We start from the raw sequence: 45,292 nt of genomic DNA, 5'->3' as shown, positions 1-45,292 counted from the left end.
CGTCCGCACGGTAGTCTGCAAGCCAAACCACCCATCAGCCGCCTCGGCCTTCCGATGGACGACCTCCTGAGATTCCACAGCTAGTTCACCTGCCGGTCCTTCCCCACCCAGTACGGATCGCGCAAATTTCGTCGCAAAATCTTGCCCGACGGATTGCGCGGCAGCGCCGGGATGAAGTCGACCGATTTGGGCGTCTTGAATCCCGCGATCCGCTCGCGGGTGAAGTTGATGATGTCGGTCGCCGTCGCGCTCTTGCCAGGCTTCATCACCACCACCGCCTTCACCGCCTCGCCCCATTTGTCGTCAGGAATGCCGATCACGGCGGCTTCCGCCACATCGGGGTGATCGCACAGCGCACTTTCGACTTCGGCCGGATAGATGTTCTCGCCGCCGGAGATGATCATGTCCTTGATGCGGTCGTGGATGTAGAGATAGCCGTCACTGTCCATGTAGCCGGCATCGCCGGTGCGCAGCCAGCCGTCGCTATCGATGGTGCGCGCGGTGGCCTCGGGCAGATTCCAGTAGCCGGCCATGTTGGAGCCGGAACGGGTGGCGATCTCGCCGACCTCGCCCGGCGGCAGCGGCTTGCCGTCCGGATCGAGGATCGCAAGCTCGATGCCGGGCAGCGCCTTGCCGGCGGAGCGCATGCGGTCGAGCCCCTCGATGTGATCCTCCGGCGGCAGCGCGACGATGGTGCCGGTGGTCTCGGTCATGCCGTACATCTGCACGAAGCCGCATTTGAAGACCTCGATGCATTCCTTCAGCAGCGCCGCCGGGATCGGTGAGGCGCCATAAAGCATGTACTTCAAACGGGAAAAGTCGACCTGCCGCGCGCGGGGCTGCCGCACCACGAACTGCATCGCCGCCGGCACCATGAACAGCTTGGTGATGCCGGACTGCTCGAAGAAGTCGAGCACCTTGGTCGGGTCGAACTCGCGGGCGATCACGCCGCGGGCGCCGTGATAGAGCCCCATCACGCCCCAGCCGGAGCCGCCGATGTGGAAGATCGGCATCGCGACCAGCGAGACGTCGTCGGTGGTCCACCGGTTCCATTCCGGCTTCTCGGCCTCATTGCCGCTCTGCACGAGGTTGAGGAAGTTGGCGTGCGACAGCATCGCGCCCTTCGGCTTGCCCGTGGTGCCCGAGGTGTAGAGCTGGATCGCGATGTCCTTGGGCTCGATCGCAACGCGCGGGTCGTCGCCGCTCTGCGCGTTGCGCCAGGCGAGATAGTCGGGCCATTCCGGCGCGCCGCCCTCGGTCGTGATGACGGTGCGGACGCTCGGCAGCTTGTCCCTGATGTTGCGCGCTTGCGTGATGAATTCGGGGCCGACGAACAGGGCGGGCGCCTTGCAGTCGTCTACGATGAAGGCGACCTCGGGGCCTGCGAGGCGCCAGTTCACCGGCGCCATCACCACGCCTGCCTTCATCGCCCCCATCAACAATTCGAAATAGAAGTCGCTGTTCTTGCCGAGATAGGCGATCCGCTCGCCTTTCTTGATGCCCATCGCGATCAGCGCGTTGGCGACGCGGTTGGTGTTCGTGTCGAATTCGGCGAAGCTGGTTTGCCGGCCCTCGAACTCATAGGCCAGCGCATCGCCGCGACCTTTAGCGCGGTCGCGCACCATGTCGGCAAGGTTGCTCAGTTTCGGCGCGTCGGACATGTTTCCCCCGGGACGTCTTGTTTTGGTTGCGCGGAGTGTGGCGGCATCGCGCGGGAAAAACAATACGGGGGAGGTGGCCGCGACGTTTCAACATCGTCGTCCCGGCCTAGTGCGCAATTGCGCACGGGGCCGGGACCCATTGCCACAAATGTTGGTGTGGCGCGACGCTGGGGCCACAGCGGACGCGAACGTCGCAATGCGGTGGCTATGGGTCCCGGCCTGCACCGGGACGACGGCAGAGGAGTTGGCGCGCGAGCTTCAACCTCGCGCCGCGCGATCCTTCTCGTTCTGGGCCTTGATCGAGTCGCGTGCCTTGGTCCAGTCGTCGTCGCTCCAGTCGCGGAGCTGGTAGAAATTGCCGCCCATCGCCAGCGCCTGCGCGCCGTCCATGGCGATGGTCTCGCCGTTGATCCAATCGCAGCCGCCGGAGATCAGGAACACCGCGAGGTTCTGCAGCTCCTCCATGGTGCCGACCCGGCCCATCGGGTTCATCGCCTTGGTCTGCGCGCCGGCCTCGTCGCCGGGCTTGATGCGCTTGCTCATGCCCTCGGTCGGGATTTCGCCCGGCGCGATGGTGTTGAGGCGGATGCCATGGCGGCCCCATTCGATCGCGAGCGACATCGTCATGGCATGGATTGCCGACTTGCTCATCGCCGACGGCACCACATAGGGCGAGCCGTTGCGCACCCAGGTCACGGTGATCGACACCACGTTTCCGCGATTTCCGCCGGCGATCCAGCGCCGGCCCACCGCATGCGTCACATAGAAGGTGCCGTGCATCACGATATTGGCCACTGCATCGAACCCTCGCGCGGAGAGTTCTTCCGAGCGCGAGATGAAATTGCCGGCGGCGTTGTTGATGAGATCGGTGAGGGGACCGCTGGTGGTCCAGATCGACTCGATCATCTCGTCGACCGCCATCGCATTGCGGATATCGACGCCGTGGCTAACCACGCGTCCGCCATGCTCGGCCATCAATTCGGTGGCGGTCTCGTCGCAGACGCTCTTGCGGCGGCCGCAGATATGCACCTCGGCTCCGAGCTGCAGGAACCGCGTGGCCATGGCCTTGCCAAGGCCGGTGCCACCACCGGTTACCAGTATGCGCCGCCCGGCAAGAAGCTGGTCAGAGAACATCGTTTCCTCCACGGGGGTTGTCAGTTAATTGGTCGATTGACTAAAAGCGGACAACGGCCTTTGTGTAAAGCGCCAACTCAAGGACAAAGCGGAGGGAATGATGGAAGATCGCGTTTCGATATCGATTTCAGACGGTATCGCCGATGTCCGCCTGGTGCGGACGGACAAGATGAACGCGCTCGATGCCGCGATGTTCGAGGCATTGGTCGCTGCAACCGACCGGCTTTCCAAGGAAAAGGGCGTTCGGGTCGTCGTACTGTCCGGCGAGGGACGGGCCTTTTGCGCCGGCCTCGACATGGGGCGGTTCGCCGCCATGAAGGATGGCGGTAACGGGGTGCCGGGCGGCGAGAGCCGCGATCTCACCATCCGCACCCATGGCAAGGCCAATTTCGCGCAGCAGGCGGTCTGGGGCTGGCGCCAGCTTCCGGTGCCGGTGATCGCCGCGGTCCACGGCGTCGCGTTCGGCGGCGGCTTCCAGCTCGCGCTCGGCGCCGACATGCGCTTCCTCTCGCAGGACGCGCGGATGTCGATCATGGAGATCAAATGGGGCCTCGTCCCCGACATGGCGGGAACGCCGATCCTCGCAAGCCTCGTGCGCGACGATATTCTGCGCGAGCTCACCTATACCGGCCGGATCTTCTCGGCGCAGGAAGCACAGAGCTACGGCCTCGCCACCCGCGTCTGTGACGATCCGCGCGCCGCCGCGCTCGAGGTCGCGCGCGAGATCGCCGGCAAGAGCCCGGATGCGATCCGTGCCGCGAAGCGGATGCTGAACAATCTGTCGGTCGATCCGGCGGCCGCGCTGCTCGCGGAGTCGGTCGAGCAGCAGAAGTTGCTCGGCAGTCCGAACCAGACCGAATCCGTGCGCGCCAATCTGGAGAAACGCGCGCCAAGGTTTGCGGATGTTAGGTAGCGACCGCCGCGTCATCCCGAGATGGTCCGAAGGACCAGTCCTAGCATCTCGAGATTCCGGGGTCGATGCTGCGCATCGCCCCGGAATGACGACTTAACCCGACGACAGATCGGACAGCGACAAATGGAAACGTCCCAACCCTTTCTCGGTATCGTCAGCGGCGGTCGCCGGCGCGAGCACGCTGCGGTCGCCGAGCGCACCGAGCGCATCGCGAGCGGCCTGAACAAGCTCGGCGTCAAGCCGGGCGACAGCGTCTGCATGCTGATGCGCAACGACATCGCCTTCATCGAGGCTGCCTACGCAGCGATGCGGCTCGGCGCCTATGGCGTTCCGGTCAACTGGCATTTCAAGCCGGAGGAGATCAACTACGTGCTGACGGATTCCGGCACGCGCGTCCTGATCGGCCATGCCGACATGCTGCATCCGTTGCGCGGCGCGATCCCGGATGACGTCACCGTGCTCAGCGTGCCGACGCCGCCGGAAATCCTCGCCAACTACAAGATCAATCCCGATCATCTCGCGACACCCGACTTCGCGATCGATTTCGAATCCTGGCTGGCGCAGTTCCCGCGCTATGATGGCCCTGTGGTGCCGCAGCCGCAGAACATGATCTACACCTCTGGCACAACGGGCCATCCGAAGGGGGTGCGCCGTTTCGCGCCGACGCCGGAACAGACCGCCAATGCGGAAGCGATGCGCGGGATGATCTACGGTCTGAAGCCGGGCGCGCGCGCGATCCTGCCGGGACCGCTCTACCATTCGGCGCCGAATTCCTTCGGGCTGCGTTCGGGCAGGCTCGGCGGCGCGCTGGTGCTGATGCCGCGCTTCGACGCGGAGGAATTTCTGCAGCTGATCGAGCGCGAGAAGATCGACACCATCTTCATGGTGCCGACGATGTTCATCCGCCTGATGAAGCTGCCCGAGGAGGTGCGCCGGAAGTACGACATGTCGTCGCTCCGCCACATCATCCATGCCGCCGCGCCGTGTCCGCCCGACGTCAAGCGCGCCATGATCGAATGGTGGGGACCGGTGATCTACGAATTCTACGGATCGACCGAGTCAGGTGCGGTGACGTTCGCCAATTCCGAGGACGCGCTGAAGAAGCCCGGTACGGTCGGAAAGATCTCGCCCGGCGCCGAGCTTCGCTTCATCGGCGACGACGGCAAGGAGGTGCCGCAGGGACAGATCGGCGAGATCTATTCGCGGATCGCCGGCAATCCCGATTTCACCTATCACAACAAGTCGGAGAAGCGCGCCGAGATCGACCGGCAGGGATTCATCACCTCGGGCGACGTCGGCTATATCGACGCGGATGGCTACGTCTTCATCTGCGACCGCAAGCGCGACATGGTGATCTCGGGCGGCGTCAACATCTATCCGGCCGAGATCGAGGCCGTGCTGCATGCGGTGCCCGGTGTGCACGACTGCGCGGTGTTCGGCATTCCCGACGCCGAGTTCGGCGAGGCGCTGATGGCGGTGGTCGAGCCGCAGCCGGGCGTGACGCTCGAGATCGCCTCGGTCCGCGCCCAGCTCAAGACCGCGCTCGCCGACTACAAGGTGCCCAAGCATATCGAGATCCAGACCAATTTGCCGCGGGAGGATTCCGGAAAAATCTTCAAGCGCCGGCTGCGCGATCCGTATTGGGATCGGGCGGGGCGGCGGATCTAGGGGCACCAAGCAACCGTTGTCCCAGCCTTCGCCGGGACGACATGGGTGTGTGTGCAGCGCTTCCAAGTTCATCTTGCGCTGCGGCAAAAAAAGCGCACACTCCGGAGGAACCCGGCAGCCTCTGGAGTAGCCCGCCATGTCACCCCAGACCATGCCTTCCGACACCGACAACGGTGCCAGGAGTGCCGCAGAGAAGGCGGCACAGGAGGAGGATGCACGGCTCCGGAACGACATCCGGCTGCTGGGGCGCGTGCTCGGCGACACCGTCCGCGACCAGGAGGGGGCCGGCGTGTTCGACCTGGTCGAGCGCATCCGCCAGACCTCGGTCCGGTTCCACCGCGACGAGGACAAGCTGGCGCGGCGGGAGCTGGAAGGCATCCTCGACGGCATGTCGATCGACGAGACGCTGCGGATCGTCCGCGCCTTCAGCTATTTCTCCCACCTCGCCAACATTGCCGAGGACCAGAACAATATCCGCCAGATGCGCAGCCGCGGCCCCGGCGGGGCGCCCCGCCCGAGCACGCTGGAGCAGACGCTGGTGCATGCCCGCCAGGCCGGCATCAGCCCGGCCGATCTGCGCAGCTTCTTCAAGAATGCGCTGGTCAGCCCGGTCCTGACCGCGCATCCGACCGAGGTCCGCCGCAAGAGCACGATGGACCGCGAGATGGAGATCGCGGACCTGCTCGACCGCCGCGAGCGGCTGCAGATGACGCCGGAGGAGAGCGAAGCCAGCGACGAGCAGCTGCGCCGCGCGGTCGTGACGTTGTGGCAGACCAACCTGCTGCGCCGGACCAAGCTGACCGTGCTCGACGAGGTCGCCAACGGCCTGTCGTTCTACGATTACACCTTCTTGCAGGAGGTCCCGCGCGTGCACTGCGCGCTGGAGGACCGGCTGAACAAGGAGGGCGGCGAGGCGGGCGAGCTCGCCTCGTTCCTCCGAATGGGCAGCTGGATCGGCGGCGACCGCGACGGCAATCCGTTCGTCACCGCGGAGGTGATGCGCGGCACGCTGCGGCTGCAGTCGAGCCGGGTGCTCAGCTTCTATCTCGAACAGTTGCATACGCTCGGCGCCGAGCTGTCGCTTGCGGCGCACCTCGCCGACGTCTCGGACGAATTGCGCATCCTGGCCGAGCGTTCGCCGGACACCTCGCCGCATCGCAGCGGCGAGCCGTATCGTCTGGCGGTATCCGGGATCTATGCGCGGCTCGCAGCGACTGCCATGCGGCTCGAGGTCGAAACCACGCGGCCGCCGGTGGGCAAGGCCGAGCCCTATGCGAGCGTCATGGAATTCCAGGCCGATCTCGACGTGCTCAATCGCTCGCTGATCGCGAACAATTCCGGGGTGATCGCGCGCGGCCGGCTGCGGCAGTTGCGGCGGGCGGTGGATTGCTTCGGATTCCATCTGGCGCGGCTCGACGTCCGCCAGAATTCGGCGGTGCATGAGCGTACTGTCGCCGAGCTGCTCGACACTGCAAATCCCGGCACGTCGTATCTGGCGCTCGGCGAGGATGCGCGCGTCAGCCTGCTGCTCGGCGAATTGCGCAACGCGCGGCCGCTGGCTTCGCCCTTCGTCAAATATTCCGAGGAGACCCAGAGCGAGCTCGCCGTGTTCCGCGCCGCGGCCGAGGCCCACGCCAGGTTCGGCCCCGAAGTGATCCCTCAATGCATCATCTCGATGTGCAAGGGCATGTCCGACATGCTCGAGGTCGCGGTGCTGCTGAAGGAGGTCGGGCTGGTCAATCCGTCCGGCCGCAGCGCCATCAACATCGTGCCGCTGTTCGAGACCATCGAGGATCTGCAGGCCTCCAGCGGCATCATGGACCGCATGCTGGTGCTGCACGACTATCGCAAGCTGGTCGACAGTCTCGGCAGCGTGCAGGAGGTGATGCTCGGCTATTCCGACAGCAACAAGGACGGCGGCTTCGTCACTTCCGGCTGGGAACTCTACAAGGCCGAGATCGGCCTCGTCGAGGTGTTTGAGCGCCACGGCGTGCGGCTGCGCCTGTTCCATGGCCGCGGCGGCTCGGTCGGCCGCGGCGGCGGCCCGAGCTATGACGCGATCATCGCGCAGCCCGGCGGCGCAGTGAACGGCCAGATCCGCATCACCGAGCAGGGCGAGATCATCTCCTCGAAATATTCCAATGCCGAGGTCGGCCGCAGCAACCTGGAAATCCTCGCCGCGGCCACGCTGGAAACCAGCCTGCTGCAGCCGCGGCAGAGCGCGCCGCGCCCCGAATATCTCAAGGCGATGGAGGAGATTTCCGCGCTTGCGTTCAAGGCCTATCGCGGTCTCGTCTACGAGACCGAAGGCTTCGCCGACTATTTCTGGGGTTCGACCGTCATCAACGAGATCGCGACCTTGAACATCGGCAGCCGTCCGGCCTCGCGTAAGAAGACCCGCGAGATCGAGGACCTGCGTGCGATTCCGTGGGTGTTCTCCTGGGCGCAATGCCGGCTGATGCTGCCGGGCTGGTACGGCTTCGGCAGCGCGGTCGAGACCTGGATTGCCGAGCACCCGGAGCAGGGCATGCCGTTCCTGCAGGAGCTCTACAAGGAATGGCCGTTCTTCCGCACGCTGCTCTCCAACATGGACATGGTGCTGGCGAAGAGCTCGATCGCGATCGCCTCGCGCTATGCCGAGCTGGTGCCTGATGTTGCGCTGCGCGAGAAGATCTTTGGCCAGATCCGCCGCGAGTGGCATCTTTCGATCGAGACGCTGCTCGACATCATGGGTCACGACCGGCTGCTGCAGGGCAACCCGCTGCTGGAACGCGGCATCCGCAACCGCTTCCCGTACATGGATCCGCTCAACCACGTGCAGGTGGAGCTGTTGAAGGAGCACCGCGGCGCGCAGAACCCCGACGAGCAGGTGCTGCGCGGGATTCAGATCACGATCAACGGGATCTCGGCGGGGTTGAGGAACAGCGGCTAGCCACGCTGTCGTCCCGGCCTAGTGCGCGATTGCGCACGGGGCCGGGATCCATAACCACGACTGGTCGTGCCGTGAACGGTTTGGGCCCCAGCTTTCTTCGACAATCCACCGCGGTCGTAGTCCCGGCCCCGTGCGCAATCGCGCACTAGGCCGGGACGACGGTTAGATCAACAGTTGTGTGCGCCTCTGGTCTCGACATAGACCGCGTAGAGCGACTGGCTTGCGGTCATGAACAGGCGGTTGCGCTTCTTGCCGCCGAAGGTGAGGTTGGCGCAAGTCTCCGGCAGCAGGATCTGGCCTATGCGCACACCGTCGGGCGCGAACACCTGCACGCCGTCATAGCCCGGGCCGACCCAGCCGGCGCCGACCCAGATGTTGCCGTCGATGTCGACACGCATGCCGTCGGGGAAGCCTGACTTGCCGTCGAGCGTCATGTCGATCAGCGTGCGCGGGTTGGAGAGCTTGTCACCGTTGAGGTCGTACTGCCAGACGATGTTCTTCGCGTTCGGATAGTGCGTGATGCCGGTGTCGCAGACATAGACCTTCTTGTAGTCGTGGCTGAAGGCGATGCCGTTCGGCTTGAACGGTTCGTCGGCAACCTTCGTGATCTGTCCGGTGGCAGCATCGATGCGGTAGACGGCCTCCTTCTGGTAGGGCTGGTTCGAGCCGGTGTTGGCGCGCTGGCCCTCATAGATCGAGATCGCGCCGTATCCGGGATCGGTGAACCAGATCGACTTGTCGTTGGGATGCACGACCATGTCGTTCGGCCCGTTGAGCTGCTTGCCATTGGCTTGCTCGGCCAATGAGGTGACGGTTCCGTCGTGCTCGTAACGCACCAGCCGCGTGCGCTCGGCCGTGATCTGTCGGCCCTCGAAATCGAAGGTCGAGCCGTTTGCCTCGTTCGACGGCTTGTGGAACTGCTCAGAGATGTGGCCGTCATCGTCGAGGTAGCGCAACTGCCGGTTGGCCGGGATGTCGCTCCACACCAGATACTGGCCCTGCGCGTTCCAGGCTGGACCTTCAGCCCAGAGGCAGCCGGTGTACAGCCGCTTGATCGCGGTGTTGCCGACCTTGGCCTTGAAGCGCTTGTCGTCGATCACGACGATGTCGGGGTCAGGATAACGCTGCGGCTCCGCATTGCGGCCGAAGTCGCGCGCTGCAGCATCGGATGCAGCCATCGCGGTTGCAGCAAGCGCGGTTGCGCCGCGCAAGATGGTTCGACGGTCGAACGCCTTCGCGCCGTCGCTCTCGTGTTGCTCTGTGTTGTTTGGATTTGTCACGAAAGTCCTCCCAGGTTTTTTGTTATCGGGAGGGCGATCATGCGCCGGCAATTCGGGCACAATGCGGGCGCGTTATGAAGAAACAACCAAAGAGTGTGTCGCCCCGGCGGTTTCGCCGAGGCGACTTTTTCATAAAACTGTCAGATCGGATCCCAAATTGAGATCGGATCAGTTCAGATCGGATCCCAGGTGAAGACGTCGGCCGAGCGGTCGAGCTTGGCGAACGATCCCTTCAGCGCCGGCATGCCGTGTTCCGCAATGGTCTCGGGCGTCCAGCCTTCGCCGCGATGCACCGAGCGCACCGGACGATGCTGGCCGAACAGGAAGATCTCGTTCATGCGCACGCCGAAGATCTGTCCGGTGACGTCCTTGGCGGCGTCCGAGAGCAGATAGGCGCAGACCGGCGCGATCTTTTCCGGGCCCATCTGCTTGATCTTCTCGACGCGGGCCTTCTCGGCGTCGGTCTCGGTCGGGATGGTGCCGATCATCCGGGTCCAGGCGAACGGCGACACGCAGTTCGAGCGGACGTTGAAGCGGCCCATGTCGAGCGCGATCGATTTCGACAGGCCGACGATGCCGAGCTTGGCGGCGGCGTAGTTGGCCTGGCCGTAATTGCCGATCAGGCCGGAAGTCGAGGTGAAGTGCACGAACGAGCCTGATTCCTGCTCGCGGTAGATGCGCGCCGCAGCGTGGCTGACATAGAACGAGCCCATCAGATGCACCTTGATGACGGCCTCGAAGGCTTCCACGCTCATCTTGTGGAAGATCATGTCGCGCAGGATGCCGGCATTGTTGACGACGCCGTCGAGCCGGCCGAAATGATCGGTCGCGGTCTTCACGATCTTGCTGGCCGGGATCGCTTCCGCCACCGACTCGAAATTGGCAACGGCAGTGCCGCCGCGCTTCTTGATCTCCTCGACCACTTCCTCAGCGGGCGCAGCATTCGAGCCGCCACCGTCGGCGGCGCCGCCGGGATCGTTGACCACGACCTTGGCGCCTTCCGCGGCGCAGAGCAGCGCGATCTCGCGGCCGATGCCGCGGCCCGCGCCGGTGACGATGATGACCTTATCCTGCAGTGATTTTGCCATGTGGGTTCTCCTGGTTTGCTGTCCGTCATTCCGGGGCGATGCGCCAGCATCGAACCCGGAATCTCGAGGTTCCGGGTTCGCGCTTCGCGCGCCCCGGAACGACGGGCGTTACTTCTCGTTCGTAAAGATGATGGTGCCTGACGCGGCGAACATGCCACCGACGCCGTGGCAGACCGAGATCTTCGCATTCGGCACCTGCGCCGGCGCGATGCCGCGCATCTGTCGCACGCTCTCCTGCAGCGCGTACATGCCGTACATGCCGGAGTGCATGTAGCTCAGCCCGCCGCCATTGGTGTTGAGCGGCAGCTTGCCGCCGGGGCGGGTGTTGCCGTCGGCGATGAACTTGCCGGTTTCCTCATGTGGCATGAAGCCGAGGTCGCCGAGGCCGTAGAGCGGCAGATGCGCGAAGGCGTCGTAGATCATCAGATGATCGACGTCCTTGTGGGCGATGCCGGCCTCCTTGAACGCCAACGGGCCCGCCACCCTGAAGGCGCGCGATGAGTCAAAGGTCTTCATCTGGCTGACCATCGGCGTCTCCACGCTCTCGCCGGTGCCGAGAATGTAGACCGGCTTTTGCGGGAAATCCTTGGCGCGATCGGCCGAGGTGAGGATCAGCGCGCCGCCGCCGTCGGTGACGAGGCAGCATTGCAGCAGCCGGAACGGATAGGCGATCATCCGCGAGTTCAGGACGTCGGCGACCGTGATCGGATCCTTCATGGTCGCGCGCGGGTTCTTCGCCGCCCATTCGCGCTGCACGACGGCGACCATCGCGAGCTGCTCATGCGTGATGCCGTGCGTCTTCATGAAGCGCAGCACCGGAATCGGGAACATGCTCGGCGGCCCGTAGACGCCGAACGGCGACTCGAACTGGCCGTTGAGGCTGTCGGGTGCGGTGAAGCGCGGCTGCTTGCCGATCATCGACTTGCCGCTCTCGGCATGGGTGATCAGCACGGTCTTGCAGAGGCCGGCCTCGATCGCGGCAGCGGCGTGGCGGACATGCAGCATGAACGAGCAGCCGCCGACCGAGGTGCCGTCGACCCAGGTCGGGGTGATGCCGAGATAGTGCGCCATCTGCTGCGGGGTCTCGACCGCGGTGGCGAAGCCGTCGATGTCGGAGAGTTTCAAGCCGGCGTCCGCGATTGCATTCAGCGCCGCGTCCGCGTGCAGCTGGATCTGCGACATGTTCGGGATGACCCCGAGTTCGGTGGTTTCGGCCGCACCGACGACGGCAACCTGGTTCCTGCGCATCACATCACCCCTTTGCCGGGCGGAACAAGGGAAGGGTGATCTTGTCGTCGAGTGCCTCGAAGGCGACCTCGAGCGGCATGTCGAGCTCGAGCGCTTCCGGCGTCTGCGGACAATCGATGATGTTGCTCATCATCCGCGGACCCTCGTCGAGCTCGACGATGGCGATCGCATAAGGCGGCGTGAAGCCGGGCGCGGCGGGACGATGGTTGATGACGTAGCTGTAGAGCTTGCCCTTGCCGCTGGCCTTGAAGATCGAGACCTTGCGCGAGGCGCAGGAGGGGCAGAACGGGCGCGGCGGAAAGTAGACATTGGCGCAGGCGTCGCAGCGCTGCAGGCGCAGCTCGCCGGCCTTGGTGCCGTCCCAGAAATGCTGGGTCTCAGGTGTCGCCTTTGGTTTCGCGCGCGCGGGCTCGGCCATGTCTGATGTCTCCTCCCGAAATCGTTACGGTCTTGATGCGCCATCGAACCAAGGCCCGTCAACGGTCCATCCACGCCCCGCGCAGCGGCCTGTGTCCCGCGCATGCCGCATATTCCGCCCCTCGCACAATTGCTAAGGCCGCGATGCTTGTGTCGCTCCGGTCCGGCGCGTAGAAGGGCCGCGGTCCAAGATACGTCCAAGATACGTCGAAGCCAGGTCCACGAGACGTCCAAGATACCCGGGAGGAATAACATCATGCTGAGGATCATCGGCGCGGCACTCGCTGCCAGCCTCGCATTCGCCACGCAGGCAATCGCCGCCGACGCACCGTCGGAGATCAAGATCGGCACGCTCTACGCGTCCTCGGGGCGCTACGCCTCGATCTCGATGCCGGTCTACAGCTCGCTCAAATTGTGGGTCGAGCAGAAGAACGCCGAGGGGGGCGTGTTCGTGAAGGCGTTCGACAAGAAGATCCCGATCAAGCTCGTGTCCTATGACGACCAGAGCAACACCGCGACCGCCTCGACGCTCTATAACCAGCTCGTCACCCAGGATAAGGTCGACCTGCTGGTCGCCGATTCCGGATCGGTGCTGACGGCGCCGGCGGTTGCGATCGCGCGCGACCACAAGATGTTCCTGTTCGACCAGACCGGCACCGGCGCGAGCTTCTTCTCCAAGGACAATCCCTACATCGCGCTGATGGCCGACCCGGTGTCGACGGTCTGGCCGAAGCCGGTGGCTGACTTCATCAGCCATGACGGTCCGGGCCTCGGCATCAAGAAGATCGCAATCCTCTACGCGACCAACGAGTTCACCGGCACCCAGGCCAACGCGTTCCGCAAGTTCGTCAAGGAGTCCGGCGCGCCGATCGAGATCGTCTACGACCAGGGCGTCCCGACCGAGACCACCAACTACAACGTCATCATCAACAACATCAGCAACACCAATCCCGACGCGGTGATCCATTTCGGCTACGCGCCGAACGACATCGCCTTCCTGCGCAACGTCCAGGACGTCGGCACCAAGTTCAAGATGCTGTTCGCGATCTATGCCGGCCTCGAGACCGAGCTGCTCGAGAAGAACGTCGGCGCCAAGGGCCTCGAGCATGTCTGGACCTACGTGCCGCCGTCCGAGCTGGATTATCCCGTCAATTTCGGGATGACCATGAAGGATTTCCGCACCGCCTGGCTGAAGAAGTACAACGACGGCAAGATGGAGTTCGGCTTCAACGCGGTGGCCGGCTACACCACCGCGCTGGTGATCGAGAAGACGCTGTCGGTTGCGACCAGTCTCGACCAGATGGAGCTGCGCCGCGCGGTGTTCTCGCTCAGCGGCCAGCTCAAGACGCTGGACGGCACCTTCGCGCTGGATGAGACCGGCGGCCAGATCGGCGAGTTGACGCCGCTCGGCCAGCTCACGGTCGACGAGCACGATCACATCAAGTTCGTCTCGATCTATCCGCACGAGACCGCGACCGGCAAGCCGATCTATCCGGCGCCGTGATGCAGGTGAGTACCCTAGACGTAGTCTTCGGCGGCGAGCGATAGCATGACTTATGCGCTCGTTGCCGGCGTGCTGTTCGGGCTGTATTTCAGCCTGGTCGGCATCGGCCTCAATCTCGTGTTCGGCGTCATGCGCATCGTCAATCTTGCGCATGGTGACATCCTCATGCTCGGCGCCTTCATCGCGCTCGGCGTGGTCGGCATTGCCGGCATCGACCCGCTGTTCGCGGTGCCGCTGGCCTTCATGGTCTTTGTGCTCGCGGGCGTGCTGCTGTATTGGGTGCTGGTGCCGCGGCTGCAGGGCTCGGCCAACCCGGAAATGCTGTCGATCATCCTGTTCTTCGGCCTGTCGCAGGTGATCGAAGCCGTCACCACGATCTTCGCCGGCACCAGCGAGCGCTCGATCCAGAGCCGGCTACTCGGCACCGTGTTCACGACCATCAAGGTCAAATGGTTCGGCGGCAAGGCCGGCGGGGCAGGGCCGATCCAGATCTTCGGCCAGGGCTTTCCCGCGCCTTGGGTGATCGCGGCGATCACCAGCCTGATCGCGATTGGGTTTGTTTATCTCTATCTCTACCACACGCGGCTCGGCACCCTGACCCGCGCGGTGATGTCACGCCGCGACGAGGCGTTGGCGACCGGCATCGACGTCGACCGCGTCTCGGCGGCGGCGTTCGGCATCGGGCTTGGCATCGCGGCGGTGGCCGGCGTGTTCGCACCCTTCATGTTCGGCTCGGTGACGCCGGCCTTCGGTGCCGATGCGACCGTGACCTCGTTTGCGATCGTCGTGCTCGGCTCGCTCGGCAATCCCTTGGGCACCGCACTCGGCGGCGTCGTCTACGGCCTCTGCTACATGCTGGTGCAGACCTATCTCAGTTCCTGGGCCGACCTCTTGCCCTATGTGTTGTTGATCGTGATCCTGTTGCTGCGCCCGAGCGGTCTGCTCGGAAGGCGGGTGCGCGTTGCATAACGCCTCGAAACACCTGCTGTTCATCCTGGCGCCGCTGGTGGTGGTGTTCGCACTGCTGCCCGGCGTCTATCAAAACCATCTGCTGCTGTTCAACTTCGTGATCTTCCTGATCCTCGCGCAAGGCGTGAACATCATCTATGGCTTCACCGGCTATCTGCCGTTCGGCTATGTCGGCTTCTTCGGGGCCGGCGCCTACGGCTTTGCCATCATGGTGATGCATCTGCAGACGCCGGCGCCATTGGCCGTGCTGGTCGGCGGCGTCGTCGCGGTGGCGCTGGGTCTGTTGCTGACCCCGCTGCTGCGGCTGTCGGGTGCGTATTTTGCGATCGCCAATCTCGCGGCCTCGCTCGCCGTGCTGCACTTCGTCGCCAACCCGGCGCTGGAGGGCATCACCAAGGGCCCCTACGGCGTATCGCTCACCGGCACGTTCAATCCGACCCATGCCTATTATGCGGCCGTGGTCGTGATGGCGCTGACGGTCGGCGCGGTGATCTATCTCAAGAACTCGCCGTTCGGCCTGGCGCTGCAGGCCGTGCGCGAGGATGCGGTGTCGGCCTCGATGGCCGGCGTCAACATCATCAAGATGCGGGTGATCGCCTGGCTCGCCTCGGCGCTGGTCGCAGGCCTCGCCGGCGGCATCTACGCCTGGTACGTCTCGGTGTTCTATCCGGACAACGTGTTCTCCGGCGAGTTCTCGATCTTCGCGATCGTGTTCGCGCTGTTCGGCGGGGTTGCCACCATCACGGGACCGATCGTCGGCGTGCTCATCTTGTATGGCATCTACAATCTGATCGGCTTCACCACGCCGCAATATTTCCAGCTGATCTATGGCCTGCTGATCATGGGGCTGGTGCTGTTCCTGCCCGCAGGGCTGGTGTCGCTGGCAACGCGCAGGGGGTGGCATGTCCCCTGAGCAAAACTCTATCCTCAAGGTCTCCAAGCTGGTCAAGCGCTTCGGCGGCTTCCATGCGCTCGACGGCCTCAGCTTTCACGTCGTGCCCGGCGAGATTCTCGGCCTCGTCGGCCCGAATGGCTCCGGCAAAACCACGGCGATCAATGTGATCTCCGGTCTCTATGCGCCCGACGGCGGCGAGGTCGTGTTCGACGGCGCTTCCTCCGGCGGCGTCGCCTCGCACAAGCTCGTTCACCGCGGCATCAACCGCACCTTCCAGGTGCCAAAACCGTTCCTGTCGCTCACCGTGCGCGAGAACATCCAGGTGGCGCTGGCCTATGGCGGCGCGACCGGGACGCCGCCGTCGATCGCCGAGCTGCTTGAGGAATACCGGCTCAAGGAGGTCGCCGATCGTCCTGCGGCCGATCTCAACAGCGCGCAGCAGAAGATGCTCGATCTGACCCGTGCGCTCGCCACGCGCCCGCGCCTGTTGCTGCTCGACGAGCTCGCGGCCGGCCTCAACCCAGCGGAGCTCGACTGGATCGCCGGCCGCATCAAGGCGCTCGCCGCGACCGGCATGGCGATCATCGTGGTCGAGCATCTGATGGGCTTTATCGAGCAGATCACCGATCGCGTCATCGTGCTCAATGCGGGCAAGGAGATCTTCGAGGGCACGCTTGCGACCGCGGTGCGCGAGCCGCAGGTGATCGAGGTGTTTTTGGGAGGCGAGCATGCCCACTGATGCAGCATCGCTTCTGGACGCCAAGGGCGTCGATGCCGGCTACGGCACCATGCAGGTGCTGTGGGGCGTCGATCTCGACGTCCGCCCCGGCGAGACCGTGTTGTTGCTCGGTGCCAATGGCGCGGGCAAGACCACGTTCCTGAAATCGCTGGTCGGCCTGATCGAGGCCCGCAACGGCCACATCAGGCTCGGCGGCGAAGACATCACGAGAATGCGATCTTCGGATCGCATGAAGCGCGGCATGACCTACATGTCGGAGCTTGCGGTGTTTCCCGATCTGTCGATCGAGGAGAACATCCGGGTCGGCGCGCAGGCGCTGGGCCATGCCAATCCGGGCGCGCGGGTCGACGAACTGTACGGCCTGTTTCCGGTGCTGCGCGACAAGCGCCGCGACCCGGCCTCCAGCCTGTCCGGCGGCCAGCGCAAGATGCTTGGCATCGCCAAGGCACTGTCGGCCGAGCCGAAGCTGCTGGTCATGGACGAGCCCTCGGCCGGGCTGTCGCCGCTGTTCGTCAAGGAGGTGCTTCGCGCTTTGTCGAGCCTGCAGGGCCGTGGATTGGCGCTCTTGATCGCCGAGCAAAATATCGGTTTCCTCGAGATTGCCACCCGCGTATTCGTGCTGGAGGGCGGGCGGATCCGCTTCTCCGGCACGGTTGCCGAGATGAGCGGCAACGAAGAGCTGCACCGGGCCTATTTTGGGTTGAAGTGACGCCGGCGGAAGCGCTTTCGAGCGAAGTGGACACCGGTTCGCGTGAAGAAAACGCGTCAAAAAAAGAGAAGCGCTACCACCGATCTGGAAATCGGCGCCGGTTCGCGCGACAATCAGCTGCAAGACCTTTTGAGTTGCCAGCCAGCAAGCCGTGAAGTGCAAGCCTTAAAGTGAAAGCCATGCCCAAAAATCCGACACTCGCCTCCCTTGCCGCCGACCTCGCCAGCGGGGCAACCTCCGCCCGCAAGCTCGTCGAGCAATGCATCGCCAGGATCGCCGATCCGTCCGGCGAGGGCCAGCGCACCTTCATCCATGTCGACCGCGAGGCGGCGCTGGAAGCAGCCGACGCCATGGACCGGCTGCGCAAGGCCAACGCGGCGCCGTCGCCCTTTGCCGGCATTCCGGTCTCGATCAAGGATCTGTTCGACATCAAGGGGCAGGTGACGCGCGCCGGCTCGCGCGCGCTGGATGATTCCGCGCCGGCGGATGCCGATGCGCCTGCCGTGGCGCGGCTCAAGCGCGCCGGCTTTATCGTGATCGGCCGCACCAACATGACCGAGTTCGCCTATTCGGGCATTGGCATCAATCCACATTACGGTACGCCGAAGAGCGCCTGGAACCGGAGCGTCGGCCATGTGCCGGGCGGCTCGTCCTCGGGCGCCGCGGTCTCGATCGCCGACGGCATGGCGTTCGGCGCGCTCGGCACCGACACCGGCGGCTCCTGCCGGATCCCGGCCGCCTTCAACGGCATCGTCGGCTACAAGCCGACCCAGCGCCGGATTCCGCTCGACGGCGGCGTGCCGCTGTCGTTCACCCTCGACAGCTACGGCCCGCTGGCCAATTCAGTGGCCTGCTGCGCCGCGCTCGATGCGGTGCTGGCCGACGAGCCGGTGACGCCGGTCACCCCGCGCCCGGTCAAGGGCATGCGGCTCGCGGTGCCGACCACGGTCGTGCTCGACGACCTCGATGATGCCGTCGCAAAGACCTTCGAGCGCGCGCTGGCTTCGTTGTCGCGCGCCGGCGCGCTGATCGAGCGCATCGAGGTGCCCGAACTGCTCGATGTCGGCGTGATGAACACCAAGGGCGGGTTTTCCGCGGCCGAGAGCTATGCCTGGCACCGCTTCCTGCTGGCCAGCAAGGGCGACATCTACGATCCCCGCGTCGCGGTGCGGATCCAGCGCGGCGAGGGGTTTCTGGCGGCCGACTATATCGACATCATCAACGCGCGCCGCTCGTTCATCGCCCGGACCGAGGCGCGCATCGCACCTTATGACGCGATGGTGCTGCCGACCACGGCGAACCTGCCGCCGACCATTGCCAGTCTCGCCGATGACAAGGCATTCGCCACCGAGAACCTGCGCGCGCTGCGCAATCCCTCGCTGATCAACGTGCTCGATGGCTGCGCGATCTCGCTGCCCGCGCATCGCGAGGGCGAAGCGCCGGTCGGCCTGATGCTTGCTGCCGCGGGCGGCTCGGATCGCCGCATCTTTGAGCTTGCGGCCGGAATGGAGACCGTCATCCGTGTTTGATCTCACCTTCAATGTCGACGACAAGGGCGTCGCGACGCCACTCACGCTTGAAATCAAACAGGCCGTGATCGCCGGCTGGACCGGCCGCGATCCGGTGGCGCGCGACAAGCACATCGCCGAGCTCGAGGCGCTCGGCATCGCACGGCCCGCGACGACGCCGATCTATTACCGCTGCTCGGCGCGCCGGCTCACCTTCGCCGACACCATCGAGGTCTGCGGCGAGGACTCCAGCGGCGAGGTCGAGTTCGTGCTGATCGGCTGGCAGGGACGCATCTTCGTCGGCTGCGGCTCCGACCATACCGACCGCAAGGTCGAGAGCTACAGCGTCACGGTGTCGAAGCAGATGTGCGACAAGCCGATGGCATCTGAGCTCTGGGAATTCGAAGACGTCATCGATCACTGGGACCAGCTGATCCTGCGCTCCTGGGCCACGATGGGGGGCCAGCGCGTGCTCTACCAGGAAGGCACGCTCGATCACATGCTGCCGGTCAAGGACCTGATCGGGCGCGGCTTCGACAAGGGCGCGTTGCCAGACGGCTGCGCCATGTTCGGCGGCACCTTCGCGGCCAAGGGCGGCATCCGCCCGGCCAGCCGCTTCGAGTTCGAGCTGGAAGACCCGGTGCTGAAGCGGAAGATCAGCCACGGATATGACGTGGTCACGCTGCCGGTCAGGGGCTGATTTCTCGCCGCGAGGTCTCGGAGCGGATGCAGCCGACACCCTCTCCGCGCGTCGTCCCGGCGAAAGCGGGAATTGGGGCGTCGTTCCCGGCACATCTAGATCGGAAATCGGGTGGCGACTCCCGCGATCATGCGCAAAACTCTGGCTCATGACAGCAACAGCCAAAGCCATCCCCCGCACCCCAACCACGAGCATTCCCGCCCGCGTTGACGCGCTCGACTGGGACCAGATCACGGCCGACCTCGACGGGCAGGGCTGCGCCGTCCTGGGCGGCCTGTTGAAGCCCGAGGAATGCGATGCCATCGCCGCGCTCTATCCCGACGACGGCCACTTCCGCAGCCGGGTCGTGATGGGCCGCCACGGTTTTGGCCGCGGCGAGTACAAGTACTTCTCCTATCCGCTGCCGGACCTGATCGCGGAGCTGCGGCCGGCGCTCTATGCGCAGCTGACTGCGACAGCCAATCGCTGGAACCAGACGATGGGGATCGAGATCAGCTATCCGCCGTCGCATGCAGCGTTCCTGAAGCGCTGCCATGACGCCGGGCAGGCGCGGCCGACGCCGCTGCTGCTGCAATATGGCGAGGGCGACTACAATTGTCTGCACCAGGATCTCTATGGCGAGCACGTGTTCCCGATCCAGGTCGCGATCCTGCTGTCGCAGCCGGGGCGCGATTTCACCGGCGGCGAATTTGTGCTGACCGAGCAGCGGCCGCGGATGCAGTCGCGGCCGGAGGTGGTGCCGCTGACCAAGGGCGATGCGGTGGCGTTTGCCGTGCATCATCGTCCGGTGCAGGGGACGCGCGGGCCGTATCGTGTCAATCTGCGCCACGGCGTCAGCCGGATCAGGTCCGGCCATCGCCACACCGTTGGCGTGATCTTCCACGACGCAAAGTGAGTGCGCACAGGCGTGGCTGCTGATCTGTTCGAGACAATTGGCGATGCACGGCCGCCGCGCGAAGTGATTGCGGACGGCGCGGTGCTGTTGCGCGGCTTCGTTCGGCCGTTCGAGGCCCTAATCCCGGCCTTGCGCCTCATCGTCAAGCAGGCGCCGTTCCGGCATCTGATCACGCCGGGCGGCCACCGCATGTCGGTCGCGATGACCAATTGCGGCAGCGTCGGCTGGGTCTCCGATCCCAGCGGCTATCGCTATGATCCGATCGATCCTGACTCGGGACAGCCATGGCCTGAAATGCCGGAGGTGCTGTGCGGGCTCGCCGTCGAGGCTGCGGCTGCGGCCGGCTTCAACGGCTTCGCGCCGCAGGCCTGCCTGATCAACCGCTACGTGCCCGGCGCAAAACTGTCGCTGCACCAGGATAAGGACGAGCTCGACTACGGCGCGCCGATCGTCTCGATCTCGCTCGGGCTGCCGGCGGTCTTCTTGTTCGGCGGGCTGAAGCGCAGCGACACACCGCGCCGCTACAGACTCGAACATGGCGATGTTGCGGTGTGGGGCGGGCCGTCACGGCTATTTTATCACGGTGTCGCAGCGCTCGCTGATGGCGAGCACAGCGTGCTCGGCCGGCAGCGCATCAATTTGACCTTCCGCAAGGTGCGCTGAAGCGCGGGGTGGTCTAGACTTGGCGGATGACCACCAAGGCCGACCGCGCCGTCAACCGCACCGGCGTCTATCTCGCCGTGCTGCAGCTCGTCTTCACGCTGGGCTGGACCACCTACCTGATCTATCTGCCGAAGCTGTGCGCGGATGTCGGCATCGCGCCGTCGACCGTCATCCTGATCCTGATGATGGACCAAGGCATCTTCACGGTGACAGACACCGCGATGGGCATGGCCGCGGACAGGATTGCGAGCCTGGTCGGCCGGCTCGGCGTGTTCGTCGGCTTTCTCGCCGCGATCTCATGCGCTGCCTTCGTCGCGCTGCCCTATGTGGCCGGCACCGGGCCGGGCGCGAAATTCTGGCTCATCGTGCTGATCGTGATCTGGTCGGTCACATCGTCGGCCTTGCGCGCGCCGCCACTGACGCTGCTGGGCAAGTATCGCGCGCAACCCTCGGTCCCATTCCTCGCCGCGCTGGCGATGCTGGGCTACGGCATCGCGGGTGCGGTCTCGCCCTATCTCGGCGTCGTGCTGCGCGATCACGATGCACGGCTGCCGTTCGTGCTGTCCGGCGCCGTGCTGCTGCTGACTGCGCTCGCGTTCTCAGGGATCGAGCGCCGCGTCGCCGAGGAGGCGCAGCCGGAGCGGCTCGCACCACCGGCCAAGCGGCTCGGGGCGATACCGATGTTCCTGATCGGATCGATGGTGCTGCTGTCGCTCGGCTATCAGCTGCACTTCAACATCAACAGCGCCCCGTTCTATTTGCGGTTTGCCAAATCAGATGAGCTGCAATGGCTGATGCCGGTGTTCTGGATCGGCTTCAACATCGCGATGTTTCCGGCGAGCATTGTCGTCAAGCATCGCGGCGGCTTGATCGTGATGGGCGCGGCGGGATTGCTCGGCGCATTCGCCATCGTCGCCGCGGAGATTGCGGGCAGTCTCAACATACTGATCGTGGCGCAGTTTATGGCGGGAGCAGCCTGGGGCTGCATGCTGATGAGCGCGGTGTCCGCGGCGCTTGCGATCGGGGAGACCGGCGCGGAGGGCAAGGTCACGGGCCTGGTGTTCTCGGCGCTGGCGCTCGCGACCTTTGCGCGGATGGCGGCGGTCGCCGGCGGCCTGCAGAAGATACCGGACTATGCGCCGCTGGTGCACTGGGCACCGGTCGCCTGCTGGTCGGTCGCCGGCGCCGGCCTGCTCGTGATCGCCGCGTCGCGGCTGCAAGTGAGGCGGATTTAGTATCGTCATTCCGGGGCGATGCGAAGCATCGAACCCGGAATCGCGAGATTCCCCGATGCGCAATTGCGCATCTGAGGTTCGCTTCGCCCCGGAATGACAACTAACTATTTCGCGCCGGGTGGATGAACGCCCAGGGCGAGACTTCCGAATCGGTCGGCACTTCGACCGAGATCACGTAGGGCCCGCCGTCGGCCAGCGCCTTCTCCAGCACGGGGCGGAAATGATCCGGCGAGGTGACGCGCGCAGCACCGACACCGAAGGACTCCGCAAGCTTGACGAAATCGGGGTTGACCAGGTCGGAGGCAACGACACGGCCGTCGAAGCGCTCGCGCTGGTCGCGGCGGACATTGCCATAGGCGTTGTTGTTGAACACCAAGGTCACCACGCCGATCTTGAACTGCACGGCGGTGGCGAGCTCCTGCACGCCGAACATGAAGCCGCCGTCGCCGGTGATCGCCACCACCGGCTTGTTCGGATTGGCGACCTTGGCGCCGAGCGCGGTCGGGAAGCCCGAGCCGAGGGTGCCCTGATAGCCCGAGGTGACGAAGGTGCGCGGTTCGTAGATCGGAAAACCGTACCAGGAGGCGAAGCCGACCTGCGACAGCTCATCGGTGACGATGGCGTTGGCCGGCAGCACCTCGCGCAGGATTTTCAGGTAAGCCATCTGCGGCTGGATCCGCTGGATCTCCTGCTCGGTAGCCGCGGTCGCCTCGCGGATCGCGGCGCGGCGGCCCGAGGTCTTGCTGTAGCCGGCCTTGCGCACGGCCGCGATGAGGTCGGCGGTGCCGGCCTTCGCGTCCGCGATCACGCCGGCATCGGCGGTCCAGCGGCGTAGTTCGACCGGATCGATGTCGATCCGCACACATTTCAGGCCGGCCGGCTGATAAGGCCAGCGCGACATGGTCGGCAGCTCCATGCGGGTGCCGATGCCGATCATCAGGTCGGTCCTCGGCCATAGCTTGTAGGCGGCGGCCATAGTGAGCCCGAGCTCGTGCGCGTTGGAGACGATGCCGCGGCCGCTGCGGAATGCGACCACCGGTGCGTCGATCATCTCGGCCAGCTCAAGGATCTCCTCGCGGGCCTCGATAGCGCCGCTGCCGACGAAGATCATCGGCGCCTTGCTGCCGGCGATCAGATCGGCGGCCGCCTTGATGCGGTCCGGATCGGGCTGCGGCGCCGGCAACGGATCGAACGGACTGACGGGGGCCACCTGGGTGCGCTGGGTGAAGACATCCCACGGCATCTCGAGCGATGCGGGACCGCGCCGGCCCGACAGCATCTCCTGGAATGCACGCGACACCAGCGCGGGCGCGTTGTCGGGATATTCGATCCGGTCAGCCCATTTCACGAAGGTGCGCAGCGTTGCGAGTTGATCCGGCATCTCGTGCAGATGGCCGCGGCCCTTGCCGAGGAATTGCGTCGGCACCTGGCCGGTCAGGCACAGCACCGGCTCGTTGCAGCCGAATGCGGTGAGCAGCGCCGCCGAGGCGTTGAGCACGCCGGGACCGGGCACCACGCTGAACACGCCGGGCTTGCCGGAGGAGCGGGCATAGCCGAACGCCATGTAGCCGCAGGCCTGCTCATGCCGGGCGCCGACCACCTTGAGCTGCGCCTGGTGGAAGGCATCGAACAGGCCATAGATCTGCGCGCCGGGCAGGCCGAACACGGTGTCGACGCCGTGAGCGACGAGGCCGTTGACGATCGCTTCGCCGCCGGATGTTGAGGTCATGGCACTGTCCACTCGCTTGTGAGGTTAGGTGGCTTCGTCGACGACACCGTTGCGCAGGATGCCGACGCCTTCGGCCTCGACCTCGACGACATCGCCGGGCTTCAGATAGCGCGGCGGATCGAACCGCGCACCTGCGCCGGTCGGCGTTCCCGTGACGATGATGTCGCCGGGAACCAGCGTCGTGAAGGTCGAGATGTAGTTGATGAGGTAGCGGAAGCCGAAGATCAAGCGCGAGGTGCGGTCGTCCTGCCTGACTTCGCCGTTGACTCGCGTGGTCAGCCGGATATCGGCGATCTGCGCCTCATTGGTGTAGGGCACGATCCACGGGCCGAGACTGCCGGTGGAATCGAAGTTCTTGCCCTGGGTGACGTTGAACTTGGCGTGGCGCACCCAGTCGCGGATGGTGCCTTCATTGCAAAGCGTGATCGCGGCGATGTGATCGAGCGCTGCGCTCTCGGGGATATGCCGGCCGGCCTTGCCGATCACCAGCACCAGCTCGCCCTCATAGTCGAGCTGCCGCGAGACGCGCGGCCGCACCACCGGCGTGTTGTGACCGACGAAGGAACGCGGCACGCGGAGGAACATGCTGGGATATTTCGGCGCGTCCGAGCCGTCCTTGTACTCGGCATTGCGGTCGGGATAGTTGACGCCGATGCAGATGATCTTGTCCGGCGCCGGGATCGGCGGCTGCCAGGCAACTGCTTCCAGCGCGAAATCGGGCGCGCGCTTAGCGGCATCCTCCACGAGCCTTGTCAGCGCGCCGGCGGCAATCGCCTCGCGCAGCGTCGGATAGTCCTTGGCGAAGCGCGACGAGAGGTCGACGATGCCGGTGTCGGTGACCGCGCCATATTGCGTGGCGCCGTTGATGGAATAGGTGGCGAGGCGAGGGGCTGACATCAGCAATCCATTCATTGGTGTCGTCCCGGCGAAGGCCGGGACCCTTACGCCGCGGCCATCGGAATGGGTACGCGGCTAGAGATTCTTTCGGCAACCCTATTCGGTGGTTATGGGTCCCGGCTCCGTGCGCAATCGCGCACTCGGCCGCGACGACGTGGATGGTGTTCGTTGTATTAGCGCCTAATCTGCGACCAGCACGTCGGCGACGAAGCGGGGCTCGCGCACCGCCTGGCCGGCGAAGGTCGAACCTTCCTCGAACCAGGAGCGCGGCGCCGGCGCGCCCCACAATGTCTGGCGGCGCGGATCGCGCAGTGACCAGCGCAGCGGCTCGTGGTCGTGATCGCCGGTGAAATAGTCGCTGGTGTAGAGCTCGATGCGATGGCCGTCGGGATCGCGGATATAGAGGAAGAAGGCGTTGGAGATGCCGTGCCGACCCGGGCCGCGCTCGATATTGGCGAGGAAGCCGGAGGAGGCCATCACGTCGCAGAGATGCACGATGTTCATCGCGGTCGGCACCCAATAGGCGATGTGGTGCAGACGCGGGCCACGGCCGTTGGTGATGGCGAAGTCATGGACGTTGCCCTTGCGGTGCATCCAGGCTGCGGCGATGCGACCATTGTCGCCGTCCTCCTCGGCATATTCGGTGAGGCGGAAACCGAGCCGGGCGTAGAAGTCGACGGTGTCCTGCACTTCGGCGGCGAACACGTTGAAATGGTCGAGCCGCTGCGGATGGCAACCCTTGTAGAGGTCGTAACGCCGCAACAGATGCGGGCGCTTCTCCATCGTGGCGTAGAGCTCAATCTGGAAGCCGAATGGATCGGTGAATTGCAGCGTGCGGCCCTGGAACGGTTGGTCGACGAAGGCGTAGGCAATGCCGTTCTCGGAGAAGAACGACGCTGCCTTGTCGAGGTCGCCGTCATTGCCGACCTTGAAGCCGAGCCGGTTGCAGGCGGCCTTCGCCGCCTTGCGAAGCACCACCGAGTGATGCTGGTGCTCTTCGCTGGCACGCAGATACACCGATTTGTCGTCGCGGTCCTCAATGTGGAGGCCGACGGTCTTCTCGTAGAACGCGGCGCTTTTCTCCAAATCCGTGACGTCGAGCACGGCGTGGCTGCAGCGAATGATGTTGAACGGCGGATCGAAGATGTGTGTTGGTGCGGGCATCGGTGTTTCCTCAATTTGGCGCGTCATTCCGGGGCGGTCCGTCAGGACCGAACCTCAGGTGCACAATTGTGCACCGGGGAATCTCGAGGTTCCACAATGCGCGCTTGCGCATTGGGGTTCGCTTCGCGCCCCGGAACGACGTGCAATCAAATTCCCAGTTTCTGAATCTTGTGCGTCCCGCGCGCGAGCGAGACGTGCTTGGTCTCCATGTAGAAGTCGAACGAGTAGTCGCCGCCGTCGCGGCCGATGCCGGAGGCTTTCATGCCGCCGAACGGGGTCGGCAGATGGCGGACGTTTTCCGAGTTGAGCCAGATCATGCCGGCTTCCAGCGCGTCGGCGACGCGCAGCGCGCGGCCTACGTCGCCGGTCCAGACATAGCCGGCAAGGCCGTACTGCACGCCGTTGGCGATCTCGATGGCGTCAGCCTCGTCGCGGAACGGGATCACGGTCAGGAACGGGCCGAACACCTCCTGCTGGGCCACGCGCATCTTGGCGTTGGCGCCGGTGACGAGGGTTGGCTGCACATAGTGCCCGCCGCCCGGACCGTCATGCGGCTTGCCGCCGACCGCGATCGTCGCGCCGTCCTGCCTGGCGACGTCGAAATAGCTGCAGACCTTGGCGAAGTGCCGTTCGTGGATTAGCGGCCCGATCTCGGTCGCCGGATCGAGGGGGTGACCGACCTTGAGTGCCTTCACGCGCGCGGTCAGCTTCTCGATGAATTTCTCGGCGATGCTCTCCTGGACCAGGAGCCGGCTCGACGAGGTGCAGCGCTCGCCGTTGAGCGAGTAGATCATGAACACGACGGCATCGAGTGCGCGGTCGAGATCGGCATCGTCGAAAACGATCACCGGGTTCTTGCCGCCGAGCTCGAAATGCACCCGCTTCAGGGTCGGTGCGCCCTGCGCCATGATTGCCGACCCCGTCGCGCTCTCGCCGACGAAGCCGATCGCCTTGATCGCGGGGTGCTCGGTCAGCGCCTTGCCGGCGTCCTCGCCAAAGCCGTGCACGGTGTTGAACACGCCGTCGGGCAGGCCGGCCTGTTTTGCCAGTTTGACCAGCAGATCGGCGGTCACCGGCGACCATTCGGCCGGCTTGTGCACCACCGTGCAGCCGGCAGCGAGCGCCGGCGCGATCTTCCAGGTCGACAGCATGAACGGCGTGTTCCACGGCGTGATCACGCCGACCGGGCCGATCGGCACGCGGGTCGAGATGTTCCAGTGCTCGTCCGAGGGCGTGCTGAGGCCGTCACGGGCCTCGCCGCATTTGTCGGCGAAGAAGCGGAAATTCTCGGCGGCGCGGATTGCGGCCTTGGCCATGAAACGGTGCGCCTGGCCGGTGTCGATGCATTCGAGCACGGCGATATCGTCGGCGCGCTCCTCGATCGCGTCAGCGACGCGATGCAGCAGCTCGCGCCGCTGCGCCGCAGGCATGTCGCGCCAGGCCTTGAAGGCCTTGGACGCGGCGGTTGCGGCACGGTCGATGTCTTCAGCGTTGCCGCGCGCGACGGTCGCCAGCACCGTGCCGTCGATCGGCGATCTGGTCTCGAAGGTCTGGCCGGAGGCCGCCGGCACGACCTTGCCGTCGATCACATGGCCGATGCCTTCGGCTTTCAACTTGGCGAGCAGCGGACTGGCGCGGTCGCGATTGGCCTGGAACACGTCGGCAGCAGATTTCGGGGCGGCTTTATCCATTGACCGGCTCCACCTTCAGTGCGTCGTGGATGTTGTTGCGTTTCCAGCTGGTTTCCTTGTCGTTGATCTGCATGTCGAACGACAGAGCGAACTTGGCTTTGGCGAAGACCGGATCGAGATGGGCCGACAGCGCCTTGAAGATGTGCTCGCCGGCCTTCTTGCGGGTGGCGAGATCGCGGCCTTCGCCGAGCCGCAGCACCATGTCGAGGAAGCAGTAATTCTTGCGGCCGTCTGCGATCGCGTAATGCTCGCACCTGATGGCGCGGACCCGGATGCCGCCGAGCGGGAAGATGCCGGTCTCGACCGCGGCCTTGCGGACCAGTTCGACGGTTGCGCCCATGTCGACGAGGCCGTCGAGATTGGCGGAATATTCAATCGTGAAATGCGGCATGCAGCGCTCCTGCTGAGTGCGTCAGGCGAAGTAGCAGCTCACGGAACCGTAGGGTCCGTAATCGGCCTGGATGGTGTCGCCCTTGCGGGTCTCGATCGGGCGGATGAAGGAGCCTGCCAGCACGATCTGTCCGGCCTCCAGCGCCAGCCCGTTCGGCGCGATCTTGTTGGCAAGCCATGCCACCGCGGTCGCCGGATGATTCAACACGCCGGCGGCCAGACCGGTTTCCTCGAGCTGGCCATTTCGGAAGCAGAGCGCGCCGATCCAGCGCAGATCGGCTTCCAGCGGGCGGATCGGCCGGCCGCCGAGCACGATGCCGGCATTGGCGGCATTGTCGGCGATGGTGTCGAAGATCTTGCGCGTCGCCTTGGTCTCGGGGTCGACGCGCTCGACCCGAGTATCCAGGATCTCCAGCGCCGGCACCACGAAGTCGGTGGCATTGAGCACATCGAACAGGGTGCAGTTAGGCCCTGCGAGGCGATGCTTCATCACGAAGGCGAGCTCGGCCTCGACGCGGGTTGCGATGAAGCGATCGGTCGGCACCAGGCCGCCATCGGCAAAGAACATGTCGTCGAGCAGGATGCCGGAATCTGGCTCGTCGATATTGAGCGCGCTCTGCATCGCCTTCGAGGTCAGGCCGATCTTGTGGCCCTTGACGACGCGCCCCTGCGCCACCTTCATCTCGACCCAGGCCTTCTGAATCGCGTAGGCGTCTTCGAGGGTAATGCGGGGGTATTCCAGCGAGAGCTGGCGGATTTGCTTGCGGGTCTTTTCCGCACTGTCGAGCCGTTCGGCTGCAGCGCGGATATCGTCCTTGGAGAGGGCCATGCGTGCTACACAAAAGTGGATGTCGGGAGATGATTAACATGTTAAGTGAATTCCCGCAAACTGAATCAGGGCATGTTGCAACGCAAAATTTCGTTGCTGTGGATTGAGCATGGCACGCAAGAAATCATTGGATGAGGTCAGGCCGGGGCAGGGCGACGATGCATCGTCGCGACGGGCCCCGATGCGGGAGTTCTCACGCTCGCTGCCGATGTCGCTGCTCCGTGCGCGTGAGGCGGTGATGCGGCAGTTCCGTCCGTCGCTACGCAATCACGGGCTGACCGAGCAGCAGTGGCGGATCCTGCGCGCGCTCACCGCGGTCGACGAGATCGAGGTCACCGAGCTCGCCCGCGTCGCGTTTCTGCTCGGCCCGAGCCTGTCGCGAATCCTGCGCGATCTCGAGGCGCGCGCGTTGATCGAGCGCAAGGCGGCGGAGAACGACGCCCGGCGCGCGGTGGTTTCGATCTCCGCCAAGGGGTTGAAGCTGATCGAGGCGGTGGCGCCGACGTCGGAGGCGATCTACGCCGAGATCACACGGCGGTATGGCGCGCGCAGGCTTGCCGAGTTGCACGAAATGCTGGGCGTGCTGGAGGCGAGCCTCGCCGGAATGGGCTCGGCCGATGGCGCCGAGGTCGAGGCCGAGGAGTAGCAGCGACGACGCGCGGCAATGCCGCTCAGGCCATGTAGGGCACGCGCGAGATCACGTTGATGGCGCGGAATTCGGCAATCCAGCCGGCGACCTTGGAGTGGGACCACTCGATATGGCGACGCAAGGTCGCGGCGGCCGCCTCGCCGTCGCGCGCGCGCAGGGCTTCGAAGATCACCAGATGCTCGTCCATGAAGGAATCGATCTGCGGCGCGGTCAGCGCGACCTGGATGTGCTTGCCGATCACGAAGGCGCAGTGGGTGCGCTTGAGCGCTTCGATCATCTCGCGATTGGTGCCGTAACCCAGGCAGCGGATATGGAGATCGCCCTCGATCTCGTCGAGTTCGCCGACGCCGACGCGGTCGCGGTACTCAATCCCCTCGCGCAGCCGCTCCGCCATCCGGTCAAGCAGTGCGGCAGGAATCCTCGCCGCAGCGGATTTGAGCAGCAGCGGCTCGAGGGTTGCGCGCACCTCGAAGATGTCGCGGAGGCGCTCCTCGTCGAGCGGCACGACATACCAGTGCGCCTTGGCGCCTTTCTCCAGGATTCCGATCGCCTGCGCCCGTAGCAGCAAATTGCGCGCAACCGTGCGCCCCACACGGAAGTGTCGTGCCAATGCGAGCTCGCTGACGCGGAAGCGCCCGAACAGCGACCGGTAGATGATCTCGCGTTCGAGCTTGTAATAGAGCGCATCCCAGGCGTCGCTGCGCACCGCCTCGACGGGGCCGTCGGTCAGCCCGAACATTTCCGGCGTGATCGGGACGCGCCGCGGGTCGACCTTGCGCTTGCCTGCGATGACGCCGCGGCCGTCGAACCGGCGCACCAGGCCGATGTGCTCGAGCTGTTCGAAGGCCTGCCGCACCGGCGAGCGGCTGGAGCCGAACAAGGTCGCGATCGCCGATTCGGAGAGAACCGTACCGGGTGGCACGTCGCCAGTCCGGATGTGCTTCGCCAATGCGCTCTTGATCAGCGCATAGGCCGGCTGTTTCCGTCTGGTCTGCGATTTCGCTCTTGGAATCGACATCGATGACTGCCCGCCGGTCACACTATCACGTGATCCCGTCATGGTCGCTGGTAGCAGGCATTTACGCACCGTTGCCAGCGAACTTTTGGCTATTGCGTGCAATGTGCAATCATGTTTAGCTGCGTCAAACGCCAGATTGATGGCCGCCGTTGCGCGTCTTGTGCGCTGCAGCGGCGCTCACATTTGTTCGCCGCGCCGTTCGATGGCTGCGGATAGGGCAACCGATCGACGCGTCAGCTCGTTTCAACGCAGCCGACATGCAAGTTCGGCGCACCAAAGGGAGGATTGAATGAAACTGACGAGGCGTGAGTTTTCCGCCGGCTTGGCGGCAGGTCTCGCTGCTCCCGCGCTGATGCGCAGCGCTTGGGCGCAGGGAGCGACCATCAAGATCGGCATGTGCGTGCCGGTGACTGGACCCGCGGCGGAGCAGGGCCTGTGGGCCCAGAACGGCGCCAAGCTGGCGCTGGCCGCGGTCAACAAGGCCGGCGGCGTGCTCGGCAAGCAGGTCGAACTCGTCATCGAGGATGACCAGACCACCAATCCGGGCATCGTGCTGGCGTTCTCCAAGCTTGCCGCGCAATCCGACATCGTTGCCTTCCTCGGCTCGATCCGCTCGACCCAGGTGCAGGCGATGGCGCCCGACGTGATCAAGGTCGGCAAGCCCGTGATGATCGGCGGCACCAATCCCGATCTCACGCATTCCGGAAATCCCTGGCTGTTCCGCTTCCGCCCGAATGACAATTACTCCGGCCGCGTGATCGCCGATTTCGGCGTCAACACGCTCGGCAAGAAGAAGTGGGCGATCGTGCATTCCACCGACGCCTTCGGCACCGCGGGCGGCAAGGCGCTCACTGAGGCGCTGACCAAGCTCGGTGCGCCGCCGGTGCTCGATCAGGGGTATGCCAACCAGAGCCAGGATTTCACCCCGGTCGTGCTGGCCGTGAAGCAGTCCGGCGCCGACGTGCTCGGCACCTACTTCACCTTCGAGAACGACCTCGGCATCTTTGCCCGGCAGTTGCGTCAGCTCGGCGTCAACATCCCCTGGGTCGGCTCGCCCTCGGTGGTGGCCGTCTCCTCGACCAAGCTCGCCGGTCCGGCGCTGTTCGGCACCTATGGGGTCGCCGACTTCGCCGAGGACTCGAGCGATACCGCGAAGGCGTTCGGCAAGTCCTATCGCGATGCCTACAAGACCGCGCCCGACAACCAGAGCGCCTGGCCGTATGATGCGATCACCATCCTGTCGGCGGCGATCAACAAGGCTGGCTCGACCGATCCGACCAAGATCCGCGACGCCATCCTGGCGACGCAGAAGTTCGCCGGCGCTGAAGGCGAGTATAATTTCGACAAGAACGGCGACGGTCTGCACGGCTACAACGTCGTGAAGAACGACAAGGGCAAGATCGTCTACGACAAGCACATCGACTTCAACGATTGATCGCGGCTCGGCCTCGCCGGCGAAACCGGCGAGGCCGATCTTCTGCGCACACTGTTCGGATCGAGCGCCGTCATGGATCTGGTCTTACAACTGCTGTTCACCGGCATCGGCATCGGCGCGGTCTACGCGCTGGTGGCGCTCGGCTTCGTGCTGATCTTCCGCGCCACCAACGTGGTGAACTTCGCGCAGGGCGAATTCTCGATGGTCGCCGCCTATCTGATGGTGGTGTTCTCGGTCGATCTCGGCTGGCCTTACTGGCTGTCGTTCCTGATCGCGCTCGCCGGCATGGCGCTGTTCGGCGTCATCTTCAATCTCGGCGTCTACTATCCGCTGCGCCACCGCACCTATCTGCCTGTCATCATCGCCACCATCGGCGCCTCGATATTGTTGTCGAACTCGGTGCTGGCGATCTACGGTCCGCAACCGCAGGTGCTGCAGGGCTGGTTCGATACGCCCGGCATCCAGCTCGGCCCGGTCTATCTCGACAGCCAGTATCTGCTGATCATCGGCGTCACGATCCTCCTGGTGCTGTTCAATTTCTGGTTCTTCGAGAAGACGCTGCTCGGCAAAAAGCTGCAGGCGACCTCGCAGGACAAGGAGATGGCCTCGCTGCTCGGCATTTCCGTCTCCACCATGATCATGATCACCTTCATCTACTCTGCCGTGCTCGGCGGTCTCGCCGGCATCCTGGTGGCCCCGGTGCTGTTCGTCTCGATCCAGATGGGCTCGACGATTGCGCTGAAGGCGTTTGCCGCGACCATCATCGGCGGCTTCGGCGACGTTGCCGGCGCCATCGTCGGCGGCCTCGCGCTCGGCGTCATCGAGACGTTCGGCGCCGCCTATATTTCGGTGCCGTACAAGGACGGCTTTGCCTTCCTGGTGCTGATCGCTTTCCTGGTGTTCCGGCCGCAGGGCATCTTCGGCGAACGCGTCGCGGAGAAAGCATGAGCGCCAGCGACAACATGATTCCGGCGCCCGCCGTGCGCTCGAAGCCGCTGATCATCCGCCATCTGCCGTATTTCATCGGCGCGGCCGCGCTAGTGGCGCTCGCCGCCGGCATGCAGTTCGACGGCTACATCCTCAACATCCTGCTGCAAGCCACGACCTTCTCGATCGCGGTGTTCGGTTTGTCGGTCGTGCTCGGCCTGTGCGGCCAGATCAACCTGGCGCAGGCGGCGTTCTTCGGCTTCGGTGCCTATGCCGTCGGCCTCGGCACTGCCGACCTGCATCTGAACTTCTGGCTCTGTCTGGTCGGCGCCTGCGCGATCACGCTGGTCGCCGGCGCGTTTCTGGGCATGTCGACGCTGCGGCTCGGCGGGCACTACCTCGCGATGGTGACGATCTCGTTCCAGCAGATCGTGACGCTGGTAATGATCAACGCCATCGGCGTGACCCACGGCCCGGACGGCGTCGCCAACATTCGCCGGCCCGAGCTGTTCCAGTCCTCGCAAAGCTATCTCGCTTTCTGCGTCGCGATGCTCGCGATCGTCGGTTATCTCGTTTGGCACCTGCCCGACACCAAGCTTGGCCGCGCCATGCGTGCCGTGCGCGACAATGAGCTCGCGGCCGGCGTCAACGGCATCGACGTGTTCCGCACCAAAGTCTACGCCTTCGCGGTGTGCGCGGTGCTCGGCGGCCTCGCGGGCGGCCTGTTCGCCGGCGGCTTTGCCTATGTCAGTCCCGACCAGTTCTCATTTGCGGAATCGATTCAGTTCCTGACCATGTCGCTGCTCGGCGGCGTGGCCTCGCCGATCGGCTCGGCTATCGGCACCGGGCTCTTGATCCTGATCCCGGAATGGCTGCGCTTCCTCAAGAGCGTGCCCGGTCTTTACCTCGCAATCTACGGCCTGTCGGTGATCCTGATCATCCGCTTCATGCCGGACGGCATCTGGGGCTTCGTGTCCGACGCGTTCACACGCTGGCGCGCGCGCACCAATGCCCCGCCTGTTGCCGGCGCGCTCCTGCTCAAGCCAGCGACCACTGGCGGCGACATCGTGCTCGAAGTCACCGGGCTCTCGAAGCATTTCGGCGGCCTCAAGGCGGTCGACGGCGTCGACATCGCGGTGAAGCGCGGCAGCGTGCATGCGCTGATCGGACCCAATGGCTCCGGCAAGACCACGACGCTGAATGTGCTGTCCGGTCTCTACAAGGCGACCGCGGGCAAGATCGTGCTCGACGGCACCGACATCACCAGTATGGCACCGCACCAGCGCACCGCAGCGGGTCTCGGACGCACCTTCCAGAACATCCGCCTGTTCCGCTCGATGACGGCGCTGGAGAATGTCGAGATCGGCGCCGAGCGCCCCGGCAACACCATGATCGGGAAGGGCGACGACGCGCTGACCGAGCGGGCGATGGAGGCGCTGACCTTCGTCGGCCTCGGCAACCGCGCCAACGAGTTGATCTCGAGCTTCTCTTACGGCCACCAGCGCCTGATCGAGATCGCCCGCGCATTGGCGTCGAACCCGACGCTGCTGCTACTCGACGAACCGGCCGCCGGCCTCAACTCCACCGAGAAGCTCGAGCTGCATGAGCTGCTCAAGCGCATCGCAGCGCAAGGCCTCACCATCCTGATCATCGATCACGACATGACGCTGGTCTCGGAAGCCGCCCAGCACATCACCGTGCTGAACTTCGGACGCCGTATCGCCGACGGCGAGTCCATGGCGGTGCTGCGTCATCCCGACGTCGTCTCCGCCTATCTCGGGAGCGAATGATGCCGCTGCTCGAAATCCGCAATCTCGTGGTCCGCTACGGCGAGATCGAGGCACTGCGCGGCGTCACCATCGCCGTGGAACAGGGCCAGGTCGTCACGTTGCTCGGTGCCAATGGCGCCGGCAAGTCGACCACGCTGCGCGCAATCTCAGGCCTCGCCAAACCCGCCTCCGGCGACATCCTGTTCGACGGTCACTCGATCGCAGGCCTTGGGCCGGAAGCGATCGTGCGGCTCGGCATCTCGCATGTGCCGGAAGGCCGCCGCGTCTTCCCGGGCCTCACCGTGAAAGAGAACATCATGCTCGGCGCCTCGAACCGGAAGGTCGGGGCGTCGCAGATCTCGCGCGAGGCCGACGCGATGTTCGACCTGTTCCCCGACATCCGCGCCTTCTCCAACGCGCTCGGCTGGACGCTGTCCGGTGGCCAGCTGCAGATGGTCGCGGTGGCGCGCGGCCTGATGGCCAAGCCGCGGCTGTTGCTGCTCGACGAGCCGTCGCTCGGGCTCGCGCCCGTCATCGTGCAGGCGGTGTTCCGCATCATTTCGCAGATCAGGAAAGACACCACGGTCTTGCTCGTCGAGCAAAATGCGCGCATGGGACTTTCGGTCGCCGATCACGGCTTCGTCCTGGAAACCGGGCGGATCGTGCTGGGCGGCAAGCCCGACGAATTGTGGGGCAATGAAGCCATCGCCGCGGCCTATCTCGGTGGTCACGCCAAATCCCACGCCTAATCAAGCGAGCTATCCGTTCATGGTCACCATCAAGGTCGATAACCTCATCAACTTCGTGTCCGAGGTGTTTTCCCATTCGGAGTCCTCTCCGGAAGAGGCGAAGCGCATCGCGACCTACCTGACGACCGCGAACCTCACCGGGCACGACAGCCACGGCGTGATCCGCGTGCCTGTTTATGTCAGGTGGAAGAAGATGGGCTCGATCGTGCCGAACCAGACCCCCGAGGTTGTGGTCGACACGCCGTCGCTCGCGGTGGTCGACGGCAAGTTCGGATATGGCCAGACCGTCACGCCTGTTGCAGTGAGGCTCGGCATCGAGAAGTGCAAGAAGGCGGGGCTTGCCGCGGTCGCACTGCGCAACTCCGGCCATCTCGGCCGCGTCGGCGACTGGGCGGAAATGGCCGCCGCCGAAGGGCTTGTGTCTGTCCATTTCGTAACCGCGGCGGGCTCGCTCTTGGTCGCGCCTTACGGCGGCGTCGAGAAGCGTCTGTCCACCGCGCCGTATTGCGTCGGCATTCCGCGCCAGGGCCAGGATCCGATTGTGCTCGATTTCGCGACCTCCGTCGTCGCCGAGGGCAAGTGCCTGGTTGCCAGCCGCGGCGGCAAGAAGCTGCCGACAGGTGCGCTGGTCGATGCCGACGGCACGCTGAGCGAGGATCCGCAGGTGCTGTATGGCCCGTACACGCCCGACGGACCGCGCGACCACACCAAGGGAACCGGCGCAATCCGCGCCTTCGGCGATCACAAGGGTTCGGGCCTTGCCTTCATCTGCGAGCTGCTCGGCGGCGCGCTGACCGGCACCGGCGCGACGTCGTCGGACCGTCGTTTCGCCAATGGCATGATGGCGTTCTACATCGACCCCAAAGTGATCGACACCAGCAATTTCTTCGACGATGAAATCACCCGCTACACCGATTTCATCCGCGCCACCAAGCCGATTGCGGGCACGGAGTCCGTGCTGGTTCCGGGCGATCCCGAGCGGAAAACCCGCGCCGATCGCACCAGGAATGGCATCCCCTTGCCTGACGACACCTGGGCGGCGATAGTGAATACCGCGCGCGAAGTCGGCGTCAGCGAAGTTTCTATCCAGCGGGCGACCAGCTGAGGCTCGTCCCCCAATAAACCGCAAAGGGAAACGCGATCAATGGCAAACAAGGTCAAGCAAGTCTGGGCATCGGGCAAGGCGGTGGTGAACGCGTGGCTCGCGATCCCCTCCGGGTTCTCGGCCGAAGTGATCGCGCAATGCGGCTTCGACAGCGTCACCGTCGACATGCAGCATGGCGTGCAGGATTATCAGTCGATGGTGCAGTGCTTCCAGTCGATGCATGCCCATCCGGTGACACCGATGGTCCGCGTGCCGTGGAATGAGCCCGGCATCATCGGCAAGGTGCTGGATGGCGGCGCCTATGGCGTGATCTGCCCGATGGTCAACACGCCGCAGGAAGCCAAGAACCTGGTTTCCTACGCCAAGTATCCGCCGAAGGGCGTGCGCTCCAACGGCCCGATCCGCGCCGGCATGTACGGCTCGGCCGGCACCTATCAGCAGACTGCCAACGACGAGATCGTGCTGCTGCCGATGATGGAAACCAAGACCGCTGTCGAGAACATGGAAGCGATCCTTGATGTCGAGGGCATCGACGGCGTCTATATCGGTCCGTCCGATCTCGGCTTCTCCTACGGTCTGGTGCCGAAGCTCGATCGCGACGAGCCCGAGATCCTCAAGATCTACGAGAAGATCATCAAGGAGTGCGGCAAGCGCGGCCTCAATCCGGGCATCCACTGCTCCGGCGCCGAGGGCGCGGTGCGCGCGATCAACATGGGTTTCAAGCTCGTGACGCTCTCGAACGAGGTTGGTCTGATGCAGGTCTACGCCAGGATGCAGGTCAACCAGACCCGCGAGAAGTCCGGCGGCAAGGCGTAAATCTATCCTCGCCCTCTCCCTGCTCTTCGCGGGGAGAGGGTTGGGGTGAGGGGCTTCTATCCGGCGAGCACCATCGTTGTGAGTGACATCGTGCTTCGCCCCTCACCCGAATTCTCGCTGTGCGAGAATTCGACCTCTCCCCGTAAAAGCCGGGGAGAGGTGAAGATAAAGACAAAGGAGAACTCCCATGGCCTCGGCACAAGTGATCCGCCTGCACGCCGACGACAGCGTCCTGATCGCGCGCGCGAGCCTGCCGCCGGGCTTGGAGGTTGCCGACGGCGTCACCACGGTCGACCGCATTCCGGCCGGCCACAAGGTCGCGATCAAGCCGATCGCGACAGGTGAGCCGATCCGGCGCTATGGCCAGATCATCGGCTTCGCGACCCAGCCGATTGCGCCCGGCCAGCACGTGCATACGCAGAACTGCGGTATGGGCGATTTCGCCAAGGACTATGCCTATGGCGTCGACGTCAAGCCGGTGCCGAACTTCGATCTGCCGGCGACCTTTGAGGGCATTCGCCGCGCCGACGGCCGCGTCGCGACGCGCAACTATATCGGCATCCTCACCTCGGTGAATTGCAGCGCCCATGTCGCTGGAATCGTCGCCGACATGTTCAAGAAGAATCCGTTCACCGGCGACAACCCGCTGGCCGATTTCCCGAATGTCGACGGCGTCGTCGCGCTGACCCACAAGACCGGCTGCGGCATGACCCAGGACGAACCGCTGGCGCTGCTTCGCCGCACGCTCGGCGGCTACGCGCGGCATGTCAATTTCTCCAACGTCATCGTGCTCGGCCTCGGCTGCGAGGTGAACCAGATCGGCGGCCTGATGCAGGAACAGAAGCTCGCCGGCCGCCTGCGCGCGATGGACATTCAGGAGGTCGGCGGCACGCGCAAGACGGTGGAAGCAGGCGTTGCCTTCGTGAAGGAAGCGCTCACCGACGCCAACAAGGTCAAGCGCGAGGCGGTGCCGGCGAGCGAACTCACCGTGGCGCTGCAATGCGGCGGCTCGGATGGTTATTCCGGCGTGTCGGCCAATCCGGCGCTCGGCGCGGCGAGCGACCTGCTGGTTCGCCACGGCGGCACCGTGATCCTCTCGGAGACGCCGGAGACCTACGGCGCCGAGCATCTGCTGACCCGTCGCGCCGTCAGCCGCGAGGTCGGCGAGAAGCTGGTCGGCCTGATGCGCTGGTGGGAGGAATACACCCAGCGCGAGGGCGCCGAGATGAACGCCAATCCGAGCCCCGGCAACAAGGCCGGCGGTCTCACCACCATCCTGGAGAAGTCGCTCGGCGCGATGGCCAAGGCCGGCAGCACCAACCTCGTCGACGTCCTGCACTACGCCGAGCCCGTCACCAAGAAGGGTTTTGTGTTCATGGACACGCCCGGCTACGACCCGGTCGCCGCGACCGGGCAGGTCGCCGGCGGCGCCAACCTGGTCTGCTTCACCACCGGCCGCGGCAGCGTGTTCGGCTGCAAGCCCGCGCCGTCGATCAAGCTCGCCACCAACACGCCGATGTACAAGCGGATGCAAGACGACATGGACGTCAATTGCGGTACCATCCTCGACGGCGAGGAGAGCGTGCAGGAATGCGGCCAGCGGATCTTCGACCTGATCCTCAAGACTGCCTCGGGCCAGCCGACCAAGAGCGAGAGCTTTGATTTCGGCGGCGCCGAGTTCGCGCCCTGGGTGCTTGGCGCGACGATGTAGCATTCGCGTAGCGCGGATGAAGCCAACGGGTCGCGCGAATGCGCGCCCGATGACAGGCTCCGCGAAATCCGGGACACTCGCCGCGGATAAACATCCCCGGATTGCGCTTCGCTCCATCCGGGCTACGGACCGGCGTTTCGATTTGAACGGAGGGAACATGCGCGTGCGCGGGTTGATTGGATGCCTCGCATTCCTAGCCGCTTTGAGTCTTGGTATCGGTTCGGCCGACGCCGCGACCATCGTGGCGTTTGGCGCGAGCAATACCTATGGCAAGGGTGTGGCGCGCAACCAGGCCTATCCCGCGCAGCTCGAAGCGATCTTGCGGGCGAAGGGTTTGAGCGTCCGGGTCGTGAATGCCGGCATCAATGGCGACACGACGGAAGGGATGCTGCAGCGCCTGGACCGCGCCGTCCCGAACGGGACCCGTGCGGTTATCTTGCAGCCGGGCGGCAATGATCGGCGCAAGGGCAGCCCCGACCGGACCGCGGATATCCAAAGTCGCCTCAGTGCCCGTGGCGTCGCGGTGATCATGCTTCCCAACGGGATGCTGCACGGACTGCCCCATCAGCCCGATGGTGTGCATTTGACCCCCGAGGGCTATCATATGCTCGCCGAGCAACTTGCGTCGCAGGTATCCGGCGCGATCGGCCGCTAGTCCCGTAGCCCGCCGCTTGGGCAATCGCTGCCCGTTGTTAGTGCTTGATCCATACCGGAACCAGTGTTCTGCTCAAAAAAGCTGCTGGAGTCCTCGGTCCGTGTCGATCTTCGTCGCACTGCATCACGTCACGCACTACAAATACGACCGGCCGATCGATCTCGGGCCTCAGACCATTCGGCTCCGGCCCGCGCCGCATACCCGCACGCCGATCCTGAGCTATTCGCTCAAGGTCACGCCATCAAATCACTTCGTGAACTGGCAGCAGGACCCGCAGGGCAATTGGCTGGCGCGCTACGTCTTTCCGGAGAAGACCACCGAGCTCAAGGTCGAGGTCGACTTCACCGCGCAGATGACGGTGGTTAATCCGTTCGACTTTTTCGTCGAGCCCTACGCAACGAGCTTTCCATTCGAATATCCCGGCGATCTCAACACCGAGCTCGCGCCTTATCTTGAGACCGACGAGCCCGGGCCGTTGCTCGCGGCTTATTTGAAGGACATTCCGCGCAAGGCCGACAGCACCGTCAATTTCCTTGTCGAGCTGAACGCGCAGCTGCAGAAGAAGATCGGCTACGTCGTCCGCATGGAGACCGGCGTGCAGACCGCGGAGGAGACGCTTGCCACGGGCTCCGGCTCCTGCCGTGACTCGGCGTGGCTCCTGATCCAGGCGCTGCGCCATCTCGGGCTCGCTGCGCGTTTCGTCTCCGGCTATCTCATCCAGGTCCGGCCGGATATCGATCCGCTCGAAGGGCCGCGTGAGGTCGAAAACGATTTCACCGATCTGCATGCCTGGGCGGAAGTCTATCTGCCGGGCGCGGGCTGGATCGGCTTCGACGTCACCTCGGGCATGCTGACGGGCGAGGGGCATATCCCGGTCTGCGCTACGCCGCATTACCGTTCGGCCACGCCGATATCAGGCACCGCCGGAGCTGCCAATGTCGAGTTCGGCTTCGAGATGAGCGTGACGCGCGTGCGCGAAGCGCCGCGCATCACCAAACCTTTCTCCGATGAATCCTGGGCGCGGCTCGACCAGGTCGGCGAGCTCGTCGATGCCGATCTTGAGGCGCACGACGTGCGGCTGACAATGGGCGGCGAGCCGACCTTCGTCTCGGTCGATGATCTGGAATCGCCGGAATGGAACGTCGCCGCGGTCGGTCCGACCAAGCGCGGGCTCGCCGACGAACTGATCCGCAAGCTGCGCACGCGCTTCGCGCCCGGCGGCCTGCTGCATTACGGCCAGGGCAAATGGTATCCCGGCGAGAGCCTGCCGCGCTGGGCGTTCGGCCTCTATTGGCGCAAGGACGGCAAGCCGATCTGGAAGAACGCCAACCTGATCGCTTCAGTCGAAAATCCGGGCAAGGCTGAGATCGCTGACGCGGAGCGCATCGCAATCGGCATCGCCGCGCGGCTTGGCTTGAAGGCTGATTACGTCATGCCGGCCTTTGAGGACACGGCGTTCTGGCTGGAGCGCGAGGCCGGCCTGCCGGCCAATGTCAGCCCCGCGAATTCCAAACTGACCGATCCGGAAGAGCGCGCGCGGATGGCGCGGGTGTTCGACGAAGGGCTGACCACGCCGAAGGGTTACGTGCTGCCGATCCAGCGCTGGAGCCCGCTGGGCGATCGCGTGCCGGCGCGTTGGCGCAGCGAGCGCTGGAAGATCCGGCGCAGCCATCTGTTCCTCTTCCCCGGCGATTCCCCGCTGGGCTTGCGGCTTCCGATCGGCTCGCTCGAGCACGTTCCGCCAGAGGATTTTCCGTATGTCATCGAGCAAGATCCGATGGCGCCACGCGATGCGATCGGGAAAATCGATCCGGAGCTGACGCGGGCGCTCAAGGACATTGAAGAGCCGCTGCCGGTGCGCACCGCGATGTCGATCGAGGTGCGCGACGGCGTGCTCTGCGCCTTCATGCCGCCGATCGAGAAGGTGGAGGACTATCTCGAGCTGATCGCCGCGATCGAGGCCGCGGCCGAACAGCTGCAGCTGCAAGTCCATGTCGAAGGCTACGCGCCGCCGTTCGATCCGCGGATCGAGGTGATCAAGGTGACGCCGGATCCCGGCGTGATCGAGATCAACGTGCAGCCCGCGCAAAGCTGGCGCGAGGCCGTCGACATCACTCTCGGCCTCTATGAGGACTCGGCAAAAACGCGCCTCGGGGCCAACCGTTTCCTGATCGACGGCCGCCACACCGGCACCGGCGGCGGCAACCACATCGTGGTCGGCGGCAGCAAGCCGGAGGATTCGCCGTTCCTGCGCCGGCCCGATCTGTTGAAGAGCCTGGTGCTCTATTGGCAGCGGCATCCGTCGCTGTCCTATCTGTTCTCCGGAATGTTCATCGGCCCGACCAGCCAGGCGCCGCGCATCGACGAGGCGCGGCATGATGGACTCTACGAACTGGAGATTGCGCTGTCGCATGTGCCGCCGCCGGGGATGGACGCGCCGCTGTGGCTGGTCGATCGCCTGTTCCGGCACATCCTGGTCGATATCACCGGCAACACCCATCGCGCCGAGATCTGCATCGACAAGCTCTATTCGCCCGACAGTCCGACCGGCCGGCTCGGCCTGGTCGAATTCCGTGCGCTCGAAATGCCGCCGGATCCGCGGATGTCGCTGGCACAGCAGCTCTTGATCCGGGCGCTGATCGCCAAGCTGTGGCGCGAGCCGCAGCAGGGCAAGTTCGTACGCTGGGGCACCGCGCTGCATGACCGCTTCATGCTGCCGCACTTCCTCTGGGAGGATTTCCTCGGCGTGCTCGCCGAACTTAAGCAGTTCGGCTACGACGTCGAGCCGGAATGGTATCAGGCCCAGCTCGAATTCCGCTTCCCCGCCTTCGGCCGCATCCATCACGGTGGCGTCGGCCTCGAGCTGCGGCAGGCGCTCGAGCCGTGGCATGTGCTGGGCGAGGAAGGCACCGCAGGCGGCACCGTGCGCTACGTCGATTCCTCGGTCGAGCGGTTGCAGGTGAAGGCGACGGGTTTCGTGGAGGGCCGCCACGTCATCACCTGTAACGGCAGGCGGATGCCGATGACCGAGACCGGCCGCGCCGGCGAGGCGGTTGCCGGCGTGCGCTTCAAGGCCTGGCAGCCGGCCTCCGGCCTGCATCCGACCATCCCCGTGCACGCGCCGCTGACGTTCGACCTGATCGATATCTGGAACAGCCGCTCGCTCGGCGGCTGCGTCTATCATGTCGCCCATCCCGGCGGCCGCAACTACGAGACCAAGCCGGTCAATTCCTACGAGGCCGAGGCGCGGCGGCTGGCGCGCTTCCAGGAGCACGGGCATACGCCCGGCAGGATAGAACCACCGCCAGAGGAACGCACAATTGAGTTTCCCTTGACCCTCGACTTGCGGACGCCGCTCCTGCAGTAATTGGGTGCAGGGGAAGTGCAATGACCGCATCGGGTGGCCAAGGAAGCAGTCAAGAGAGCAGGGCCCGTCCCGGCCAGCGCCGGATGGCGCAATGGACCCGCGACTATGTCCGGTTGCCCGGCATTCCCGATGAATACATTGCCGAGAACGGTGCGCCGCGGCCGGTCTGGGCCCGCTTCTTCGACGCCTTTGCCGGGCTGTCGCCGGCCGATATCGAGCGGCGCTTCGCCTCCGCCGACCGCCATCTGCGCGAGGCCGGCGTCACCTATCGCGCGCCCGGCGACACATCCGACCGGATCTGGCCGCTCAGCCACCTGCCGCTGATCATCGATGCGGCCGATTGGCGGCAGCTCGCTGCCGGCGTCGCGCAGCGTGCCCAGCTTTTGGAAATGGTGCTGGCCGATCTCTACGGCGACGGCCGTCTCGTTGCAGAGGGTGCGATTCCCGCCGCAGCGATCGCCGGCAGCAGCGAGTATCTGCGCGCGGTTAGCGGCATCAAGCCGCCCGGCGGCCGCTATCTGCATCTCTATGCCGCCGACATCGGCCGCGGGCCTGACGGCCGCTGGTGGGTGCTCGGCGACCGCACCCAGGCGCCGTCGGGCGCGGGCTATGCGCTGGAAAACCGCCTGGTGCTGTCGCGCGCCTTTTCCAACCTCTACAAGTCGATGAATGTCGAGCGCGTCGCGCCGTTCTTCGAGGCGTTCCGCGATTCACTCCGTGCCAGCGCCGATCGCGACGAGCCGCGGATTGGCCTGTTGACGCCGGGCGCGTTCAGCGAGACCTATTTCGAGCATGCCACGCTCGCGCGCTATCTCGGCTTCCTGCTGGTCGAGGGCGACGACCTCGCGGTCTCCGGCGACCGCATCCATATCCGCACCGTTGCCGGATTGAAGCGGCTCGACGTGCTGCTGCGTCGGGTCGATTCCAATATGCTCGATCCGCTCGAGCTCGACGCCTCCTCCTATCTCGGCGTGCCCGGGCTCGTCGAGGTGCTGCGCAAGAGCGGCGTCGTGGTCGCCAACATGCCGGGCTCGGGCGTGATGGAGGCGAGGGCGCTGCTGGGCTTCCTGCCCAATCTGTGCCGGCGTCTGCTCTCTGAAGACCTGATGATGCCGCACATCGCGACCTGGTGGTGCGGCCAGAAGTCCGCCCGCGAGCAGGTGCTGTCGCGGCTCGACGAATTCGCAATCGAAGGCGCTTATGGGCGTGGCGTTGCGGATTTTCCAGGCCATGGGCCGGTGCTGCCGGGCGAATTGTCGGCTGCGGACCGCGACCGCCTGAAGGATGCGATCAGCCATCGCGGCATCGACTACGTCGGACAGGAACTGGTGCGCCTGTCCACGACGCCGGTGTGGGAGGACGGCCGCATCGCGCCGCGTCCCTTTGTGCTGCGGGTATTCGCGGCGGCGACGCCGAACGGCTGGACCGTGCTGCCCGGTGGTTTCTGCCGGATTGCCGATCGCGCGGATGCGCGCGCGGTGTCGATGGGCGATGGCGCAGTGTCCGCTGACGTCTGGGTGGTCTCCGACAAGGCGGTTGCGACCTCGACCTTACTGCCGGCGGTCGACACCGTCCGCATCCGCCGCATTGCCGGCGTGCTGCCGAGCCGCGCGGCCGATAATCTGTTCTGGCTCGGCCGCTATCTCGAGCGCGCCGAGGCCACCATTCGGCTGATCCGCGCGCTGTGCACGCCGCTGCGCGATCCGGCGCGGGTGAATGCAACCAGCCCGACACCGGCGATGCATTCGGCCGAGCGCATCCAGCGCATGCTGGTCACCTGGGGCGCGGCGTCGCAGACGGCGCGCGCCAATCCCGCCAAGGTCGCGCTCGAAGCGTTGCAGAACGAGGAGAAGTTCGGCTCGGCGCTGTCGCTGGTGCGATCGGCGCAGCGCACGGCAACCTCGCTCCGTGAGCGGCTGTCGCCGGACGCCTGGCAGGTCATCACCGAGATGGCGGATCGCCTCGCGATCGAGGTTCACGACGATGACGGCGTCGTCAGCGCAGCCGAGCTGACCTTGCAGGAGCTCGCAAGCTTCGCCGGCCTCGCGCAGGAGAACATGAACCGCGCCGCCGGCTGGCGCTTCCTCGAGATGGGCCGCCGTGCCGAGCGCGCCATCAACACCACCCGCTTTGCCCGCCAGTTCGCCTATGACGAAGCCGGTGACGAGGATCTCGACGTCCTGCTGACGCTGGTCGACTGCCAGATCACCTACCGCTCGCGCTATCTGGTGCA

The 45,292-nt window shown here is 65.1% G+C and carries 37 protein-coding genes (1 of these 37 only partly in view); 24 read left to right on the top strand and 13 right to left on the bottom strand.

Annotated elements, in window-relative coordinates:
• Window positions 1-80: 80 nt before the first annotated feature.
• Both BraRD5C2_RS20990 and BraRD5C2_RS20985 read right to left on the bottom strand, forming a co-directional pair.
• Complete coding sequence (locus BraRD5C2_RS20990) at window positions 81-1,661, bottom strand: fatty acid--CoA ligase (RefSeq protein ID WP_223970992.1); 1,581 nt, start codon at window positions 1,659-1,661, stop codon at window positions 81-83.
• Window positions 1,662-1,919: 258 nt separating this feature from the next.
• On the bottom strand, window positions 1,920-2,795 hold the full coding sequence (locus BraRD5C2_RS20985) for an SDR family oxidoreductase (RefSeq protein WP_223970989.1): 876 nt from the start codon (window positions 2,793-2,795) through the stop codon (window positions 1,920-1,922).
• A gap of 100 nt (window positions 2,796-2,895) precedes the next feature.
• On the opposite strand from BraRD5C2_RS20985, the gene BraRD5C2_RS20980 reads away from it, so the two are divergent.
• The 3 genes from BraRD5C2_RS20980 (at window position 2,896) to ppc (ending at window position 8,308) form a co-directional block, all read left to right on the top strand.
• Window positions 2,896-3,708 (top strand): crotonase/enoyl-CoA hydratase family protein, encoded by an 813-nt coding sequence (locus BraRD5C2_RS20980; RefSeq protein WP_223970986.1) that lies wholly within the window; start codon window positions 2,896-2,898, stop codon window positions 3,706-3,708.
• Between the two features lie 123 nt (window positions 3,709-3,831).
• Window positions 3,832-5,376, top strand: coding sequence for an acyl-CoA synthetase (locus BraRD5C2_RS20975; protein WP_223970983.1), 1,545 nt, complete (start codon window positions 3,832-3,834; stop codon window positions 5,374-5,376).
• Window positions 5,377-5,512: 136 nt separating this feature from the next.
• A complete protein-coding gene (gene ppc / locus BraRD5C2_RS20970) occupies window positions 5,513-8,308 on the top strand; it encodes a phosphoenolpyruvate carboxylase (protein ID WP_223970980.1) in 2,796 nt (931 codons plus the stop codon).
• Between the two features lie 167 nt (window positions 8,309-8,475).
• On the opposite strand, the gene BraRD5C2_RS20965 is transcribed toward ppc, so the two are convergent.
• From BraRD5C2_RS20965 to BraRD5C2_RS20950, 4 genes are all read right to left on the bottom strand, one after another.
• Window positions 8,476-9,588: an SMP-30/gluconolactonase/LRE family protein gene (locus tag BraRD5C2_RS20965; protein ID WP_223970978.1), complete on the bottom strand. Its 1,113-nt coding sequence runs from the start codon at window positions 9,586-9,588 to the stop codon at window positions 8,476-8,478.
• Between the two features lie 173 nt (window positions 9,589-9,761).
• Complete coding sequence (locus BraRD5C2_RS20960; RefSeq protein WP_223970976.1) at window positions 9,762-10,676, bottom strand: SDR family oxidoreductase; 915 nt, start codon at window positions 10,674-10,676, stop codon at window positions 9,762-9,764.
• Between the two features lie 108 nt (window positions 10,677-10,784).
• The gene (locus BraRD5C2_RS20955; protein ID WP_223970974.1) at window positions 10,785-11,924 is read right to left on the bottom strand and encodes a thiolase C-terminal domain-containing protein; all 1,140 of its coding nucleotides are present in this window, start codon (window positions 11,922-11,924) and stop codon (window positions 10,785-10,787) included.
• Window positions 11,925-11,928: 4 nt separating this feature from the next.
• Window positions 11,929-12,342, bottom strand: a complete 414-nt coding sequence (locus BraRD5C2_RS20950; protein ID WP_223970972.1) for a Zn-ribbon domain-containing OB-fold protein — start codon at window positions 12,340-12,342, stop codon at window positions 11,929-11,931.
• A gap of 255 nt (window positions 12,343-12,597) precedes the next feature.
• Between BraRD5C2_RS20950 and BraRD5C2_RS20945 the strand changes: the two genes are divergently transcribed.
• The 10 genes from BraRD5C2_RS20945 to BraRD5C2_RS20900 all read left to right on the top strand — a co-directional run bounded on the left by BraRD5C2_RS20945 (window position 12,598) and on the right by BraRD5C2_RS20900 (window position 22,158).
• Window positions 12,598-13,845, top strand: a complete 1,248-nt coding sequence (locus BraRD5C2_RS20945; RefSeq protein ID WP_223970970.1) for an amino acid ABC transporter substrate-binding protein — start codon at window positions 12,598-12,600, stop codon at window positions 13,843-13,845.
• 45 nt (window positions 13,846-13,890) lie between these two features.
• On the top strand, window positions 13,891-14,814 hold the full coding sequence (locus tag BraRD5C2_RS20940) for a branched-chain amino acid ABC transporter permease (protein WP_223970969.1): 924 nt from the start codon (window positions 13,891-13,893) through the stop codon (window positions 14,812-14,814).
• Window positions 14,807-15,727 (top strand): branched-chain amino acid ABC transporter permease, encoded by a 921-nt coding sequence (locus BraRD5C2_RS20935; RefSeq protein ID WP_212311150.1) that lies wholly within the window; start codon window positions 14,807-14,809, stop codon window positions 15,725-15,727. Before BraRD5C2_RS20940 ends, BraRD5C2_RS20935 begins: the two co-directional genes overlap by 8 nt.
• Complete coding sequence (locus tag BraRD5C2_RS20930) at window positions 15,717-16,448, top strand: ABC transporter ATP-binding protein (RefSeq protein ID WP_050406749.1); 732 nt, start codon at window positions 15,717-15,719, stop codon at window positions 16,446-16,448. Before BraRD5C2_RS20935 ends, BraRD5C2_RS20930 begins: the two co-directional genes overlap by 11 nt.
• Window positions 16,438-17,157, top strand: a complete 720-nt coding sequence (locus BraRD5C2_RS20925; protein WP_223970967.1) for an ABC transporter ATP-binding protein — start codon at window positions 16,438-16,440, stop codon at window positions 17,155-17,157. Before BraRD5C2_RS20930 ends, BraRD5C2_RS20925 begins: the two co-directional genes overlap by 11 nt.
• Window positions 17,158-17,336: 179 nt before the next feature.
• Window positions 17,337-18,686 carry an amidase gene (locus tag BraRD5C2_RS20920; RefSeq protein ID WP_223970964.1) on the top strand — a complete coding sequence of 450 codons (1,350 nt, stop codon included), beginning with the start codon at window positions 17,337-17,339 and terminating at the stop codon, window positions 18,684-18,686.
• On the top strand, window positions 18,679-19,365 hold the full coding sequence (locus tag BraRD5C2_RS20915) for a DUF2848 domain-containing protein (RefSeq protein ID WP_223970961.1): 687 nt from the start codon (window positions 18,679-18,681) through the stop codon (window positions 19,363-19,365). Before BraRD5C2_RS20920 ends, BraRD5C2_RS20915 begins: the two co-directional genes overlap by 8 nt.
• Before the next feature lie 148 nt (window positions 19,366-19,513).
• Entirely contained in the window at window positions 19,514-20,260 is a 747-nt protein-coding gene (locus BraRD5C2_RS20910; protein WP_223970958.1) for a 2OG-Fe(II) oxygenase, read from the top strand.
• A 12-nt stretch (window positions 20,261-20,272) separates the two neighbouring features.
• A complete protein-coding gene (gene alkB / locus BraRD5C2_RS20905; RefSeq protein WP_223970956.1) occupies window positions 20,273-20,923 on the top strand; it encodes a DNA oxidative demethylase AlkB in 651 nt (216 codons plus the stop codon).
• A 26-nt stretch (window positions 20,924-20,949) separates the two neighbouring features.
• On the top strand, window positions 20,950-22,158 hold the full coding sequence (locus BraRD5C2_RS20900) for an MFS transporter (protein WP_223970953.1): 1,209 nt from the start codon (window positions 20,950-20,952) through the stop codon (window positions 22,156-22,158).
• A 100-nt stretch (window positions 22,159-22,258) separates the two neighbouring features.
• Here BraRD5C2_RS20900 and BraRD5C2_RS20895 read toward each other — a convergent pair whose 3' ends face one another.
• The 6 genes from BraRD5C2_RS20895 to hpaH all read right to left on the bottom strand — a co-directional run bounded on the left by BraRD5C2_RS20895 (window position 22,259) and on the right by hpaH (window position 28,858).
• A complete protein-coding gene (locus BraRD5C2_RS20895; protein ID WP_223970950.1) occupies window positions 22,259-23,887 on the bottom strand; it encodes a thiamine pyrophosphate-dependent enzyme in 1,629 nt (542 codons plus the stop codon).
• 24 nt (window positions 23,888-23,911) lie between these two features.
• Window positions 23,912-24,784, bottom strand: coding sequence for a fumarylacetoacetate hydrolase family protein (locus BraRD5C2_RS20890; RefSeq protein ID WP_223970946.1), 873 nt, complete (start codon window positions 24,782-24,784; stop codon window positions 23,912-23,914).
• A 180-nt stretch (window positions 24,785-24,964) separates the two neighbouring features.
• The gene (gene hpaD, locus BraRD5C2_RS20885) at window positions 24,965-25,948 is read right to left on the bottom strand and encodes a 3,4-dihydroxyphenylacetate 2,3-dioxygenase (protein WP_223970944.1); all 984 of its coding nucleotides are present in this window, start codon (window positions 25,946-25,948) and stop codon (window positions 24,965-24,967) included.
• Window positions 25,949-26,094: 146 nt separating this feature from the next.
• Entirely contained in the window at window positions 26,095-27,639 is a 1,545-nt protein-coding gene (hpaE, locus tag BraRD5C2_RS20880; RefSeq protein ID WP_223970941.1) for a 5-carboxymethyl-2-hydroxymuconate semialdehyde dehydrogenase, read from the bottom strand.
• Window positions 27,632-28,030, bottom strand: a complete 399-nt coding sequence (locus BraRD5C2_RS20875; protein ID WP_223970938.1) for a 5-carboxymethyl-2-hydroxymuconate Delta-isomerase — start codon at window positions 28,028-28,030, stop codon at window positions 27,632-27,634. Before BraRD5C2_RS20875 ends, hpaE begins: the two co-directional genes overlap by 8 nt.
• Before the next feature lie 21 nt (window positions 28,031-28,051).
• Window positions 28,052-28,858, bottom strand: coding sequence for a 2-oxo-hept-4-ene-1,7-dioate hydratase (gene hpaH / locus BraRD5C2_RS20870; protein WP_092125092.1), 807 nt, complete (start codon window positions 28,856-28,858; stop codon window positions 28,052-28,054).
• Window positions 28,859-28,967: 109 nt separating this feature from the next.
• Between hpaH and hpaR the strand changes: the two genes are divergently transcribed.
• Window positions 28,968-29,504: a homoprotocatechuate degradation operon regulator HpaR gene (gene hpaR / locus BraRD5C2_RS20865; RefSeq protein WP_223970935.1), complete on the top strand. Its 537-nt coding sequence runs from the start codon at window positions 28,968-28,970 to the stop codon at window positions 29,502-29,504.
• 25 nt (window positions 29,505-29,529) lie between these two features.
• Here the strand turns inward: hpaR and BraRD5C2_RS20860 are convergent, their stop codons facing one another.
• Complete coding sequence (locus BraRD5C2_RS20860; protein ID WP_223970934.1) at window positions 29,530-30,525, bottom strand: GntR family transcriptional regulator; 996 nt, start codon at window positions 30,523-30,525, stop codon at window positions 29,530-29,532.
• Window positions 30,526-30,814: 289 nt separating this feature from the next.
• Here BraRD5C2_RS20860 and BraRD5C2_RS20855 point away from each other — a divergent pair, with 289 nt between their 5' ends.
• From BraRD5C2_RS20855 to BraRD5C2_RS20810, 10 genes are all read left to right on the top strand, one after another.
• Window positions 30,815-31,960: an ABC transporter substrate-binding protein gene (locus tag BraRD5C2_RS20855; protein WP_223970932.1), complete on the top strand. Its 1,146-nt coding sequence runs from the start codon at window positions 30,815-30,817 to the stop codon at window positions 31,958-31,960.
• Window positions 31,961-32,032: 72 nt separating this feature from the next.
• Complete coding sequence (locus tag BraRD5C2_RS20850; RefSeq protein ID WP_029082157.1) at window positions 32,033-32,908, top strand: branched-chain amino acid ABC transporter permease; 876 nt, start codon at window positions 32,033-32,035, stop codon at window positions 32,906-32,908.
• Window positions 32,905-34,677 carry a branched-chain amino acid ABC transporter ATP-binding protein/permease gene (locus tag BraRD5C2_RS20845; protein WP_223970930.1) on the top strand — a complete coding sequence of 591 codons (1,773 nt, stop codon included), beginning with the start codon at window positions 32,905-32,907 and terminating at the stop codon, window positions 34,675-34,677. The genes BraRD5C2_RS20850 and BraRD5C2_RS20845 overlap by 4 nt, the downstream gene beginning before the upstream one ends.
• The gene (locus BraRD5C2_RS20840; protein ID WP_223970928.1) at window positions 34,677-35,405 is read left to right on the top strand and encodes an ABC transporter ATP-binding protein; all 729 of its coding nucleotides are present in this window, start codon (window positions 34,677-34,679) and stop codon (window positions 35,403-35,405) included. Before BraRD5C2_RS20845 ends, BraRD5C2_RS20840 begins: the two co-directional genes overlap by 1 nt.
• 19 nt (window positions 35,406-35,424) lie before the next feature.
• A complete protein-coding gene (locus tag BraRD5C2_RS20835) occupies window positions 35,425-36,510 on the top strand; it encodes a malate/lactate/ureidoglycolate dehydrogenase (protein ID WP_223970926.1) in 1,086 nt (361 codons plus the stop codon).
• Between the two features lie 39 nt (window positions 36,511-36,549).
• Window positions 36,550-37,326 carry an HpcH/HpaI aldolase family protein gene (locus BraRD5C2_RS20830; protein ID WP_092125098.1) on the top strand — a complete coding sequence of 259 codons (777 nt, stop codon included), beginning with the start codon at window positions 36,550-36,552 and terminating at the stop codon, window positions 37,324-37,326.
• A gap of 187 nt (window positions 37,327-37,513) precedes the next feature.
• Window positions 37,514-39,037, top strand: a complete 1,524-nt coding sequence (locus BraRD5C2_RS20825) for a UxaA family hydrolase (protein ID WP_223970924.1) — start codon at window positions 37,514-37,516, stop codon at window positions 39,035-39,037.
• A 157-nt stretch (window positions 39,038-39,194) separates the two neighbouring features.
• The gene (locus BraRD5C2_RS20820; protein WP_223970921.1) at window positions 39,195-39,692 is read left to right on the top strand and encodes a GDSL-type esterase/lipase family protein; all 498 of its coding nucleotides are present in this window, start codon (window positions 39,195-39,197) and stop codon (window positions 39,690-39,692) included.
• A gap of 100 nt (window positions 39,693-39,792) precedes the next feature.
• Entirely contained in the window at window positions 39,793-43,059 is a 3,267-nt protein-coding gene (locus tag BraRD5C2_RS20815; RefSeq protein WP_223970917.1) for a transglutaminase family protein, read from the top strand.
• Between the two features lie 20 nt (window positions 43,060-43,079).
• On the top strand, window positions 43,080-45,292 hold the 5' portion of the coding sequence (locus BraRD5C2_RS20810; RefSeq protein ID WP_223970915.1) for a circularly permuted type 2 ATP-grasp protein. 319 nt of this gene lie beyond the right edge of the window; the window shows 2,213 of its 2,532 coding nt (coding positions 1-2,213); it begins with the start codon at window positions 43,080-43,082; its stop codon lies off the right edge, out of view.

Source organism: Bradyrhizobium sp. RD5-C2 (assembly GCF_019972155.1).
Classification (GTDB): Bacteria; Pseudomonadota; Alphaproteobacteria; order Rhizobiales; family Xanthobacteraceae; genus Bradyrhizobium.
The sequence above is the reverse complement of the archived record's forward strand: the minus strand, read 5'-3'. Positions and strand labels throughout refer to the sequence as shown.

What these genes read in the sequence shown, in the direction of transcription:
- BraRD5C2_RS20990 (WP_223970992.1), bottom strand. Translation starts at nt 1,661, where the DNA reads ATGTCCGACGCGCCGAAACTGAGCAACCTTGCCGACATGGTGCGCGAC.
- BraRD5C2_RS20985 (WP_223970989.1), bottom strand. Translation starts at nt 2,795, where the DNA reads ATGTTCTCTGACCAGCTTCTTGCCGGGCGGCGCATACTGGTAACCGGT.
- BraRD5C2_RS20980 (WP_223970986.1), top strand. Translation starts at nt 2,896, where the DNA reads ATGGAAGATCGCGTTTCGATATCGATTTCAGACGGTATCGCCGATGTC.
- BraRD5C2_RS20975 (WP_223970983.1), top strand. Translation starts at nt 3,832, where the DNA reads ATGGAAACGTCCCAACCCTTTCTCGGTATCGTCAGCGGCGGTCGCCGG.
- ppc (WP_223970980.1), top strand. Translation starts at nt 5,513, where the DNA reads ATGTCACCCCAGACCATGCCTTCCGACACCGACAACGGTGCCAGGAGT.
- BraRD5C2_RS20960 (WP_223970976.1), bottom strand. Translation starts at nt 10,676, where the DNA reads ATGGCAAAATCACTGCAGGATAAGGTCATCATCGTCACCGGCGCGGGC.
- BraRD5C2_RS20955 (WP_223970974.1), bottom strand. Translation starts at nt 11,924, where the DNA reads ATGCGCAGGAACCAGGTTGCCGTCGTCGGTGCGGCCGAAACCACCGAA.
- BraRD5C2_RS20950 (WP_223970972.1), bottom strand. Translation starts at nt 12,342, where the DNA reads ATGGCCGAGCCCGCGCGCGCGAAACCAAAGGCGACACCTGAGACCCAG.
- BraRD5C2_RS20945 (WP_223970970.1), top strand. Translation starts at nt 12,598, where the DNA reads ATGCTGAGGATCATCGGCGCGGCACTCGCTGCCAGCCTCGCATTCGCC.
- BraRD5C2_RS20940 (WP_223970969.1), top strand. Translation starts at nt 13,891, where the DNA reads ATGACTTATGCGCTCGTTGCCGGCGTGCTGTTCGGGCTGTATTTCAGC.
- BraRD5C2_RS20930 (WP_050406749.1), top strand. Translation starts at nt 15,717, where the DNA reads ATGTCCCCTGAGCAAAACTCTATCCTCAAGGTCTCCAAGCTGGTCAAG.
- BraRD5C2_RS20925 (WP_223970967.1), top strand. Translation starts at nt 16,438, where the DNA reads ATGCCCACTGATGCAGCATCGCTTCTGGACGCCAAGGGCGTCGATGCC.
- BraRD5C2_RS20920 (WP_223970964.1), top strand. Translation starts at nt 17,337, where the DNA reads ATGCCCAAAAATCCGACACTCGCCTCCCTTGCCGCCGACCTCGCCAGC.
- BraRD5C2_RS20910 (WP_223970958.1), top strand. Translation starts at nt 19,514, where the DNA reads ATGACAGCAACAGCCAAAGCCATCCCCCGCACCCCAACCACGAGCATT.
- BraRD5C2_RS20900 (WP_223970953.1), top strand. Translation starts at nt 20,950, where the DNA reads ATGACCACCAAGGCCGACCGCGCCGTCAACCGCACCGGCGTCTATCTC.
- BraRD5C2_RS20895 (WP_223970950.1), bottom strand. Translation starts at nt 23,887, where the DNA reads ATGACCTCAACATCCGGCGGCGAAGCGATCGTCAACGGCCTCGTCGCT.
- BraRD5C2_RS20890 (WP_223970946.1), bottom strand. Translation starts at nt 24,784, where the DNA reads ATGTCAGCCCCTCGCCTCGCCACCTATTCCATCAACGGCGCCACGCAA.
- hpaD (WP_223970944.1), bottom strand. Translation starts at nt 25,948, where the DNA reads ATGCCCGCACCAACACACATCTTCGATCCGCCGTTCAACATCATTCGC.
- hpaE (WP_223970941.1), bottom strand. Translation starts at nt 27,639, where the DNA reads ATGGATAAAGCCGCCCCGAAATCTGCTGCCGACGTGTTCCAGGCCAAT.
- BraRD5C2_RS20875 (WP_223970938.1), bottom strand. Translation starts at nt 28,030, where the DNA reads ATGCCGCATTTCACGATTGAATATTCCGCCAATCTCGACGGCCTCGTC.
- hpaH (WP_092125092.1), bottom strand. Translation starts at nt 28,858, where the DNA reads ATGGCCCTCTCCAAGGACGATATCCGCGCTGCAGCCGAACGGCTCGAC.
- hpaR (WP_223970935.1), top strand. Translation starts at nt 28,968, where the DNA reads ATGGCACGCAAGAAATCATTGGATGAGGTCAGGCCGGGGCAGGGCGAC.
- BraRD5C2_RS20860 (WP_223970934.1), bottom strand. Translation starts at nt 30,525, where the DNA reads ATGTCGATTCCAAGAGCGAAATCGCAGACCAGACGGAAACAGCCGGCC.
- BraRD5C2_RS20855 (WP_223970932.1), top strand. Translation starts at nt 30,815, where the DNA reads ATGAAACTGACGAGGCGTGAGTTTTCCGCCGGCTTGGCGGCAGGTCTC.
- BraRD5C2_RS20850 (WP_029082157.1), top strand. Translation starts at nt 32,033, where the DNA reads ATGGATCTGGTCTTACAACTGCTGTTCACCGGCATCGGCATCGGCGCG.
- BraRD5C2_RS20845 (WP_223970930.1), top strand. Translation starts at nt 32,905, where the DNA reads ATGAGCGCCAGCGACAACATGATTCCGGCGCCCGCCGTGCGCTCGAAG.
- BraRD5C2_RS20840 (WP_223970928.1), top strand. Translation starts at nt 34,677, where the DNA reads ATGCCGCTGCTCGAAATCCGCAATCTCGTGGTCCGCTACGGCGAGATC.
- BraRD5C2_RS20835 (WP_223970926.1), top strand. Translation starts at nt 35,425, where the DNA reads ATGGTCACCATCAAGGTCGATAACCTCATCAACTTCGTGTCCGAGGTG.
- BraRD5C2_RS20830 (WP_092125098.1), top strand. Translation starts at nt 36,550, where the DNA reads ATGGCAAACAAGGTCAAGCAAGTCTGGGCATCGGGCAAGGCGGTGGTG.
- BraRD5C2_RS20825 (WP_223970924.1), top strand. Translation starts at nt 37,514, where the DNA reads ATGGCCTCGGCACAAGTGATCCGCCTGCACGCCGACGACAGCGTCCTG.
- BraRD5C2_RS20820 (WP_223970921.1), top strand. Translation starts at nt 39,195, where the DNA reads ATGCGCGTGCGCGGGTTGATTGGATGCCTCGCATTCCTAGCCGCTTTG.